Source organism: Streptomyces sp. NPDC055239, from assembly GCF_053606205.1.
In genome coordinates this window covers 113333-169559 of sequence record NZ_JBSGRD010000010.1, presented here as the reverse complement: position 1 = coordinate 169559, position 56227 = coordinate 113333, and the positions used below count along the sequence as shown (strand labels likewise).

General features: G+C 69.8%; 53 protein-coding genes and 1 tRNA gene (1 of these 54 only partly in view). 24 read left to right on the top strand and 30 right to left on the bottom strand.

What is annotated here, in order from left to right; all coding sequences use genetic code 11:
• Together ACWFRJ_RS29065 and ACWFRJ_RS29060 are read right to left on the bottom strand one after the other, a co-directional pair.
• Positions 1-441, bottom strand: the 5' portion of a protein-coding gene (locus ACWFRJ_RS29065; RefSeq protein WP_453537166.1) for a VTC domain-containing protein. It extends 372 nt beyond the left edge of the window; the window shows 441 of its 813 coding nt (coding positions 1-441); it begins with the start codon at positions 439-441; its stop codon lies off the left edge, out of view.
• Entirely contained in the window at positions 438-1103 is a 666-nt protein-coding gene (locus tag ACWFRJ_RS29060; RefSeq protein ID WP_453537163.1) for a DUF4956 domain-containing protein, read from the bottom strand. Before ACWFRJ_RS29060 ends, ACWFRJ_RS29065 begins: the two co-directional genes overlap by 4 nt.
• A 195-nt stretch (positions 1104-1298) precedes the next feature.
• Between ACWFRJ_RS29060 and ACWFRJ_RS29055 the strand changes: the two genes are divergently transcribed.
• The gene (locus ACWFRJ_RS29055) at positions 1299-3305 is read left to right on the top strand and encodes a serine/threonine-protein kinase (protein ID WP_453537160.1); all 2007 of its coding nucleotides are present in this window, start codon (positions 1299-1301) and stop codon (positions 3303-3305) included.
• Between the two features lie 100 nt (positions 3306-3405).
• Here the strand turns inward: ACWFRJ_RS29055 and ACWFRJ_RS29050 are convergent, their stop codons facing one another.
• Positions 3406-4689 carry an adenylosuccinate synthase gene (locus ACWFRJ_RS29050; protein ID WP_453537157.1) on the bottom strand — a complete coding sequence of 428 codons (1284 nt, stop codon included), beginning with the start codon at positions 4687-4689 and terminating at the stop codon, positions 3406-3408.
• Positions 4690-4853: 164 nt separating this feature from the next.
• On the opposite strand from ACWFRJ_RS29050, the gene ACWFRJ_RS29045 reads away from it, so the two are divergent.
• Complete coding sequence (locus ACWFRJ_RS29045) at positions 4854-5774, top strand: diacylglycerol kinase (protein ID WP_453537154.1); 921 nt, start codon at positions 4854-4856, stop codon at positions 5772-5774.
• An 89-nt stretch (positions 5775-5863) separates the two neighbouring features.
• Here the strand turns inward: ACWFRJ_RS29045 and ACWFRJ_RS29040 are convergent, their stop codons facing one another.
• Positions 5864-6364 (bottom strand): GbsR/MarR family transcriptional regulator, encoded by a 501-nt coding sequence (locus ACWFRJ_RS29040; protein ID WP_453537151.1) that lies wholly within the window; start codon positions 6362-6364, stop codon positions 5864-5866.
• Between the two features lie 92 nt (positions 6365-6456).
• Here ACWFRJ_RS29040 and ACWFRJ_RS29035 point away from each other — a divergent pair, with 92 nt between their 5' ends.
• The 5 genes from ACWFRJ_RS29035 to ACWFRJ_RS29015 all read left to right on the top strand — a co-directional run bounded on the left by ACWFRJ_RS29035 (position 6457) and on the right by ACWFRJ_RS29015 (position 12547).
• The gene (locus ACWFRJ_RS29035) at positions 6457-7374 is read left to right on the top strand and encodes an ABC transporter ATP-binding protein (protein ID WP_453537148.1); all 918 of its coding nucleotides are present in this window, start codon (positions 6457-6459) and stop codon (positions 7372-7374) included.
• Positions 7371-8990, top strand: a complete 1620-nt coding sequence (locus tag ACWFRJ_RS29030) for an ABC transporter permease (RefSeq protein ID WP_453537145.1) — start codon at positions 7371-7373, stop codon at positions 8988-8990. Before ACWFRJ_RS29035 ends, ACWFRJ_RS29030 begins: the two co-directional genes overlap by 4 nt.
• Before the next feature lie 281 nt (positions 8991-9271).
• Positions 9272-10597, top strand: a complete 1326-nt coding sequence (locus ACWFRJ_RS29025) for a sensor histidine kinase (RefSeq protein WP_453537142.1) — start codon at positions 9272-9274, stop codon at positions 10595-10597.
• Entirely contained in the window at positions 10594-11262 is a 669-nt protein-coding gene (locus tag ACWFRJ_RS29020) for a response regulator (RefSeq protein WP_453537139.1), read from the top strand. The genes ACWFRJ_RS29025 and ACWFRJ_RS29020 overlap by 4 nt, the downstream gene beginning before the upstream one ends.
• A 19-nt stretch (positions 11263-11281) precedes the next feature.
• Positions 11282-12547, top strand: a complete 1266-nt coding sequence (locus ACWFRJ_RS29015; RefSeq protein WP_453537136.1) for a cytochrome P450 — start codon at positions 11282-11284, stop codon at positions 12545-12547.
• 1 nt (position 12548) lies between these two features.
• Here ACWFRJ_RS29015 and ACWFRJ_RS29010 read toward each other — a convergent pair whose 3' ends face one another.
• The 11 genes from ACWFRJ_RS29010 to ACWFRJ_RS28960 all read right to left on the bottom strand — a co-directional run bounded on the left by ACWFRJ_RS29010 (position 12549) and on the right by ACWFRJ_RS28960 (position 22684).
• Complete coding sequence (locus tag ACWFRJ_RS29010) at positions 12549-13427, bottom strand: alpha/beta hydrolase family protein (RefSeq protein WP_453537133.1); 879 nt, start codon at positions 13425-13427, stop codon at positions 12549-12551.
• 141 nt (positions 13428-13568) lie between these two features.
• A complete protein-coding gene (kynU, locus tag ACWFRJ_RS29005) occupies positions 13569-14792 on the bottom strand; it encodes a kynureninase (RefSeq protein ID WP_453537130.1) in 1224 nt (407 codons plus the stop codon).
• A complete protein-coding gene (locus ACWFRJ_RS29000) occupies positions 14785-15606 on the bottom strand; it encodes a tryptophan 2,3-dioxygenase family protein (protein ID WP_453537127.1) in 822 nt (273 codons plus the stop codon). The genes kynU and ACWFRJ_RS29000 overlap by 8 nt, the downstream gene beginning before the upstream one ends.
• Before the next feature lie 180 nt (positions 15607-15786).
• A complete protein-coding gene (locus ACWFRJ_RS28995; protein ID WP_453537125.1) occupies positions 15787-16200 on the bottom strand; it encodes a DUF3151 domain-containing protein in 414 nt (137 codons plus the stop codon).
• A gap of 105 nt (positions 16201-16305) precedes the next feature.
• Positions 16306-17337: a class II fructose-bisphosphate aldolase gene (fbaA, locus tag ACWFRJ_RS28990; protein ID WP_453537122.1), complete on the bottom strand. Its 1032-nt coding sequence runs from the start codon at positions 17335-17337 to the stop codon at positions 16306-16308.
• Between the two features lie 121 nt (positions 17338-17458).
• Positions 17459-18010, bottom strand: coding sequence for an orotate phosphoribosyltransferase (pyrE, locus tag ACWFRJ_RS28985; RefSeq protein ID WP_453537119.1), 552 nt, complete (start codon positions 18008-18010; stop codon positions 17459-17461).
• A gap of 10 nt (positions 18011-18020) precedes the next feature.
• Positions 18021-18821, bottom strand: a complete 801-nt coding sequence (locus ACWFRJ_RS28980; protein ID WP_453537116.1) for an aldose epimerase family protein — start codon at positions 18819-18821, stop codon at positions 18021-18023.
• Between the two features lie 184 nt (positions 18822-19005).
• Positions 19006-19824 carry an SRPBCC family protein gene (locus ACWFRJ_RS28975; protein ID WP_453537113.1) on the bottom strand — a complete coding sequence of 273 codons (819 nt, stop codon included), beginning with the start codon at positions 19822-19824 and terminating at the stop codon, positions 19006-19008.
• 46 nt (positions 19825-19870) lie between these two features.
• Entirely contained in the window at positions 19871-21418 is a 1548-nt protein-coding gene (locus tag ACWFRJ_RS28970) for a polyamine aminopropyltransferase (protein ID WP_453537650.1), read from the bottom strand.
• A 144-nt stretch (positions 21419-21562) separates the two neighbouring features.
• Positions 21563-22081 carry a DUF2617 family protein gene (locus tag ACWFRJ_RS28965; protein WP_453537110.1) on the bottom strand — a complete coding sequence of 173 codons (519 nt, stop codon included), beginning with the start codon at positions 22079-22081 and terminating at the stop codon, positions 21563-21565.
• A 333-nt stretch (positions 22082-22414) separates the two neighbouring features.
• Positions 22415-22684, bottom strand: a complete 270-nt coding sequence (locus ACWFRJ_RS28960) for a hypothetical protein (RefSeq protein WP_453537107.1) — start codon at positions 22682-22684, stop codon at positions 22415-22417.
• A 193-nt stretch (positions 22685-22877) separates the two neighbouring features.
• Here ACWFRJ_RS28960 and ACWFRJ_RS28955 point away from each other — a divergent pair, with 193 nt between their 5' ends.
• Positions 22878-23546: a hypothetical protein gene (locus ACWFRJ_RS28955; RefSeq protein WP_453537104.1), complete on the top strand. Its 669-nt coding sequence runs from the start codon at positions 22878-22880 to the stop codon at positions 23544-23546.
• 9 nt (positions 23547-23555) lie between these two features.
• Here the strand turns inward: ACWFRJ_RS28955 and ACWFRJ_RS28950 are convergent, their stop codons facing one another.
• Positions 23556-24053 carry a GNAT family N-acetyltransferase gene (locus tag ACWFRJ_RS28950; RefSeq protein ID WP_453537101.1) on the bottom strand — a complete coding sequence of 166 codons (498 nt, stop codon included), beginning with the start codon at positions 24051-24053 and terminating at the stop codon, positions 23556-23558.
• 189 nt (positions 24054-24242) lie between these two features.
• On the opposite strand from ACWFRJ_RS28950, the gene ACWFRJ_RS28945 reads away from it, so the two are divergent.
• Positions 24243-25475 carry a pyridoxal phosphate-dependent aminotransferase gene (locus tag ACWFRJ_RS28945; protein WP_453537098.1) on the top strand — a complete coding sequence of 411 codons (1233 nt, stop codon included), beginning with the start codon at positions 24243-24245 and terminating at the stop codon, positions 25473-25475.
• 122 nt (positions 25476-25597) lie between these two features.
• On the opposite strand, the gene ACWFRJ_RS28940 is transcribed toward ACWFRJ_RS28945, so the two are convergent.
• Positions 25598-26137 carry a YbjN domain-containing protein gene (locus tag ACWFRJ_RS28940; protein WP_453537097.1) on the bottom strand — a complete coding sequence of 180 codons (540 nt, stop codon included), beginning with the start codon at positions 26135-26137 and terminating at the stop codon, positions 25598-25600.
• A 103-nt stretch (positions 26138-26240) separates the two neighbouring features.
• Complete coding sequence (clpB, locus tag ACWFRJ_RS28935) at positions 26241-28874, bottom strand: ATP-dependent chaperone ClpB (RefSeq protein ID WP_453537094.1); 2634 nt, start codon at positions 28872-28874, stop codon at positions 26241-26243.
• A 247-nt stretch (positions 28875-29121) separates the two neighbouring features.
• On the opposite strand from clpB, the gene ACWFRJ_RS28930 reads away from it, so the two are divergent.
• Complete coding sequence (locus ACWFRJ_RS28930) at positions 29122-29562, top strand: pyridoxamine 5'-phosphate oxidase family protein (RefSeq protein WP_453537091.1); 441 nt, start codon at positions 29122-29124, stop codon at positions 29560-29562.
• Between the two features lie 111 nt (positions 29563-29673).
• Here the strand turns inward: ACWFRJ_RS28930 and ACWFRJ_RS28925 are convergent, their stop codons facing one another.
• On the bottom strand, positions 29674-30042 hold the full coding sequence (locus ACWFRJ_RS28925; RefSeq protein ID WP_453537089.1) for a hypothetical protein: 369 nt from the start codon (positions 30040-30042) through the stop codon (positions 29674-29676).
• 310 nt (positions 30043-30352) lie between these two features.
• On the opposite strand from ACWFRJ_RS28925, the gene ACWFRJ_RS28920 reads away from it, so the two are divergent.
• From ACWFRJ_RS28920 to ACWFRJ_RS28910, 3 genes are all read left to right on the top strand, one after another.
• Complete coding sequence (locus ACWFRJ_RS28920) at positions 30353-31336, top strand: helix-turn-helix transcriptional regulator (RefSeq protein WP_453537086.1); 984 nt, start codon at positions 30353-30355, stop codon at positions 31334-31336.
• A 30-nt stretch (positions 31337-31366) separates the two neighbouring features.
• Positions 31367-32350, top strand: a complete 984-nt coding sequence (locus ACWFRJ_RS28915) for a LuxR C-terminal-related transcriptional regulator (protein ID WP_453537648.1) — start codon at positions 31367-31369, stop codon at positions 32348-32350.
• Positions 32351-32704: 354 nt separating this feature from the next.
• Positions 32705-32953, top strand: coding sequence for a hypothetical protein (locus ACWFRJ_RS28910; RefSeq protein WP_453537083.1), 249 nt, complete (start codon positions 32705-32707; stop codon positions 32951-32953).
• Here ACWFRJ_RS28910 and ACWFRJ_RS28905 read toward each other — a convergent pair.
• Positions 32950-33510 (bottom strand): ATP-binding protein, encoded by a 561-nt coding sequence (locus tag ACWFRJ_RS28905; RefSeq protein WP_453537080.1) that lies wholly within the window; start codon positions 33508-33510, stop codon positions 32950-32952. The two genes, ACWFRJ_RS28910 and ACWFRJ_RS28905, sit on opposite strands and share 4 nt — an antisense overlap.
• A 278-nt stretch (positions 33511-33788) precedes the next feature.
• Between ACWFRJ_RS28905 and ACWFRJ_RS28900 the strand changes: the two genes are divergently transcribed.
• Both ACWFRJ_RS28900 and ACWFRJ_RS28895 read left to right on the top strand, forming a co-directional pair.
• On the top strand, positions 33789-34685 hold the full coding sequence (locus tag ACWFRJ_RS28900; RefSeq protein WP_453537077.1) for a helix-turn-helix domain-containing protein: 897 nt from the start codon (positions 33789-33791) through the stop codon (positions 34683-34685).
• Position 34686: 1 nt separating this feature from the next.
• Positions 34687-34878, top strand: a complete 192-nt coding sequence (locus ACWFRJ_RS28895) for a DUF397 domain-containing protein (RefSeq protein ID WP_453537073.1) — start codon at positions 34687-34689, stop codon at positions 34876-34878.
• A 14-nt stretch (positions 34879-34892) separates the two neighbouring features.
• Here ACWFRJ_RS28895 and ACWFRJ_RS28890 read toward each other — a convergent pair whose 3' ends face one another.
• From ACWFRJ_RS28890 to dnaK, 5 genes are all read right to left on the bottom strand, one after another.
• Positions 34893-35411, bottom strand: coding sequence for a hypothetical protein (locus ACWFRJ_RS28890; RefSeq protein ID WP_453537070.1), 519 nt, complete (start codon positions 35409-35411; stop codon positions 34893-34895).
• 95 nt (positions 35412-35506) lie between these two features.
• The gene (locus ACWFRJ_RS28885) at positions 35507-35956 is read right to left on the bottom strand and encodes a heat shock protein transcriptional repressor HspR (protein ID WP_383276245.1); all 450 of its coding nucleotides are present in this window, start codon (positions 35954-35956) and stop codon (positions 35507-35509) included.
• Between the two features lies 1 nt (position 35957).
• Positions 35958-37169 carry a molecular chaperone DnaJ gene (gene dnaJ, locus ACWFRJ_RS28880; RefSeq protein WP_453537066.1) on the bottom strand — a complete coding sequence of 404 codons (1212 nt, stop codon included), beginning with the start codon at positions 37167-37169 and terminating at the stop codon, positions 35958-35960.
• A 41-nt stretch (positions 37170-37210) separates the two neighbouring features.
• Positions 37211-37927, bottom strand: coding sequence for a nucleotide exchange factor GrpE (gene grpE, locus ACWFRJ_RS28875; protein WP_453537063.1), 717 nt, complete (start codon positions 37925-37927; stop codon positions 37211-37213).
• A complete protein-coding gene (dnaK, locus tag ACWFRJ_RS28870; RefSeq protein ID WP_453537060.1) occupies positions 37924-39798 on the bottom strand; it encodes a molecular chaperone DnaK in 1875 nt (624 codons plus the stop codon). Before dnaK ends, grpE begins: the two co-directional genes overlap by 4 nt.
• Positions 39799-40142: 344 nt before the next feature.
• Between dnaK and ACWFRJ_RS28865 the strand changes: the two genes are divergently transcribed.
• The 6 genes from ACWFRJ_RS28865 (at position 40143) to ACWFRJ_RS28840 (ending at position 49385) form a co-directional block, all read left to right on the top strand.
• Entirely contained in the window at positions 40143-42410 is a 2268-nt protein-coding gene (locus tag ACWFRJ_RS28865) for a (Fe-S)-binding protein (RefSeq protein WP_453537057.1), read from the top strand.
• A gap of 166 nt (positions 42411-42576) precedes the next feature.
• Complete coding sequence (locus tag ACWFRJ_RS28860) at positions 42577-44016, top strand: FG-GAP repeat domain-containing protein (protein WP_453537055.1); 1440 nt, start codon at positions 42577-42579, stop codon at positions 44014-44016.
• A 298-nt stretch (positions 44017-44314) separates the two neighbouring features.
• Complete coding sequence (locus ACWFRJ_RS28855) at positions 44315-45799, top strand: FG-GAP-like repeat-containing protein (RefSeq protein WP_453537052.1); 1485 nt, start codon at positions 44315-44317, stop codon at positions 45797-45799.
• Between the two features lie 96 nt (positions 45800-45895).
• A complete protein-coding gene (locus ACWFRJ_RS28850; RefSeq protein ID WP_453537049.1) occupies positions 45896-46429 on the top strand; it encodes an FG-GAP repeat protein in 534 nt (177 codons plus the stop codon).
• A 295-nt stretch (positions 46430-46724) separates the two neighbouring features.
• On the top strand, positions 46725-48224 hold the full coding sequence (locus tag ACWFRJ_RS28845) for an FG-GAP-like repeat-containing protein (protein ID WP_453537045.1): 1500 nt from the start codon (positions 46725-46727) through the stop codon (positions 48222-48224).
• 153 nt (positions 48225-48377) lie between these two features.
• On the top strand, positions 48378-49385 hold the full coding sequence (locus tag ACWFRJ_RS28840) for a Yip1 family protein (protein ID WP_453537042.1): 1008 nt from the start codon (positions 48378-48380) through the stop codon (positions 49383-49385).
• Positions 49386-49456: 71 nt separating this feature from the next.
• Here the strand turns inward: ACWFRJ_RS28840 and ACWFRJ_RS28835 are convergent, their stop codons facing one another.
• Together ACWFRJ_RS28835 and dcd are read right to left on the bottom strand one after the other, a co-directional pair.
• The gene (locus ACWFRJ_RS28835) at positions 49457-49954 is read right to left on the bottom strand and encodes a phosphoribosyltransferase (protein WP_453537039.1); all 498 of its coding nucleotides are present in this window, start codon (positions 49952-49954) and stop codon (positions 49457-49459) included.
• An 8-nt stretch (positions 49955-49962) separates the two neighbouring features.
• On the bottom strand, positions 49963-50538 hold the full coding sequence (gene dcd, locus ACWFRJ_RS28830; RefSeq protein WP_453537036.1) for a dCTP deaminase: 576 nt from the start codon (positions 50536-50538) through the stop codon (positions 49963-49965).
• Positions 50539-51065: 527 nt separating this feature from the next.
• Between dcd and ACWFRJ_RS28825 the strand changes: the two genes are divergently transcribed.
• Positions 51066-51139: transfer RNA gene (locus ACWFRJ_RS28825), tRNA-Gly, on the top strand.
• A gap of 205 nt (positions 51140-51344) precedes the next feature.
• Positions 51345-51998 carry a DUF4232 domain-containing protein gene (locus tag ACWFRJ_RS28820; RefSeq protein WP_453537033.1) on the top strand — a complete coding sequence of 218 codons (654 nt, stop codon included), beginning with the start codon at positions 51345-51347 and terminating at the stop codon, positions 51996-51998.
• A gap of 1 nt (position 51999) precedes the next feature.
• On the opposite strand, the gene ACWFRJ_RS28815 is transcribed toward ACWFRJ_RS28820, so the two are convergent.
• From ACWFRJ_RS28815 to ACWFRJ_RS28805, 3 genes are read right to left on the bottom strand one after another with little or no spacing between them, the layout of a single operon-like run.
• Complete coding sequence (locus ACWFRJ_RS28815) at positions 52000-52290, bottom strand: SCO4225 family membrane protein (RefSeq protein ID WP_453537030.1); 291 nt, start codon at positions 52288-52290, stop codon at positions 52000-52002.
• 41 nt (positions 52291-52331) lie between these two features.
• Positions 52332-53009 (bottom strand): response regulator, encoded by a 678-nt coding sequence (locus tag ACWFRJ_RS28810; RefSeq protein ID WP_453537027.1) that lies wholly within the window; start codon positions 53007-53009, stop codon positions 52332-52334.
• Positions 53006-55378 (bottom strand): histidine kinase, encoded by a 2373-nt coding sequence (locus ACWFRJ_RS28805; RefSeq protein ID WP_453537024.1) that lies wholly within the window; start codon positions 55376-55378, stop codon positions 53006-53008. The genes ACWFRJ_RS28810 and ACWFRJ_RS28805 overlap by 4 nt, the downstream gene beginning before the upstream one ends.
• 258 nt (positions 55379-55636) lie before the next feature.
• Between ACWFRJ_RS28805 and ACWFRJ_RS28800 the strand changes: the two genes are divergently transcribed.
• Positions 55637-56098 (top strand): DUF5707 domain-containing protein, encoded by a 462-nt coding sequence (locus tag ACWFRJ_RS28800; protein WP_453537022.1) that lies wholly within the window; start codon positions 55637-55639, stop codon positions 56096-56098.
• Positions 56099-56227 lie beyond the last annotated feature (129 nt).

Sequence of the window (56227 nt, the reverse complement as noted above, 5' to 3'; positions counted from 1 at the left end):
CGCGAGGAAGCCCTGTCGCTCGGCGTCGAGCACGCGGTCGTCGCCCTCGAGGCGCTGGCGGTGCTTGACCGTCTCGCCGCGACCGCTCTTCAGCTTGATCTCGAACTGCCGCTCGCCGCTGTCCTGGTAGACCCGCTCACGGATGCGGTAGCGCAGCCGCCTGCCCTGCCGGTGGTGGTGGTAGGTGAGCAGCTCAGGGGTGTCGTAGTACGTGGAGTGGTAGTTGAACCAGCGCTTTCCGCCGATGCTCAGGGCCCGGAAGGGTCCTGAGGCGCGGCGCGGGTCCGTGAGAAGGGCCGCCAGGTCGTCGAAGATCTCGACCGGCACGAGATAGCTGTTGTCGTAGCGGGCGAGCAGCTCCGCCCGTGCGTTGACCTCGTCGAGCGAGATGGGGTGCGCGGCGAGCGCGGCTCGTCCGATGGCGCGTACGGCGGGGTTCACACGGTCTCCTTCTGGTGGGGGACGGCAGGCGTGCGGGACCGGGTCGTGCGGCGTCGTGGTTCCGTACGTAGGAACTCCCCGACCCTCTCGGAAGGTTCCGGTTGCCGGAAGCGGACTTCCAGAACCATCAGGTCACGGACGTAATCGACTTCCTGGACAGTCCAGCCGAGCGGCTCTCCCAGGCACCGCGTCAGCTCGGCACGGAGCTCGGTCTCGTCGCGGTACACGGCGTCCAGGGTGATGACGGCGCGCCGGTCACCGGCGAAGAGGCGGGGGTGGTCGGCGACGTACATCACCAGGAGCAGCACGGCGGCGAGCCCGGCGGCGACCGGCAGGTCGAGGCCCGGAAGGCCGCAGAGGAGGCCGAGTACGAGGGTGATGAAGTAGTACGCCACTTCCTGGTGCTGCAGCGCGTCCGAGCGGAGCCGCACGATCGAGAGCACCCCGAAGAGCCCGAACCCGAGCGCGAGCCCGCCGTTGCCACCGGCGCTCGCGAGAGCGGAGACGACCGCGAAGAGCGCGACGTTCAGGGCGAGGTAGGCGGGTACCAACTCGCGTCTGCGGTGCCGTGGATAGAAGACCCCGAAGGTCAGAAGGGTCACGGCCACCAGGTCGAGGCCGAGGTGGGCGGCCATCTGCCCGAGGTTTTCTGCGCTGTCCATGACCAGAACGCTAGGGAACGGCGGGTTAAGGGCGCCCCCAGCGGGAGTTAACGAGCCCGGCGCGTACGCGACAACCCGTCCCGACCCATGCGCAACAACCCGTTACGGAGCCGTAGCGGGCGGTACGTGCCCCGATGTCGTACCACGCGACTATCCTCGATCTGTTGCACACCAACGGGGGAGGTCGGGGCGACGATGGAGAAGCTGGGGCTCGGGGATCCACAGCGAATAGGCGCCTATCGGCTGCTCGCGCGGCTCGGCGCGGGCGGCATGGGGCACGTCTATCTGGCGCGATCCGACCGGGGACGTACGGTCGCGGTGAAGCTGGTGCGTGAGGAGCTCGCCGAGCAGGAGGAGTTCAGGAGCCGCTTCCGGCAGGAAGTGCAGGCGGCGCGGCGGGTCGGTGGCGCGTGGACGGCGCCGGTGCTCGACGCGGACACCGATGCGGCGATCCCCTGGCTGGCCACGGGATATGTCGCGGGGCCCTCGCTCCAGAGCGTCATCTCGCGCGACCACGGGCCGCTGCCCGAAAGGTCCGTGAAGATACTGGCGGCCGGGCTCGCCAACGCCCTCAAGGACATTCACGCGGCGGGCCTCATCCACCGTGACCTCAAGCCGTCGAACGTGCTCGTCACGATCGACGGACCCCGCGTCATCGACTTCGGCATCGCCCGCGCGCTCGAGACGGTGACCGACGGCGGCCTGACCCGCACCGGCGCCCTCGTCGGCTCGCCCGGCTTCATGGCGCCCGAGCAGGTGCGGGGCGACCGGATCACTCCGGCGTGCGACGTGTTCTGCCTGGGTTCGGTCCTCGCGTACGCGGCTTCGGGCGCGCTGCCCTTCGGCACGGCCAACAGCGGCGTGCACGCGCTGATGTTCCGTATCGCGCAGGAGGAGCCGAATCTGGAGGACCTTCCGGAGGAGCTTGCCGAGCTGGTCGGCGACTGCCTGCGCAAGAACCCCGCGGACCGGCCCTCGCTGGAGCAACTCCTCGAACGGACAGGGGCGGAGGACACGCTCGGCGACGGCGGCCGGACGCGGGATCCCTGGCTGCCGGGCGCGCTCGTGGCCCAACTCGGGCGTCATGCCGTTCAGTTGCTCGACACCGAGGATCCGGACGAGGGCGGGAACGGGGACGGGGACGGGGGCAGGGTTGATTCTCCGTCCGTCAACGGATCCAAGGGACCGGTTGCGCCGGTGTCGCTCGCGCCGCCTAAGGAGCTGGCCGCGGGTGGCGAGGGCGGCGCACACAAGTCCGCCGCAGCGGCCGGAGCCGCTGGAGCTGCCGCAGTCGCCGCCGGAACCGGCGCCAAGCCCGCCCCCACTCCCGCCCCCACCGACGGCGACACCCCACCCCCGCCCGGAAGACCCGGCGAGACCCCGCTCGACCACCTCCCCACGATGATCGCCGGCCAGGCACCGCCCCCCACACCCCCACCGGGCCCGGCGTACGGCTACCCCCAACAGCACCCTCAGCCGCAGCCCCAGCAACACCCCCAGCCCGGCTACGGCTACCCCCAGCAAGGCCCGTACGGCCCCACCCCGCCCTACGGCCCCACACCCCCGTACGGCCCGCTCGTCCACCCCCATCCCCAGCCCGAACCCCCGCGCCGCAGCGGCCGGTCCACCGCCGCGCTCATCGCGGTGGCCGTCATAGTGGCCATAGGAGCGGGCGGCACGGTGTACGCGGTGATGAAGGGCGACGGCACCACGAAGGCGGGCGGCACGAACTCGAAGTCGCCTTCCGACATTGCCCCTTCGACGCCGGGCACGCCGGGCACGCCGTCCGACGACAAGTCGACGGAGCCCGAGACCCCGTCCACGTCCCCCGCGTCCAACGCCGATGAGGGCACGATCCCGGACAAGTTCCTCGGCACCTGGAACGGCTCCATCCAGAACAACCTGGGCAGCAACTCCCGGCAGCTCGTCCTCCAGCAGGGCGAGGTCGGCGACACCGTCATCTCGATCACGGCGGACGGCCCGACCGACACGGGCGGCACGTACCACTGCGTGTTCCAGGGCAAGTTGGAGTCGGCGAGCGGCAACACCCTGCGCATCGGGCCGACGGACGTGATCGTCGGGGAGCCCGCGACCTCCTGCAGACCGGGCAAGGCGAGCACGGTCACGCTGCTCTCGGACGGCAGGCTGCACCGCGAGAACACCGGCACGGACAAGGGCCTGACGTACGACAAAGAGGGCTGAGGACGCCGTGGGAAGCAGAAGGGGGCGCCCCGGCTTCAGCCGGGGCGCCCCCTTCCTCGTACAGCGGCAACCGCTGGATGAACTGGACGAGCTGGATGAACTAGATGAACGAGTTGATCTCGATCGTCTCCGTGCGGCCCGGACCCACGCCGATCGCGGAGATCGGGGCGCCGGACATCTCCTCCAGGGCCTTCACGTAACCCTGCGCGTTCTTCGGCAGGTCGGAGAAGGTCTGTGCCTTGGTGATGTCCTCGGACCAGCCCGGGAGGTACTCGTAGACCGGCTTCGCGTGGTGGAAGTCCGTCTGGTTGTACGGGAGTTCCTCGACGCGCTTGCCGTCGATCTCGTACGCCACGCAGACCGGGATCTGCTCCCAGCCCGTCAGGACGTCCAGCTTCGTGAGGAAGAAGTCCGTCAGGCCGTTCACGCGGGTCGCGTAGCGCGCGATCGGCGCGTCGAACCAGCCGCAGCGCCGGTCGCGGCCCGTCGTCACACCGCGCTCGCCGCCGATGCGGCGCAGGTCCTCGCCGTCCTGGTCGAAGAGCTCGGTCGGGAACGGGCCCGCGCCGACACGCGTGGTATACGCCTTCAGGATGCCGATGACGCGGCTGATCTTCGTCGGGCCGACGCCCGTACCCGTGCAGGCGCCGCCCGCGGTCGGGTTCGAGGAGGTGACGAAGGGGTACGTGCCGTGGTCCACGTCCAGGAGCGTGCCCTGGCCGCCCTCGAACAGGACGACCTTGTCCTCGTCGAGCGCGTTGTTGAGGATCAGGGTGGTGTCGGCGACGTAACCCTTGATGTTCTCGCCGTGCTCCAGGAGCTGCTCGACGATCTGGCCGACCTCGATGGCGCGGCGGTTGTACAGCTTCGTGAGGAGCTGGTTCTTGACCTCAAGGGCCGCTTCGACCTTCTGCTCCAGGATCGACTGGTCGTAGAGGTCCTGGACGCGGATGCCGGTGCGGTTGATCTTGTCGGCGTACGTCGGACCGATGCCGCGGCCCGTCGTGCCGATCTTGCGCTTGCCGAGGAAGCGTTCCGTCACCTTGTCGACGGTCACGTTGTACGGCGTGATGATGTGCGCGTTACCGCTGATCAGAAGCTTCGACGTGTCGACGCCGCGCTCGTTCAGACCGCTCAGCTCGGAGAGCAGGACCGACGGGTCGACGACGACTCCGTTGCCGATGACCGGTACACAGCCCGGGGAGAGGATCCCGGAAGGGAGGAGATGCAGCGCGTACTTCTGGTCGCCTACGACGACCGTGTGGCCGGCATTGTTGCCGCCCTGGTATCGCACCACATAGTCCACGGAGCCACCGAGCAGGTCGGTGGCCTTTCCCTTGCCTTCGTCACCCCACTGAGCACCGAGCAGCACAAGTGCGGGCACAGGCGTACACCCCTTCCGGGCGGGGCATGTCCAAGGTCTAGGGGCCGTAGCCGCCGTATGGGTGTGCCTTGGATGCTGCCCCGGAATAGACCAAGCCCCTGGCGCAATAGCGCAAGGGGCTCTTGCACAAAGATGCTACCCGAGGACTAAAGAAAGGGCGCACGTTGTCGGCTCGCGACCAGCTGCTAGTCGTCATCGACCCGGTCGCCCGGCGCACGGACGGTGAGTCGGTACGGATCGCGAAAGATGTCTTGGGCGCGGGTGCGACCGCCCGCATCTGCCTGCCGGAAGGACCTGAAGAGTTTACAAAAGCCCTGGCCAGAAGGGGTGCGCGGCGTCCCGTAGTGATCGGTGACGATCGGGCGCTACTGCGAGCCGTCGCGGTCCTGCACCGCGAGCGCGAGCTCGAATCGTGTGTGGTCTCGGTCGTTCCGGTGGGAGCTTCCCAAGCTCTTTCGCGGTCGCTGGGAGTGCCTGCGGGGGCCGTCGCCGCGGCCCGCGCGGTGCTCGAAGGGGCCGAGCGGCGGCTGGATCTGCTCGTCGACGACAGCGACGGGGTGGTCCTCGGGAATCTGCGGATCCCGCCCGTCGCCTCTTCGCCTTCGGATTCTTCGGCTTCCTCGACTTCGACTTCGGACTCGGACTCGGAATCGGACCCGGGATCCGGTTCAGGCCCGACCTCGACCTCGACCTCAACCTCCGGAGGGACGGTGGTGGACAACCACCCCTGGCTTCGTACGTGCCAGTCGCTCGTACGTACCCTCGCGCATCCCTCGCGCGTCGCGTCGGCGCCGGGACCCGCGCCCTCGCGGCTGCGGGTGGAGGCGGACGGGGTGCTCGTGGTGGACCTGGACCAGCCGGTGGAGGGGATCTCGGTCAGTACGGGGGCCGACGGCCTCGCGCAGGTCGAGGTCAGACCCTCCTCGGCCGGTGCGGCGCCTCAGGTCCTGCGGGTGCGGGCGCGGACGATCACGGTGTCCGGGGCGGATTTCCGGTACCGGGCGGACGCGGTGGTCGGAGGGCCCGTGCGGACGCGGACGTGGTCGGTGCGGGCCAACGCCTGGGGCTTGATGTTGCCCAGGTGACAGCTGCGGGTCCAGCAGACCGTTCGGCAGGGGTCCCGCACCCCCTGCTGAACGGCCTGACCCCTGCCCCTCTTGCTACTCGCTACTTGCTACTTGCCGAACAGGCTCTCCCGGTGCACCCGCCACCGCTCCAGCATTCCCGCGATCTCGTGCTCGACGAACTCGAAGAAGGCAAGCGTCTCGGCCATGCGCCGGCCCGCCGGGGTGTTCGCGCCCAGGCTGGCGACGCCGTCGTGCAAGGCGCCCTCCCAGCGCTTGAGCACGCCGTCACGGTTGGCGAGGGCCTCGTACCACTGGTTGCTGTGCACCCGGAAGAGGTCCCGCCGGGAGCCGGGTTCGCGCTCCCTGGCCACCATGTGCTGCTGCGTGAGATAGCGGACCGCGCCCGACACCGCCGCCGGGCTCACCTGCAGTCGCTCCCCCAGCTCCGCCGAGGTCAGCGCGCCCGAGTCCGACGCGAGGAGTGCGGCGAAGATCCTCGCGGGCATCCTCGGCATGCCCGCCTCGACCAGCTGCGCGGCGAACTGTTCCACGAAACGTGAGACGACCTCGTCATCACGTCGCGCCTCTTCATTGGGCCCCTCGGGCATCTGCCGATCATCTCCTCTGCACGCCGGACGTCACCGAGTTTATACGTTTCCTTAACTTCACAAGTTTGTGAAAGTAGCGTACGTTCCGAAACATGACGAAGGCAATCACCGTCTCCGGACTGCACAAGTCGTTCGGAAGGACGCACGCGCTCGACGGCCTCGACCTCGACGTCGAGACCGGTGAGGTCCACGGCTTCCTCGGCCCCAACGGCGCCGGGAAGTCCACGACCATCCGGGTCCTCCTCGGCCTGCTCCGCGCCGACTCCGGAGCCTCCCAGCTCCTCGGCAAGGACCCCTGGAGCGACGCCGTCGAACTGCACCGGCGCGTGGCGTACGTGCCGGGCGACGTCACCCTGTGGCGCAACCTCTCCGGCGGCGAGGTCATCGATCTCTACGGGAAGCTGCGGGGCGGCCTCGACCAGGCGCGCAGGGCCGACCTCATCGAGCGGTACGAACTCGACCCGACCAAGAAGGGGCGTACGTACTCCAAGGGCAACCGGCAGAAGGTCGCCCTCGTCGCCGCCTTCGCGTCCGACGTCGACGTGCTCATCCTGGACGAGCCCACATCCGGGCTCGACCCGCTCATGGAGGAGGTCTTCCAGAGCTGCGTCGAGGAGGAGCGTGACCGGGGGCGGACGATCCTGCTCTCCTCGCACATCCTCAGCGAGGTGGAGACGCTCTGCGACCGCGTCAGCATCATCAGGAAGGGCCGGACCGTCGAGAGCGGCTCGCTCGCCGACCTGCGCCATCTGACGCGGACCAGCGTCACCGCCGAGCTCGCGGGACCGCCGAACGGGCTCACGCGGCTGCCCGGCGTCCACGACGTCGACGTATCCGGGAACCGCGTCAAGCTCCAGGTCGAGACCGACAAGCTGGACGCGGTCCTTCGCTCGCTCGCCGACTCCGGGATCCGCTCGCTCCTCTCCACGCCGCCCACCCTTGAGGAACTCTTCCTGCGGCACTACCAGGACGACGTGACGACCGGTACCGGCGAGATGGTGCCGCGATGACCGCCGCCGTCGCCGGGACTTCGGGGTTCGCTCCCCGCACGGGCGGATCGCGCCAACTCGCAGGTACGGGAACCCTGTTGAGGCTCGCCCTGCGCCGCGACCGCGTCATGCTGCCCGTCTGGGTCATCGTCGTCGCCGGGATCGTCCTCGCGATGCCGGGCTCCCTGGAGAAGACGTACGGCACCGCCGCCGAGCGGGCCGACGCCATGCGGTCGATGAACGCCAACTCCTCGATGCGGGCGCTGTACTCACCCGTGTTCGGGGACTCCATCGGCGCTCTCTCCGCCTGGCGCATCGGCGTCTACGCCGCGATCCTCGCCGCCGTGATGAGCCTGATCATCGTCGTACGGCACACGCGCGAGGAGGAGGAGACGGGGCGCCAGGAGATGCTCTCCGCCGCGATGGTGGGGCGGCGCGCGCCGCTGACCGCCGCGCTGCTCGCCGCGTTCACTGCGAACGCGGCCGTGGGTCTTCTCATCGCCGCGGGGATGGCGGGGCGGGGCTCGGCCGGGGCGCTCGTGCTCGGGCTCGGCGTCGCGGGCACCGGCATGCTCTTCGCCACCATGGCGGCGATCGTCGCCCAGCTCACGGAGAGCGCGCGGCTCGCCAAGGGGCTCACGTCAGCGGTGCTCGGCACGGCGTACGTGCTCAAGGCCGCCGGTGACGCGGGGTCGCGGGGCGGCGAGTCCGTCCTGACCTGGATCTCGCCGCTCGGGTGGGTGGAGAACCTCCGCGCCTACGCCGGTGAGCGGTGGTGGGTGCTGCTCCTGATCGGCGCCGCGATCGTGGCGCAGGGCGCCCTCGCGTACGACCTCGCCGGGCGGCGCGACGTCGGCATGAGCTTCCTGCCGACCCGTCCCGGCCCCGCGAAGGGCCGCCTCGCCACGGCGGGCGCGCTCGCGTGGCGGCTCCAGCGCGGCAGCGTGCTCGGCTGGGTGCTCGGGTTCCTGGCCGCCGGTGTCGTCTTCGGCGGGATGGTCGACGGCGCGGCGGACATCGTCGGCGACAACGAGAACACCCGCGACATCATCGAGCGGATGGGCGGCCAGTCCGGCCTCACGGACGCCTTCCTCGCCACGATGGTCAGCATGCTCGGCATGATCACTTCGCTGTACGTCGTCGCTTCGGTGCTGCGGCTGCACGGCGAGGAGACCTCGCAGCGGGCGGAACCTGTCCTGGCCAACGCGGTAGGGCGACTCCGGTGGGCTTCAGGCCACCTGGTCATCGCCTTCGGCGGCGCGCTGCTCCTGATGCTGATGGGCGGGCTCGGTCTCGCCGTCGGGTACGGGCAGGACCTCGGGCCGATCATGGGCGCGTGCCTGGTCCAGGTGGCCGCGATCTGGGCGGTCGGCGGGCTCGCGGTGCTGCTTGTGGGGGCGTTCCCCAGGGCGGCGGTCGCTGCGTGGGCGGTGGCCGGGGTCTGCCTGGCGATCGGCTGGATCGGCCCCGCGCTCGGCCTTACGCAGGCGGCGCTGAACGTCTCCCCCTACGGGCACCTGCCGAAGCTGCCCGGCGGGGGCATGGAGTGGGCGCCGGTGGTGGTGCTTCTGGCCATCGCGGCGGCGTTGGTTGCCACGGGGCTAGCGGGACTGCGCCGCAGGGACCTGACCACGTAACCCCGCGTCCCGCCTCCCGAACGAACCTCTCCCACCCGCCCGATCACCCCGCGTCTCCTCCTGAACGAACAGGCTCTCCCACCCACCCGCCCGATTGCCCCGCGTCATCGGGTGGGGGTGGGTGGGGAGCGTGTATGGCAGCGAGGGTGGGTGGGTGGGTGGGTGATCTGCGCGCACCGAGGTACCGCCCCGCCGCTCACCCCGTAGTACCTGCGACGGACCCCGCAGAACCCCTCCCAGAGGGGACGACCCCCACCACCCGCCCCCGTACCTTCGTAAGCGTGACTGACGCGACCAAGACCGCCCCCAGCAGTAGCCGCAGCCCGGAGTACCGCCTGGCCACGGGCGCACTCGCCGGACTCCGCCAGGACCTGTTCCGTGGCGCCTTCGCCTACCGCCCGATGCCGACGATGCGCACGGACGGGCCGATGAGCCGACGGCTTCCGGCCCGCATACGCCCCTACGCCGCCTGGATCCCGCACGCCGTCATCGCGATGGCCGCCGTCCTCGTGTACTCGGCCGCCCCCGTCAGCGGCAGCGGGATGGGGGCCGTACTCACCGGCATCCTGCCGGCCGCCGCCGTCCTCATGACCCTGGTGAGGCCTCTCGGCGCCTGGTGGTTCTCGCTGGCGAGCACCCCGTTCATCTCCGCGATCGCCGGGCCGTTGGACGGCTGGCCGTGGACCGACAGCTCGTTCGTCGCGCACATCGTCGTCATGACGGTGGTCGCCGTGCGGACCCGCCCCCGTGCCGCCGCGTGGATGTGGGCCTGCACAGCCGCCTACGGCGTCGTCTCCGAGGTCTTCTTGTCCCTTGGCACGTACGGCAGCGACTTGCCGCAGATGCTCTTCTTCTCCGCGCTCGCCCTGGTCACCGTCTCCCTCGTGCACGTCCGCCGCGAGGCCCAGCGCGAGGTCAGCGTCGAGCGGACGGTCACCGCGATGGAGCGCGGCAAGCGCACGCTCCTGGAGGAGCGGACGACGATCGCGCGCGAGCTGCACGACGTCGTCGCGCACCACATGTCGGTGGTCGCCATCCAGGCGGAGGCCGCGCCCTACCGCGTCGAGAACCCGCCGCCGGAACTGGAGCAGGCGTTCGTCACCATCCGAGAGAACGCCGTGGCCGCGCTCACGGAGCTGCGCCGCGTCCTCGGTGTCGTACGCGCGGAGGACTACGAGGCGCCGGACGCCCCGCAGCCCACCCTCGCCGACCTCGACCGGCTCATCGCGAACGTCGGCGAGACCGGCCTGAACGTCGAGAAGGTGGTCACCGGCGCGGTCCGCGAGCTCCCGCAGGGCGTCGAGCTCTCCGCGTACCGCATCGTCCAGGAGGCGCTGAGCAACACCCTGCGCCACGCACCCGGCGCCACGGCCCGCGTCGAGGTCGGCTACGTCCTGGGCGGCCTCGGCCTGCGCGTCGTCAACGGCCCGGCGACCGGCCTGGTCAAGCCGTCGCCCGGAGCGGGCCACGGCCTCACCGGCATGCGTGAGCGTGTCACGATGCTGGACGGCGAGATGACGACCGCCAACACCCAGGACGGCGGCTACGAGGTCACCGTGTTCCTGCCGGTCGCGTCCGCGCCGGAACCCGATGGAGGCCAGAAGTGACGATCCGCGTACTGATCGCCGACGACCAGATGATGGTCCGCGAGGGCTTCTCCGTCCTGCTCAACGCGATGCCGGACATCGAGGTCGTGGGCGAGGCGGTCAACGGCCGCGAGGCGGTCGAGCGCGTCCGCGAACTCAACCCGGACGTCGTCCTGATGGACATCCGCATGCCCGAGCTGAACGGCATCGAGGCCACCCGGGAGATCGTCGCGGCGGACGTCGAATCGAAGGTTCTCGTCCTGACCACCTTCGACCTCGACGAGTACGTCTACCAGGCGCTGCGCGCGGGCGCGTCCGGCTTCCTCCTGAAGGACGCCTCCGCACGCCAACTCGCGGACGGCGTCAAGGTGGTCGCGGCGGGCGAGGCGCTGCTCGCGCCCTCCGTGACGCGCCGCCTCATCACCGAGTTCTCCAAACTGGGCGAGACGCCACGCCTCTCGGCGACGGTCCAGGCGCAGCAGTACGGCGAGCTGACCGAACGCGAGACGGAGGTGCTGGTGCTCGTGGCGCAGGGCCTGTCCAACTCGGAGATCGCCTCGCGCCTCGTGGTCGCCGAGTCCACGATCAAGACCCACGTGAGCCGCATCCTGGTGAAACTGGGCCTGCGCGACCGCACGCAGGCGGCGGTCTTCGCGTACGAGGCAAGGCTGGTCACGCCGGGCTGACCCCGACTACCGTCCCTCCATGGACGCCGCCAACGCCCCCATCGCCCCAGTCACCACCCCCGTTGCCCCCGTTACCCCCGTAACCCCCTTCGCCCCCTGGTCGCCGGAGTTCATCGCCGACCCGTACCCGGCCTACGCGCGACTGCGGGACGCCGGGCGGGTCCACCACTTCGAACCGACCGACCAATGGCTGATCCCGCACCACGCCGACGTATCCGCGCTGCTGAGGGACCGGCGGCTCGGGCGGACCTATCTGCACCGCTTCACGCACGAGGAGTTCGGGCGGCAGGCGCCACCGCCCGAACACGAGCCGTTCCACGTCCTCAACGACAACGGCATGCTCGACCTGGAGGCGCCGACCCACACCCGCATCCGGCGCCTGGTGTCGAAGGCGTTCACACCGCGCACGGTGGAGCAGCTCAGGCCGTACGTCGAGGGCCTCGCCGACCGGCTCGTACGGGATCTGGTGGCCGACGGCGGCGGTGACCTCGCGGCGCGGGTCGCCGAGCCGCTGCCCGTCGCGGTGATCGCGCAGATGCTGGGCATCCCGGAGGGCGACCGGGACCAGCTGCGGCCCTGGTCGGCCGACATCTGCGGGATGTACGAGCTGAACCCGTCCGAGGAGACTGCGGCGCGGGCGGTGAGCGCCTCCCTCGAATTCTCGGCGTACCTGCGCGAACTCATCGCGGTACGCCGGGAGAAGCCGGGCGACGACCTGATCTCGGGGCTCATCGCCGCGTACGAGGACGGGGAGTCCCTGAGCGAGCAGGAGATGATCTCCACCTGCGTGCTGCTGCTCAACGCGGGGCACGAGGCGACGGTCAGCGCCACCGTCAACGGCTGGTACGCGCTCTTCCGGAACCCCGCCCAACTGGCCGCCCTGCGTGCGGACCCCGGGAGTCTGATCCCCACGGCCGTGGAGGAGCTGATGCGCTACGACACCCCGCTGCAGCTCTTCGAGCGGTGGGTCCTCGACGACATCGAGGTGGACGGCACCGTGATCCCGCGCGGCAGCGAGGTGGCCCTCCTCTTCGGCAGCGCGAACCACGACCCGGCGGTGTTCGCCGCCCCCACCGCCCTGGACCTGACCCGCGCCGAGAACCCGCACATCTCCTTCAGCGCGGGCATCCACTACTGCATCGGCGCACCGCTGGCCCGCATCGAACTGGCCGCTTCGATGGGCGCGTTGCTCCGGCACGCTCCGCGCCTGACCCTGGCCGCGGAACCGGAGCGCAAACCGAACTTCGTCATCCGGGGCCTGCGGGAGCTGCTCGTGGAGGTCTGACTCAGAACGCCAGCTGCGCGATCTCCTCCGCCACCACCGCGCAGGCGTCCGCCGCCGGGTCGATCAGCGGGAAGTGCCCGACGTCCTCAAGGAGCGTGAGCCCGACGACCTCGCCCGCCTTCGCCGCCGCGTCGGCGTACGCCTCGGCGACCGCCTCCGGGACGACGATGTCCGTACGTCCCTGGACGACGGTCGTGGCGATGCCGGTCGGCAGCAGGGCCGCCGGGTCGGCGTGCGCGAGACGCTCGGCGAACTTCTCCGCGCCGCCGAGGAGTTGAAGGGCGGCGTCCGAGCAGACGCCGAGCTCCTGCGCGACCTGGAAGTCGGCGATGGGCGCGAGGGCGACGACGCCCCGGAAGGGGACGGGCCGGTCGATGCGCCAGGGGGAGCCGGTGGGCAGTACGTGGCGGGAGGCGGCCCAGAGGGCGAGGTGGCCGCCCGCGGAGTGGCCGGTGACGACGGTGCGGCGGACGTCGGCCGACGGCAGGAGGTCGGCCGCGAGCGCGGGGAGCGCGTCGAAGGCTGCGGCGACGTCGTCGAAGGTCTCGGGCCAGCGCCCCGCGGCGGGGCCGCCGCCCTGGGCGGGGATCGAACTCCCCCGGCGGTACTCGACATTGGCCACGGCGAAGCCCCGCCTGGCCAGGAAGTCCGCGAAGGGCGTGAGGTGCCGCCGGTCGTACGGGGCTCGCCAGGCGCCGCCGTGCAGGACGACGACGAGGGGGGCGGGGGCCTCCGTGGCGATCCGGGGTTCGTAGAAGTCGATCACCTGGTCGGGGTGTTCGCCGTACGCGGCGGTGGCGTCGGGCGTCACCGCGGGGTGCGAGAAGGCGGCGTCGGCCTCGGCGGCATCGCGGGCCACGGCGTCGGCGTCGTCCGGCATGCGACAACCTCTCTGCGGGTGCGTGGGGTACAGGTCGGGTACACGGGTACAGGTCTCTTGATCTTCCCCTACCCCGCCCCTTCCCGATACCGCCGCCGGGCGGCCCGGAGTTCGGCCCGCCCGGCGAACGGCCACAAGCCGCTACCCCGCAGCCTCCCCCAACGTCCGCGCGAGCACCCCCGCGGCCCGCTCGGCATCGGCGAACCCGACGTACAGCGGCGTGAATCCGAACCGCAGCACGTCAGGCGCACGGAAGTCCCCGACCACGCCCCGCTCCACGAGCCGTCGCATCACGTCACCCGCGTCGTCGCACCGCAGGGCGACCTGGCTGCCGCGCTGTCCGTGCCCGGCCGGGGTGAGCACCTCGACCCGGCCCTCGGGGACGTAGGCCGTCACGCACTCGACGAAGAAGTCCGTCAACGCGAGGGACTTGGCCCGTACGGCCTCGATGGACACCCCGTCCCAGACGTCGAGCGCCGCGTCCAGGGCCAGCATCGAGAGGATGTCGGGCGTACCGACCCGCCCCCGCAGGGCACCCTGCGCCGCCTCGAACTCCGGCCGCATGCCGAAGGGCTCGGCGTGCGAGTTCCAGCCGGGCAGCGGGGAGTCGAAACGGGGCTGCAGATCCGCCCGAACGTAGATGTAGGCAGGTGAACCGGGACCCCCGTTCAGGTACTTGTAGGTGCACCCGACCGCGAGGTCCACACCGTGCGCGTCGAGCCCGACGGGCAGCGCTCCCGCGGTGTGGCACAGGTCCCAGACCACGAGCGCGCCCGCGTCGTGCACGGCCGCCGTCAGGCCGGGCAGATCGTGCAGGCGCCCGGTGCGGTAGTCGGCGTGGTTGAGCAGGACGACCGCCGTACGCGGGCCGAGGACACCGGCCACGTCGTCCGGCGCGACCGCCCGCAGACGGCACCCCGTCATCCGCGCGGCCGACTCGGCGATGTACCCGTCCGTGGGGAACGTCGTCGCGTCAACGACGATCTCGTCGCGCCCCTCGTCCGAGTCACGGACCATGCGTACGGCCGCGACGAGCGCCTTGAAGATGTTCACGCTCGTCGAGTCGCCGACCACGATCTGACCGGGGGCGGCGCCGACGAGGGGAGCTATGCGGTCGCCGATGCGCTCGGGCGCTGTCCACCAGCCGCTCTCGTCCCAGGAACGGATGCGGAGCTGTCCCCACTGGCGTGCGATGACGTCCGCGACGCGCTCCTGGACGTTCGCGGGCAGGGCGCCGAGCGAGTTTCCGTCCAGGTAGACGGTTTCGTCCAGTACGAACTCCGCCCGCTTGGGAGCGAGTTCGTCCTCAGCGTCCCTCTTTGCCGCTTGCGCCCGGAGGTCGGTGCCGGGTGACGCCTCAGACATGGCTCCTCGCAGTCCACAGCTCGGGGAAGACGTTCTTCGTCGCGCGCTTCTCCAGCCAGGCCACACCGGCCGAGCCGCCCGTGCCCGTCTTGGAGCCCATCGCGCGCCGCGTCGCCACCAGGTGGTCGTTGCGCCAGCGCCAGACCAGCTCGCCGACGTCCGTCAACGTCTCGCCCAGGCGGGCGAGTTCGTTGCTCTCGTCGCCGGAGTAGAGGTCGGTCCAGACCTTCTCGACCTCGGGCGACGGCTCGTACTTCTGCGTCAGGTCACGCTGCAGCACGGAGACCGGAACGGCGTATCCGCGGCGGGCGAGCAGGGCGAGGACCTCGTCGTACAGGCTCGGCTCCTGGAGCGCCTTCTCCAGCTCGGCGTGGACGCGCGGCGCGCCCCGGTGCGGCACCAGCATGGACGCGGATTTGTCGCCGAGCAGGAACTCCATGCGGCGGTACATCGCGGACTGGAATCCGGATCCCTCGCCGAGCGCGGAACGGTAGGAGTTGAACTGCGCGGGGGTCAGCTGGGCGAGCGGGCGCCACGAGGCGTTCAGCGCCTCCAGCTCGCGGAGGCTTCGCTTGAGCGCGGCCACGGCGACGGGGACGTCATCGCTGCGCAGGGCGCGCGACGCGGTCTCCCACTCGTGCACGATGACCGTGAACCACAGCTCCATCACCTGGGTGGTGACCAGGAAGACCATCTCTCCGGGGTCGTCCGAACGCAGGTGCTGGAGGTGTGTGAGGACGTCCGCCTGGACGTAGTCCTCGTAAGGGGTGGTTCCTGCGAAGTCGAGGTTCGGGGTGTCCGCCTCTTGGGACATCGCGATCTCCTTGATACGTACTCCGGGTAGCGGTCCGCCCCTGCCGTTACCGACACGGGGGCCCCGGTCCCCACCGGCATCCTCCGCAACATCCCACAAAACGGCAAGACCTGCCTGGTCACAGGGGCGTCCAGGCAGGTCAGGCACGTATTGGGGGGCTAGCTCAGAGTGTTCGCCGTGTTAGCCGAGAGTGTCCGCCGCCGCCGCGGAGGAGTCCCGCAGGAAGCCCGAGCAGCGCTCGTACTCCTCCTGCTCACCGATCGACTGCGCGGCGCGCGCGAGCCCGTGCAGGGCGCGCAGGAAGCCGCGGTTGGGCTCGTGCTCCCACGGCACCGGGCCGTGGCCCTTCCAGCCGGCGCGGCGCAGCGAGTCGAGGCCGCGGTGGTATCCGGTACGGGAGTACGCGTACGACTCGACGACGCTGCCCCGCTCGAACGCCTCGTCGGCGAGCTGCGCCCAGGCGAGCGAGGAGGTCGGGTACTTCGCGGCGACGTCGGCGGGCGCCGCGCCGTTCGCGAGGAGCTCGCGCGGCTCCGGGTCGTCGGGCAGGTGGGTCGGGGGCGGTCCCCCGAGCAGATCCTTGTGAATGGCCATGGGTTCCAGTCTGCGCCATGGCGTCACGCGAAGGGCCCGGTACCCCGTCCTGAAACGGGATACCGGGCCCCAAGGCATGCGAGACAAGGCATGCGAGACGCGGTGCTACTTCAGCTTCGTGCCCGTGGAGCGCAGGTTCGCGCACGCCTCGGTGACGCGCTTGGCCATGCCCGCCTCGGCGGCCTTGCCCCAGGTGCGGGGGTCGTACGTCTTCTTCGAGCCGACCTCGCCGTCGACCTTCAGGACGCCGTCGTAGTTCTTGAACATGTGGTCGGCGACGGGACGCGTGAAGGCGTACTGCGTGTCCGTGTCGAGGTTCATCTTCACGACGCCGTTCTCGAGCGCGGTCGCGATCTCTTCGGCGGTCGAGCCGGAGCCGCCGTGGAAGACGAAGTCGAAGGGCTGTGCGCCCGCGGCCTTGCCGTGCTTGGCGGCGACGCCTTCCTGGAGGTCCTTGAGGAGCTCCGGGCGCAGGACGACGTTGCCCGGCTTGTAGACGCCGTGGACGTTGCCGAAGGACGCGGCAAGGAGGTAGCGCCCCTTGTCGCCGAGGCCGAGGGCCTCCGCCGTACGCAGCGCGTCGTCGACGGTCGTGTAGAGCTCGTCGTTGATCTCGTGCGTGACGCCGTCCTCCTCGCCACCGGTCGGGGTGATCTCGACCTCGAGGATGATCTTCGCGGCGGCGGCCTTCGCGAGCAGCTCCTGGCCGATGGCCAGGTTGTCGGCGAGGGTCTCGGCGGAGCCGTCCCACATGTGCGACTGGAAGAGCGGGTTACGACCGGCCTTGACGCGCTCGGCGGAGACGTCGATCAGCGGACGGACGTACGTGTCCAGCTTGTCCTTGGGGCAGTGGTCGGTGTGCAGCGCGACGGTGATGTCGTACTTCGCGGCGACGATGTGCGCGAACTCGGCGAGGGCGACGGCGCCCGTCACCATGTCCTTGTTGTACTGGCCGCCCAGGAACTCCGCACCACCGGTGGAGATCTGGATGATGCCGTCGCTCTCGGCCTCCGCGAACCCGCGCAGTGCGGCGTGCAGCGTCTGCGTGGAGGTCACGTTGATGGCCGGGTAGGCGAACTTGCCTGCCTTCGCCCGGTCGAGCATCTCGGCGTAGACCTCGGGAGTTGCGATGGGCATGTGTCCGCTCCTTGTGATGTGCGGGTGTGTGCTTGGCCCTGACCTAAGGGGGCGACGTCATCGTCGCCCCCATCTTTCCAGACTTGCCGGGCGGCTCAGGCCGCAGCGGCGATCCGGTTCTCTAGTCCAGGCCGAGGTCGTCCTTGGAGTACGCGAAGAGGTACGGCACCCCGGCGCCCTCGGTGATCTTCTCGCCCGCACCGGTGGCGCGGTCCACGATGGTCGCGACGCCGACCACCTCGGCGCCGGCCTCGCGCACGGCCTCGACGGCGGTGAGCGGCGAACCACCGGTGGTGGAGGTGTCCTCGACGACGAGAACGCGGCGTCCCTTGATGTCCGGGCCCTCGACACGGCGCTGCATGCCGTGCGCCTTGGCGGCCTTGCGCACGACGAAGGCGTCGAGCCGCTTGCCGCGTGCGGCGGAGGCGTGCAGCAGCGCGCCCGCGACGGGGTCGGCGCCCATGGTGAGCCCGCCCACGGCGTCGAAGTCGAGGTCGGCGGTGAGGTCGAGAAGGACCTGGCCGACCAGCGGGGCGGCCTCGCCGTCGAGGGTGACGCGGCGCAGGTCGATGTAGTAATCGGCCTCGAGACCCGAGGAGAGGGTCACCTTGCCGTGCACCACGGCCTTGTCCTTGATTTGCTGCAGCAGCGCGCCACGTACGTCGTCAGTCATGCCTGTCAGCTTAAAGCCGCTGGAGCCGCGTCCAGGTCCAGGTCGTCGACGCCTCAAGGGGCTCGATGGGGGTGACGAGGCGGGGCAGGGTGTTGAGGCCGTTCGGCGGGCCTGTCTGCGGCTCGACGCACACGGCGGCTTCCTGCTCGTCGTACACGACGACCCACTGCTCGCGGCTCTTCACCGTGAGTTCCAGCTGCTCGGGCCAGGTGAGGGTGACGTCGACGCCGTCGGGCATCCCGAAGCAGTCGTCCCAGGGGCCGGGGGTGGGGGCGATGCGGTTGCCGGTGGGGAGGTGATCGTCGCCGCGCTCTTCTTGCCAGGTGGCGTCGAAGGCGATGCGCACGTCCTCGCCCCCGAGGTTCCTGTTGAACCAGGGGTGCCAGCCCGCCTGGGCCGGGAAGGAGTCGCCGTACGTCTCGATGCCGAGAGTGAGGGTGAGGGAGTCCTCGGTGAGCGCGAAGAGCTGGGTGACGCGGCCTGCGTAGGGCCAGGGTGCGGTGAGGTCGTAGGTGAAGGCGGCCTCGCTGCTGCTGGTGCGGGCGGTGCGCCATGCCGCGTCCCTGGCGAAGCCGTGGATGGCGTGGGGCGGGGAGTTGAGGGGCATCTGGTGGACCGTGCCGCCGTTGCGGAACCTGCCTTCGCGGATGCGGCCGACCCAGGGGGTCATGGGGAAGCAGCCGTAGCGTTCGCCCTGCCGCAGCAGCTCGATGCCGCCGACCCGAAGGCTCCCTGCTCGGCAGCCGTTACCCGGCTGCACGGTGACTTCCGCGTCGCCTGCGGTCAGTTTCACATCTTCTTCGCTACTCACGGGGTCGACCTTACGGGCAGAGGCTTTTCCTTTCCCCAACCCCGCCCCTTCCCGAAAACCCGCTCGGCGCGGGGGCCAAAATCCAGCCCCTCCGGCGTTTGAGGAGCGGGGGTCTGGGGGCGGAGCCCCCAGGTAGGTCCGGGGCGCAGGCACGGTTTTCGGGAAGGGGCGGGGTTGGGGAAATTCACCGCCTACGACGCAACGCCCGCCCCGCAACGATCGCCGAGGCCAGCACCACCGCGGCAGCAGGCGCGGCCCACCGCAACGTGGCCCGCGTAGACATCGAATCCGCCGCAGGCGCCGGGGCGTACCGCCCCCGAGGCGGCGCGTGGTCGACCTCCTCCGCACTGCGCCCGATCATCGTCCGCCGAGCGTGCGCGGCCTCCGCGGGCGGCACCAGAATGTCCTCGACGTCGACATCGACGTCGGCATCGTCGTCGGAGTCCGCGTCGAACGACGAGGCAGGCACCTCCGTCTCGAAGACGGAAGCGGCCTCCACGGGTGCGATGACCACGGGCTCGGGCCCGGACGCCGCAGACTCAGGCTCGGCCTCCGGCTCGGCCCCCCGCGCCAGCCCTTCCGCGAACCGCTCGAGAAGCCTCCGCACCGCCCCCTCCACAGCCTGTGGAGAACTTTCGGCGACGCGCCCCTCCCCCGCACCCGTCCCGGCGAAGACCACCCGCGTCCCGGAAGGCCCGGAGGAACCGTCCTCGGCAGGATCGAGCCGCACCGTGAGCGAGAGCTTCACCGTGCCGCTGCCCCGCACCTCCACGCCCTCGCCCTCGATCGCGAAGGAACCGTCACCGCGCGAGGCGACCCGCGCCACACCGCGGTACGTGATCGTGTGGCCGCCGATCCGCACCTTGAGACGGCCGGAAAGCGGCTGCGCGGACTCGTCCGCGTCGCGCTGAAGTCCGGGCACCGCCCCAGCGACCTGCGCGGGGTCACTCAGCACCTGCTGAAGGCGGTCGGCGGGAACCGGAACGAACACCTCATGCTCCATGGCAGTCGAGCCTACCCACGCCGTCCAGACCATGTACGTCGGTTCGTCAGTTCGCGTACCGCGGGTGCACCAGTGTGGAGGGGGGCAACCCACGCATCCGCGTCCGTTCGGCGGACGCCACGCCCACCCGCAGCAGCGCCGCCGTCCGGGGCGGGTCGGAGACCGGACGGGACACGGCCGCGAGGACGAACCCCCAGTCGCGCGGCACCGCCGCACCGTCCGCCGTCCGGCCGGGCCCCGCCGTGACTCCGGGAAGTCTGCCGCCCACGCGGTACGGCTCGGTCCGCAGTCCCGCCGCCCGCAGCGTCGCCTCCACCGTCCAGTAGACGCGCGGGTCGGCGGCGACGGGGCCCGCGTGCACAACGAGGCGCCCGCCCGGGGCAAGGACCCGGCGCGCGAGGCCGTAGAACTCCTGGGAGTAGAACTTGGTGCTCGCGGTGATGCCGGGGTCCGGCATGTCGGAGATCACCACGTCGTACGTACGAGGAGGCGAGCGCAGCCAGCGGAACGCGTCGGCCTGCACCACCCGAACCCGCGGGTCGCGGTACACGTGCTCGTTCAGCTCGCTCAGCGCCGGATCGTGGCGCGCCAACTTCACGACCCCCGGATCGATTTCGACGACGTCCACCCGCCGCACCCCGGAATGCCGCAGCACTTCGCGCGCGGCGAGGCCGTCGCCGCCGCCGAGGACCAGCACGCGCGCGTGCCCGCCGTTCATCGCGGGGCCGACGAGCGCCCGGTGGTAGCGGTGCTCGTCGCGGCCGCTGACACGCAGACGTCCGTCCAGGTAGAGGTCGAGCGAATCGCTTCTGCCGCCGGTGAGGACGACTTCCTGGACGCCCGTCTGCACGGCGACCCGGACGTCCTTGCCGTAGACCGCACGCCGCGCCGCCGCCTCGAAGTCGCCGACGAGCACGGCGGCCGAGGCGAGCACGCCGAGGACGGTGACGTTGGCGACGAGCAGCGCCCAGCGGCCGCGCACGCTCAAGTCCCGCCCGAACAGGCCGAACACGAGTGCGCCACCCGCGAGTACGTTGACCGCGCCGGTGATCAGTGCCCCGGAGAGCTGGCCGAGCAGGGGGAGCAGCAGGAAGGGAAAGGCGAGGCCGCCCACCAGCGCGCCCACGTAGTCGGCGGCGAACAGGTCCGCCACGGCGCCGCTGGGGTCCTGCCGTCTGATCCGCTGTATGAGCACCATGAGCAGCGGCACTTCGGCGCCGATGAGCAGGCCGATGGCGAGCGAGAACGCGACGAGCAGATACCGCGAGCCGCTCGCCCAGACCTCGCCCCGGTCGCCGGTCCAGGCGAACGCCGCGTACAACGCCATGGCGCTCAGGCCGCCGACCAGCGCGAGAGCCGCCTCGACCAGGCCGAACCCGGCAGCGGCTCGGCACCGCAGGCGCTTGGCGAGCAGGGACCCGATGCCCATGGCGAAGACCATCACCGAGAGGACCACCGACGCCTGGGTGACCGAGTCTCCGATCAAGTACGAGGCGAGGGCGACCAGTTCGAGTTCGTACACCAGACCGCAGGCCGCGCAGATGAAGACGCCCGCCAGGACGAGTATCCGTCCCGTCCGGGGTGTCACGGGCAAATGCGTTGACGGCTCGATCACCTTGGGAACGCTACGTCACCACACTCTCACGTCCGGTCACCCACAAGGGTGTATCTCGACGTCAGAGGTGTAGAGCCGGCCTCGGGCACATCGCGAGCCGACCGAGAGCCGGTCGAGAGCCGGTCAGAGCACCGCGGGCATGCGTACCCCCACGCGGGTGCGCGTCGCCACGAGTTGCCCGTCCTGCGGATAGGCGTGCCAGGTGCGCCACTGCACGGCGCCTTCGTGCCACTGCGCGAGGAGCGCGGTGAACGCGTGCGGGCTGCCGGGGAAGACCCCGGCAAGGCCGTGCGGATGCTCGGACACCAGGGCGAGCAGTTCCTGTGCGCGGCCCGCGAACTGGCCGCGCGAGAGGGTCTCTACGCGCGCCGCGAATTCGTACTCCCACTCGCCGAGGCGCTTGGAGACGCCGAGCGGAAGTGGCGTACTGCTGCCGGGGATACAGGCGACGGTCTCGGAGCAGGTGCCTCGCTCCTCTTCGAGGAGCACTTGATGCGATGCCCCCAGGAGCCGCAACTCCATTTTCGCGTCCGCGAGTTCCAGTTCGAGTATGGCGAGCGCGGGCAGCGGCTCGCGACCCAGGGTCCAGGCGAGATCCGAGGCGCACGTGTCGGTATAGACAGTCTTCAGGGTCGTGAGCATGGGTCGGCTCCGCTAACACGCAATGGAGGTGGGGCCGGCGACCCGATAGGGACCGGGAGGCCGGAATGCCGGCTCGTGCCCACGAAAACACCTTGTTGTCCAAGTAGTCCGTTTCGAGGGCGGCGCTGACGGTTAAGAGGGAATCATGGACTGCTGCACTGCCACAGCGTTTTTACCCAACTTCGGAGGGTTTCCACCCCCCCGGGGGCTGCACAGTTCAACTGTTCAATGACTCAACGACGAAGTGCCCGGCTGGAGTTGCCTCCCGCCGGGCACTCATGCCGGGCACATCAGCCGGGCACTTCAACAGATGGATGGACCAGCTGCCCCGTGTCAGCTGCCTCCGCCACCACCACAACCGCCACCGCCGCCACCGCCGCCGCACGAGGAACCGCCGCCGCAGGACGACCCGCCGCCACAGGAGCTGCCACCGTGGTGGCCACCGCTGTCGCCGCCACCGGCCCACCAACTGCCGCCGCCGGAACCCGACGCACCGAGCGACCCGGACGTCGCGCCGCCGCCCCTTCCACGACCGGCATACGCCACGAGTCCGACGATCAGAACCACCGCGACCAACACGAAGACCAAGACCATGACCTCCACGCCCCTTTCCGTTCCCCCGAAGCAGGCCCCCCGTGGGTCCGCGTTCGTTCTTATGTTCTTGCCTATGTTCTTGTTGCTCTTGCGTGAAAGGGGAGTGCCCCCGGCCACGTCGCCTCAAAGCAGAGTTGAGGAACTTCAGAGGGTTCGCTCGGGGCCAGCCGGGAGGACCCGCACGTGTAGGGAGCGACAAGTCATGGCACGAACAGAGTCCGGCAAGAAGGTCATGGGCTGGGCCACCGCGGCCGTACTGCTGGCGACGGCGCCGCTCATGGCGGCGTGCTCGGGCGCTAGCGACGGCGGCAGCGGCAGCGGCAGCGGCACATCGGACAACTCCGGCGCCTCGTCGGACAAGGGCTCCGGCGCAAAGGCGGGCGACAGCTCCGGCGCGCAGGCGAGCGGTCGGTCCACCGTGCCCTCCGCGGTCGGTGACTGGGTCAGCGCGGTCATCGCCAAGGACGCGAAGCAGGCGTGCCTGCTCTCCGCGCCGTCGGGCAACAGCAAGCTCCCGAAGGCCGGCACTCCTCAGACGTGCGACGCGTCGCTGACGAAGAAGATGGCCCCCGGCGTGAAGTCCATGAGCAAGGCGTTCGCGCCGCAGAACGCCTCCGACAAGCCGACGGTGAAGGTCGACGCACCCACCCCCGACGGCGACAAGGCAACCGTCCCGACAGCCAAGATCAACGTCGACGGAAAGCCCCTGCGGGACATCATTCTGTCCGGCTCGCACGGCATCGACGAGAAGTCCTTCACGGCCAAGGTGCAAGCCGCCAAGATCGACGGGAAGTGGTACGTCGGCGACTTCGACATCGACATCGGCGGCAAGCAGACGCTTCAGCCCAAAGATCCAAAGAGCAGTAGCTGAGCCTGCCGGTCAGGTCAGTTTCCTCTCCCAGAACACTTCGTCGCGCCATGCGCCGTCTGCATAGAAGTGGTCATGGGCGATGCCCCAGGAATTGAATCCGTGCTTGCGCAGGATCGCTTGGGACGCGAGGTTCTCCAGTTGAGTGTGAGCCTCGATGCGATGCAGGTTCAGCTCGTCCTCGGCGATCCGCAGCGCGAGGCCGACGGCACGGCTCGTGTGCCCCAGACCCTCGTAGGGGGAAGAGACCCAGTAGCCGAGGAAGCCCTTCTGGAACGGGCCGCGCAGGATCGAGCTGATGCTGACCTGCCCGATGACGGTCTCCTCAGAGACCACGACGCCGGGCCACGCGAGCCCCTCGCCGTGGGAGGCCAGAAGGGATTCGATGACTGAGGCCTGCCCGTCGGGCGTGTAGAACTCCGGGGGCCTCTCGGGCAGCCAGCGCGCATACGCCTGCTTGTCCCGGGAGTGCAGAGCGGCGAGTGCGGGGCCGTCAGAGGGCTCGATCAAGCGAATCAACGTGGAGCTCACGGGAGTTCTGCTGTCCTGTCAGCCGCGGTACTCGGTCGGTTTCGCGGGAGTGTACGCCCGCCGTCGGCCCGCTCACTTCGGCGAGGTCCGCAGGCACGGGCCCGACAGCACCCGATCCCGCCCCGATACCCGTCCATGAGTTGAGGAAGTCCGGAGGTTCGGCGCAGGATGGCGCTCATGACCTCCACACCCGGGCGCCCGCTGCTCAACCGCCGCCTCGCCGAATTCGGCACGACGATTTTCGCCGAGATGTCGGCGTTGGCGGTGAAGACCGGCGCCATCAACCTCGGCCAGGGCTTCCCCGACACGGACGGTCCCGAGGAGATCCGCGAGGCCGCTGTCCGGGCCCTGCGCGACGGCCGCGGCAACCAGTACCCGCCGGGCCCCGGCATCCCGGAGCTCCGCACGGCGATCGCCGCGCACCAGCAGCACCGGTACGGCCTCGCGTACGACCCCGACCGCGAGGTCCTGGTCACGGCGGGCGCGACCGAGGCGATCGCGGCGTCCCTGCTCGCCCTGGTCGAGCCCGGCGACGAGGTCATCGCCCTGGAGCCGTACTACGACTCGTACGCGGCGTCGATCGCCCTCGCCGGCGGCAAGCGCGTCCCCGTGACACTGCGCCCGGACGCCGCCGCGGGCCGCTTCCGTCTGGACCTGGACGAGCTGCGCGACGCGGTCACGCCCCACACCCGGCTGCTGCTCCTCAACACCCCGCACAACCCGACCGGCACGGTCCTGACCCGCGCGGAGCTCACCGAGATCGCGAAGCTCGCGGTCGAGCGCGACCTGCTCGTGGTCACGGACGAGGTGTACGAGCACCTGGTCTTCGACGACGGAGCCGACGAGAGCGGCGAAGGCGCGGCGCACATCCCCCTCGCCTCCTTCCCCGGCATGCGCGAGCGCACGGTGACGATCGGATCCGCGGGCAAGACGTTCTCGTACACCGGCTGGAAGGTCGGCTGGATCACGTCCACGCCGGAGCTCGTGACGGCGGTCCGCTCGGCGAAGCAGTTCCTCACGTACGTGTCGTCGGGCCCGTTCCAGTACGCGATCGCCGAGGCCCTGGCCCTGCCGGACTCGTACTTCACGTCCTTCCGCGAGACCATGCGGGCCAAGCGGGACCTGCTGAGCGAGGGCCTGACGGCGGCGGGCTTCGACGTGTACCGCCCGGCGGGCACGTACTTCGTCACGACGGACATCCGCCCTCTCGGCGCCGAGTCGTCCAAGCAGGGCGACGGCTTCGCCTTCTGCCGGGCGCTGCCCGAGCGCGTCGGCGTGGTCGCCGTACCGAACGCGGTCTTCTACGACCACCGGGAGGCCGGGGCGCCGTTCGTGCGGTTCGCGTTCTGCAAGAAGGACGAGGTCTTGGCGGAGGCGGTGTCGCGACTGAAGTCGCTTTAGCCGCCTTAGTCGCCTTAGTCGCGGGCGAACGACACGAGAGCCCGGCCGGGGCGCCCACCATCAGGTGGTCGCCCGGCCGGGCTCTCGTGGTGAACGTGACGAACGTGGTCCAGGCGCGTGGCCTAGGCCTCGTCGTCGGGCTTCTCTTCACCCTCGGTGCCGTCGACCTCGGCCTCGAGGCCGAGCTGCTCGACGAGCCAGCGGTCGAACTCGATCGCGGCCCGCACCCAGCTGACCGTCGACGACACGAAGTGCTCGAGGGAGACACCCGTGCCGATCAGCATCTGCGCCTCGCCGATGAGGCGGACGGTGCCGTCGTCGTGGGTGTGCGTGTAGACCTTCGGCCACAGGGTGCGACGGTTCCAGTCGTCGATCGCTTCGTGAAGCTGGGGCTTCTCGTCGATCCCGTGGGCGCGGTCGTAGAACGTCCGCACCGAGAAGACCTGCTGGTCGTCCTCGCCACGGAACATGAAGTACGTGCGGAACTCCTCCCACGGCGCCGCGAGGTCTCCCTCTTCGTCGACGACGTGCTTGAGCTCCATCTGGTCCAGGAGCTGCTTGACCAGGTCCTGGTCGGGGACAACGGGGCCCGCCGGTCCATCGCCCTGCTGCGGTTCGGGCTGTCCCCCGAAATTCGGAATCGAGGACGGGTCGATGCTCACGTGCTTAGTCCCTTCGTACGGATTCCGCCATCCTGCCCCATGTCGGGCGGGGGCCCGCAACCCCCGCCCCTGATGTGACCGGGTTATGCCGTCCTGAGCCGGCTCACAGGGTCTTCCCCGCTGCGTTTCCTGTCGCGCCTCCCGCTGCGTTTCCTGTCGCCGGACCGACGATCAGGCCGTCCCCGAAGGTGTCCACGCGCACGGTGTCCCCGTCCTTCACCTCGCCCGAGAGGATCTCCTTGGCGAGCATGTCGCCGATGGACGTCTGGATGAGGCGCCGCAGGGGCCGCGCGCCGTACGCGGGGTCGTTGCCCTCCTCCGCCAGCCAGGCCAGCGCGTCGGGAGAGACCTCGAGCGTGAGCCGCCGCTCGGCGAGCCGCTTGGCGAGGCGGTCGATCTGCAGCTCGGCGATGTGCGCGAGCTCGTCCTTGCTGAGCGCGGAGAAGACGACGAGGTCGTCGAGCCGGTTCAGGAATTCCGGCTTGAAAGAGGCCCGCACCATGTCCAGGACCTGCTTCTTCTTCTCCTCGGGCGACGTCGTCGGCTCGACGAGGTACTGACTGCCGAGGTTGGAGGTCAGGACGAGGATGGTGTTGCGGAAGTCCACCGTCCGTCCCTGCCCGTCGGTGAGGCGTCCGTCGTCGAGGACCTGGAGCAGTACGTCGAAGACTTCCGGGTGCGCCTTCTCGACCTCGTCGAGGAGCACGACGCTGTACGGGCGCCTGCGTACGGCCTCGGTGAGCTGGCCGCCCTCTTCGTAGCCGACGTAGCCGGGCGGGGCGCCGACCAGCCTGGCCACGCTGTGCTTCTCGCCGTACTCGCTCATGTCGATGCGGACCATGGCGCGCTCGTCGTCGAAGAGGAAGTCCGCGAGTGCCTTCGCCAGCTCGGTCTTGCCGACGCCGGTGGGCCCGAGGAAGAGGAAGGACCCGGTGGGGCGGTCGGGGTCGGCGATCCCGGCACGCGTGCGGCGCACGGCGTCCGACACCGCCCGCACGGCCTCGGTCTGGCCGATGAGCCGCTTGCCGAGTTCGTCCTCCATGCGGAGCAGCTTCTGCGTCTCGCCCTCCAGGAGGCGCCCGGCGGGGATACCGGTCCAGGCACCGACCACATCGGCGATGTCGTCAGGACCGACCTCGTCCTTGACCATGGTGTCCTTCGAGACCTCTTCCTCGGCCTGGGAAGCGACCTCCAGGTCGTGTTCGAGCGTGGGGATCTCGCCGTAGAGCAGCTTGCTCGCGGTGTCGAAGTCCCCGTCGCGCTGGGCGCGTTCGGCCTGGCCGCGCAGCTCGTCGAGCTTCTCCTTCAGCTCACCGACGCGGTTGAGGGACTGCTTCTCCTTCTCCCAGCGGGCGTTGAGCCCGCGCAGCTCCTCCTCCTTGTCGGCCAGATCGCGCCGCAGCCTTTCGAGGCGCTCCTTGCTCGCGGGGTCGGTCTCCTTGCTGAGGGCGAGCTCCTCCATCTTCAGCCGGTCGACGGAGCGCTGGAGTTCGTCGATCTCGAGGGGGGAGGAGTCGATCTCCATCCGCAGCCGGGACGCGGCCTCGTCGACGAGGTCGATGGCCTTGTCGGGCAGGAAGCGGGAGGTGATGTACCGGTCGGAGAGCGCGGCGGCCGCGACGAGCGCGCTGTCGGCGATCTGGACCTTGTGATGGGCTTCGTACCGCCCCTTGAGCCCGCGGAGAATGGCGATCGAGTCCTCGACGCTCGGCTCGTCGACGAGCACCTGCTGGAAGCGCCGCTCAAGAGCCGGGTCCTTCTCGATCCGCTCCCGATACTCGTCGAGGGTGGTCGCACCGACCATGCGCAGCTCGCCGCGGGCGAGCATGGGCTTGAGCATGTTGCCCGCGTCCATGGCGGAGTCCCCACCGGCCCCGGCCCCGACGACGGTGTGCAGCTCGTCGATGAAGGTGATGATCTGCCCGTCGCTGTCCTTGATCTCGGACAGGACGGTCTTGAGGCGCTCCTCGAACTCGCCGCGGTACTTCGCGCCGGCGACCATGGCGCCGAGGTCGAGGGAGACGAGCCGCTTGTTCTTCAGCGACTCGGGCACGTCCCCCTTCACGATGCGCTGCGCGAGCCCTTCGACGACGGCGGTCTTGCCGACGCCGGGTTCGCCGATGAGGACCGGGTTGTTCTTCGTGCGCCGGGACAGGACCTGCACCACGCGCCGGATCTCCTGATCACGGCCGATGACGGGGTCGAGCTTGCCCTCCCTGGCGGCAGCGGTGAAGTCCGTCCCGAACTTCTCCAGTGCCTTGTACTGACCCTCCGGGTCCTGAGTGGTCACCCGGCGTCCTCCCCTTGCCTTTTCGAACGCGTCGAGCAGCTTCTTGGCCGTGGCCCCGTGCTGGCTCAGGACCTCACCGGCGGGACCGCCCTTGGCGGCGACGCCGATCAGCAGATGCTCGGTGGAGAGGTAATCATCGCCCAGCTCCTTCGCGCGCTGCGAGGCGTCGGCGATGACCGCGAGCAGTTCGCGGTTGGGCTGCGGCGGCGCGACGGTCGACCCGGTGACGCTGGGCAGGGCGCTCAGCGCACGCTCGGCGTCGGCGCGGACGGCGGCCTGGTCGGCCCCGACCGCGGCGAGCAGGTCGATGATGTTCTCGTTGTCCTGGCCCTCGAGCAGCGCGAGCAGCAGATGCGCGGGGGTCAGATCGGGATGCCCTTCCTGCACGGCCCGGTTACTGGCCGCGTTGATCGCGTCCCGGCTCCTGTTGGTCAGCTCGGCGTCCACGTGAGTCGTCTCCTCCTTGAGATCCGTATGTCCCTATGTCCCTGTGGCTCGATGTCCCGGTGGCTCGATGTCCCGGTGGCTCGATGTCCCGGTGGCTCGATGTCCCGGTGGCTCGGGTGGCCTGACCCACCTGACTTAAACAGCGTACATAAAGTTGAGTCTATTCCGCTCAAGTCAGCTCAGCCCGCTCAGGGAGGGGGAGGGCCGGAGTCACGGCATCGGACGGGCCGGCGGTTAAGTTCCCTCCATGGCCATGGACCCGCAGCACCCGACCCCCGCGTACCTCAGTTTCTGGCGCGAACGCCACCTGTGCACGCTGACGACACCCCGCCCGGACGGCACCCCGCACGTCGTGCCGGTCTGCGTGACCTACGACCCGGAGGCGGGCGTGGCCCGCGTACTCGCGAGCAGAACGAGTGCGAAGGTCTCGAACATCCTCGCGGCGACGGACGCGGAGGGGGCAGGGGCCCCCGGGGCGCGGGTGGCGGTCTGCCAGGTCGACGGGCGGCGCTGGGCGACGCTGGAGGGCCGCGCGCGCGTGCGTACGGAGGCGGCGGAGGTCGCGGAGGGCGAGCGGCGCTACGAGGAGCGGTACGGGAAGCCGCCGAGGGTGAATCCGCACCGCGTGGTGATCGAGATCAGCCTGACGCGGGCGATGGGGACGCGGGCGCTGCGCACGAAGGCGTAGACCCCGGCGGATCGCTCGGCACACACCACAGCGGCGCCACCGTGTTCAGGTCCACGGTGGCGCCGCTGCTGGGGGAAGCACCTGCGCGATGTACAACGACGGGGGATCGCGTCAGGCGCTGCGGGGGGTGGCTGTGATGGCTCTTGTAGTGCTCGAACTCTGCTGTTCCTGCTGCTCGCCGGGCCGGCCGGGGTCACCGACCAGCTGGTGGTCACGCCGGTCGAGATTGACGAAGACCATCCCGTACCGAATGGCACACCGCACGGGCTGCGGGGCGCCGCGCGGCTTGCGGAGGCACCGGTAGGCCCGGATCTCCTCCTCGTCGTCACGGGTGACGACGACCGGCTCACCGAGGAGCGTGACCATCAACGAGTCGCCTGCGTGGGGTATCGCGGTAGCAAGATCGATGAAGTGCCAACCTGATCGGTAGGCGGTGGCCATTTCTCGGCGGAATGTGCGGTCATCGGGCGGGGTACTCATGCTCCTGCTCCCGCCGGTGCCGCGCCCCAGGCAAGGTCGCCTGGCAGGGCTGCGACGGAACTCGTGCCGGTGCTGTGGGGGTGACTTCCCCAGGCGAGATCAAGACTGTTCGCCATGCCCATAACCAGCCCTGCGGAGAAGGTGGTGACAAGCACCGAGCGAAGCATGCGCTTAAACATGGTCGGCTTCGTCCTCACTTGGTAGGTTCCTCTCCCCCGGCTCAACAAGACGATGTCTCAATCGAGCACGTCAAAGCCACAGAGACGATGCATCATGTTCTTGCACGTTCAGGACCCTGGGGGGTGGAGATTTGGTTACATCAAGCGCGAAACCGACACATCCTCACCCCGCAACCCCTCTTTGTGACGAAGGTTCCAGGTTGTACGCCCTCGCGTTGAGCGACGGCCGCCTGCCTCGCTCCAAGGCTGAGAACGCACCCTGCCTACTTGAGTTCGCTCTACTGCACCCTGACCCGGATGACGCAGACTGGCTTCGACCGGTTTCTCCGTCCGCCGCTCTCGCACAGCGTCTCCACCCTCTCGAACGGGAGATCCAGGACCGCAGGAGAGTCGCCGTTGAATTGACCGACGTCTTTGAGCCATTCATGGCGATCACTGCCCGGACCGAACCCTCGACGCACGCGATCACCGTGCTGGAGGGTGACGCCCGCATCAACGAGGTCATCGAGCGTGCCACAGCGGAGTGCCGTACTGAAGTGCTCACCGTTCAGCCCGGAGGCGGCCGGAGCGAGAACCTTCTCAACGTGGCGATAAAACGCGGCCAGGCAGTCCTCGACCGTGGCATCACGATGCGTACTCTCTACCAGCACACAGCGAGGCACAGTCAGGGGACTCTCGCCTACGCGGCTCACATGGCCCAGGGAAACGTAGAGATCCGGACCCTGGAAGAGTTGATCGACCGACTGATGATCTTCGATCGCACTGTTGCGCTCATACCGGCACGTGACGACCACCAAGTCGCCTTGGAGCTGCGCCACCCCGGCATGGTCGAGTACCTGGCCAAGGTCTTCGAGCAACTCTGGCGTCGCGCCACTCCGCTGGTCGACGAGGCCCCCTACGCTCCCTCCACCGACGGCATCACTGGTGTGCAGCGCACCATCGCCAAACTGCTCATCGACGGCCACGTCGACGAAGCCATCGCCCGCCGCCTGGGCATGAACGTCCGCACCTGCCGAGCCCACATCGCTAAGATCGCCGCCGCCCTGGGCAGCGGCAGCCGCGCTCAGCTCGGCTACCTGATCGCCCAGTCCGGGATCCTGGACAAGGATCAGTGAACTCGGCCAGGGAGCGAGCGGAACGTGACGATGAAGACTCATTCGCACGGAGCTGACGAACTGTGCGAGGCAGGCTCGGCCCTGTATGCCCAGGCCCTGGTTGAGGGCCGCGTCCGCATCGAGCGGGCCGAGCCGACACCCTGCCTGATCGACCTCGGCCTGCTGCACCCTGACGCCGACGACATGCGGTGGCTACGCCCCACCGCACCCGCTGTCGCCCTCCCCCGCCTGCTCCGCACCATCGAGGACGGCATCGCACGACAGCGGCAGCGCGGGACCGAACTGGCGACGCTCTTCGAGCCGTTGATGACGCTCGCCTCCAGCTCCGCCGAACCTGCCGCCGCACCGGACACCGTGCCGTCCGCCATCACCATCCTCATGGGCCTCCCCCGGATCAACGCGGCCATAGACCAAGCGGTGGACGACTCCTCCGAGGAAGTGCTGATCGTCCAGCCCGGCGGGGCACGCCCTGCCTCGACGCTGGTCGAAACCCTGCCCCGCGAGCAGGAACTCCTCTCCCGCGGCGCTCGGCTTCGCACCCTCTACCAGCACACGACCCGGCACTCCCTGCCGGTACTCGCTCACTACGAACAGTTGGCCGGCGACGTCGAAGTGCGCACACTGGACGAAGTCACCGAGCGCCTCTTCATCTTCGACCGGACCGTGGCCTTCATCCCGGCGAGCAAAGAGCGCGACATGGCCCTGGAGCTGCGTCACAGCGCCCTCATCGACTACCTCGTGACGACCTTCGAGCGCCAATGGCACCTGGCCACGCCCATGTTCCCCCGGGCCGCCCCTCAACCGCCGGACAACGGCATCACCACCCGTCAGCGAGCCGTGGCGGGTCTGCTGATCGAAGGCCTCACCGACGCCGAGATCGCGGCCCGCCTGGGCATGAACGTCCGCACGGCTCGCGTCCACATCGCCAAGCTCGCCACCACCCTCGGCAGCAACAGCCGGGCCCAACTCGGCTACCTCATAGGGCAGTCCGGGTTCCTGAACCCGGAGATCTGAACCGCTGGGAGCCGCCTGGTAAAGGCCCTGAGTAATGCCCTCTTCCAGGGTTCGTAAGAGGCGTGTAACAGGGCTTCTTGATCTTTGGAACCTTGGGTTCCGGTGTGATCACATAACAAATGCCCGGGTAACCCCCGGAGCGCACCAGTACTTTGCACGGCCGGAACCCTCGGCCGTGCCGGGTGCGAGACGTATCCGCTTACGTCGTCCTTCCCGACCGCGTGTCACGGCCCCCTGTCACGTGTCACCGCAGGCCGGGACGGTGTGACGGAATCGCGTGGTGTCCCCGCGTCCGTCTTCGACCAACGGCCGTACGCCTTCTGGCGTGCGTCCCCCCACGGAAGTGAGCGAAAAATGCGCAAGACCCTCAAGAAGGCCGCAGTTGTCGGCGCCACCGTTCTGGCGTTCTCCGGTATCGCCGCCGGAGCGGCTCAGGCCGCGTCGGCCGCCCGGCAGGGCGACGACATCATCGGAACCGGCAGCCTTGACGACTGCACCGCCCGGGGCAAGGCCATGAAGGCCAACGGCGAGATCGTGGACTGGGCCTGCATGGTCGGCTCCAAGGACAACACCTACGAGCTGACCCCCTTCTACGCCAACTAATTCTCCGCAGCAGCGTTAGCAGCAGTAGCGGTAGCAGTAGTAGCAGTGCTTGTACGGCTCCCCCGGCGGAACGCGTCCGCCGGGGGAGCCGTCCGTTTCGCCGCACGGTCCGACGGGCCCCCGGTCTCGGATCGGCCCAGCTCGAACCAGACCCCCTTCGCATACCGCCCCGCTCTGTCGTCCGCGACGCCCCACGTGTCGGCGAGTTCCGCGACCAGGGCGAGCCCCCGACCCCAGCAGGCGGTCGCCCCGGCTGCGGGATGCGTCACGACGGGCGGGTCCGGGCTCTCGTCGAAGACGGTTACCCGTAGGCGGGTGAGGGTCAGAAGGATGCGCAGCATCGCGGATCCCTTGGTGTGCAGGTGCACGTTCGTGATGAGTTCCGAGGTGCAGAGTGTCGCCGGCATGGCCAGCGTCTCCCGGTCCAAGGTGCGGAGCACTGTGCGTACGAAGTCTCGGCAGATCTTGGGGGAGGTCGCGTCGCCTGGGGTGAACAGGCTGTAGTCATACGCCAGTTGAGCCGGGCGGTAAGCGGTGCGGGGCCGGTCTGTGGGCATGACGGTTGCTCCCGTCGGGAGGGGTGAGTGAGGCGATGCGCGCCCCTTGCCGGGCGATGGCGTTGCCCACGTGCGCCCCGGGGGGCGGTGCCCCGAGGGGGGTGCGGTGGGTGCCTTTCGGCTTGTGGGCAGGGGAGTTGAGTGAGTTCGCTTAGTGACTGGTGCGATACTTAGCGTAGGGAATCAGGGTTACCGCGTGCAACCTATTCGCCTGGATTGATGGACCCCGCAGCTCAGGCGCGGCACACTGACGCCACCCCGTGGAAAGAGGACTCACGTTGGCACTCCGCACAAGCACCACCGAGCGACAGCGGCGCCTAGGCGCAGAGTTGCGGAAGATGCGCGAGCAGGCCTGCTACTCCGTGACGGAGGGAGGCGAGTTCATCGGCATGGGGCGGGCACATCTCGGTCACGTCGAGGCCGGGCGCACGGCCATCCCCTCGGAGAAACTACGGTCTCTCTGCCACTCATACGGGTGCACACGGGAACCCCTGGTCGAAGCACTGGTCTCCATGGGCGAAGAGAGCGGCAAAGGTTGGTGGACCGAGTACCGCCAGGCCCTGAGTCAACCCGTGCTGGACCTGGCAGAGCTGGAGGCAGCTGCCGATGCTCTGTCCTCGTACGAATCACTGTTCATCCCCGGCATTCTCCAGATCGCCGAGTACACGCGCTCGATCTTCAGGTCCAGCCAGGACGAACGCTCCACGAGCGAACTTGATCGCGCGGCCCAGTTCCGGATGGAGCGGCAGAAGATCCTCACCCAGGAACGGCCCCCGACCCTGCACGCGGTGATCCACGAGGCCGCGCTGCACGTGCGATTCGGCGGCGCAGCAGTGATGCGCAAGCAGTTGCTGCACCTGATCCGCATGGCCGAACTGCCCCATGTCACCATCCAGGTGCTGCCGTTCACGGCTGAGGGCCTTTCCGCCTTCAGCACCCCGTTCCTGCTGGTCGGCTCCCACGGGGCCGCGCTGAAGACCGTCCTCGTCGAGACTCCGGCATCCTCGCTCTACGTGCACGAGAGCGAGGCGGTGGACAAGTACACGGCACGGTTCGCCCGACTCTCCGCGACAGCCCTGCCGCCTCTGGACGCGAAAGTATCCGCGTCCGCCCACGATTCACGCGACTCCCTGAGCCTGATCCAGCACCTGCTCTACAGCCTTCAGGAGATCTGACATGACCCAACTCGACTGGCAGAAGTCGTCATTCAGCGAGGACCAAGCGAACTGCCTCTACATAGCCACCGCCCCCGACGGAACGATCCACCTCCGCGAGAGCGACACCCCGGACACCACCCTGACGACCACCGCCACCCCCCTCGCCGCTCTCCTCGAATCCCTCTCCCGAGAGGCCGCCGGACCGCGGTGAAGGGCCTCGACGGCCTAGGCGTCGTCGACGCCCGCCCAGCCCCGCAGCAACGCCTCCCGCTCCGCGCCCCGGGGTGAGCCGCCCTCCCGGGCCCGGCCCCACTCCGCCATCGCCGCCAGCGTCGTGCGCAGGGTCGCCTCGCCCTCCGTCATACGGGACAGGAGCGTCAGCGACAGGTCGTACTCCGCCCGGGAGTAACCCGTCGCCGCTGCCACGTACGCCGTCAGTTCCGTCCGCTCGGCGGAGTCCGGGCGCGTGAGGCGGACCGTCATCGCCGGGGCGTCGTCCGAGCCGCCCAGGCCCACCGTCAGGGCCATGTCCACCAACGTGCCCACCTGCCGCTTCAGCGACTTCACGGGGGCGTCCTCGACCGTCAGGGCACGCACCTCGTCCCAGGGGTAGAGCGCCGACTGCCTGTCGCCGAGGGCCACGACGGCCTCCGGCGTCAACCGCACCCCCGCCGCGAGGCCCGACGGCTTCGCGCCCACGTACACATCGCCCTCGGCGATCCAGAAAAGGCCCACCATGGCCATGGCCCCCGCCCCCACTCTCTCCGGCAATCACGTCACGAACACGTAGGGGCCGGGAGGTTGTCGCCTCCCGGCCCCTACGAACACACTACTAAGAGCTACTGCTCCGACGATCTCTTCGGGCGCCACACCACCAGCGCGCTCGCCTGCTGCACGTCCTGGTACGGCACCAAGTCCCGTCGGTACGACGCGTGGACCGCCGCCTCGCGCTGCTGCATCGCCGCGGCGGCGCCCTCCACGGCGCTCGCGAGCTCGACCACCCTCGCCTGCAGCGCCGCGACCTGGTTCTCCAGCTCGATGATGCGCTTGATGCCGGCGAGGTTGATGCCCTCTTCCTGCGACAACTGCTGCACGGTGCGCAGCAGTTCGATGTCGCGGGCGGAGTAGCGTCGGCCGCGGCCCGCGGTGCGGTCCGGGGAGACCAGGCCCAGGCGGTCGTACTGGCGCAGGGTCTGCGGGTGGAGGCCGCTCAGCTGGGCGGCCACCGAGATGACGTAGACCGGCGTCTCGTCGGTCAGTTGGTAAGGATTTCGACGACGGCCGTCCATCTCATGCTCCCTTCGCGGCCTGGAACAGTTCTGCCCGCGGATCGACGTCCGCAGTCGCCTTGCGGTAGGACTCCAGGGCTTCCTTCGCCTGGTCGCTCAGTGACGTCGGGACCGAGACCTCCACCGTCACCAGCAGATCGCCCCGCGAACCGTCCTTGCGGACCGCGCCCTTGCCCCGCGCACGCATCGTACGACCGTTGGGGGTGCCCGGAGGGAGCTTCAGGGTGACCGGCGGGCCGCCCAGGGTGGGGACCTTCACCTCGCCGCCGAGGGCCGCCTCCGTGAACGTCACCGGCACCGTCACCGTCAGGTTGTCGCCCTTGCGGCCGAAGACCTTGTGGGAGTCGACGTGCACGACCACGTACAGGTCGCCCGCCGGGCCGCCCCGCTCACCGGGACCGCCCTTGCCGCGCAGGCGGATGCGCTGGCCGTCGCTGACACCCGCGGGGATACGCACCTGCATCGTGCGCGACGACTTCGCCCGGCCCGAGCCCTTGCAGACCTCGCACGGGTCCTGGGCGATGAGCCCACGTCCCTTGCAGTCCACGCAGGGGTCGGTGAGGGAGAAACCGCCGCCGCCGCCCCGCGTGACCTGGCCCGTGCCGACGCATGTCGGGCACACGCGCGGTGTGCCGTTCTTGTCGCCGGTGCCGGAACAGGCCTTGCAGGCGGCCTGCGACGACATCCGCAGCGGGACCGTGGCCCCGTCCACCGCCTCCGTGAAGCTCAGCGTGACCTCGGACTCGATGTCCTGGCCGCGCCGGGGCTGCGTACGCGTGCCCGCGCCGCCCGCGCCCGTGCCGCCCCGGTTGAACAGGCCCCCGAAGACGTCACCCAGACCGCCACCGAAGCCGCCCGCACCGCCGGCACCGCCCGCTCCACCGCCACCCGGGGCGCCGCCTCCGAAGAGGTCGCCCAGGTCGAAGTTGAAGGAGCCTCCGGTGCCGCCGCCGGGACCGGCCCGGAAGCCGCCGTTGCCGAAGAGAGCACGCGCTTCGTCGTACTCCTTGCGCTTCTTGGGGTCCCCGAGGACGTCGTTCGCCTCGGAGATCTCCTTGAAGCGCTCCTCGGCCTTCACGTTGCCCGTGTTGGCGTCCGGGTGGTTCTCGCGGGCGAGTTTCCGGTACGCCTTCTTGATCTCGGCTTCGGTGGCGTCCTTGGGGACGCCGAGGACCTTGTAGTAGTCCTTCTCGATGAAGTCCTTGGTGCTCATCCCCGACGTCCCTCCTCTCGCTTCACAACAACTCCGATACGTCAGCCCTCGTCCGGGCCGCCACCGGTCTCCTTGTCCTCCGCCGCATCGGCGGAGTCAGTGGAAGCAGCGGCCTCGGTCTCACCCTTGACCGTCTGCGCACCCGGCTGCGGCTCGGCCACGGCCACCCGCGCGGGGCGGATGGTGCGCTCCCCGATGCGGTACCCGGGCTGCAGGATCGCGACGCACGTCGTCTCGGTGACGTCGGGTGCGTACGAGTGCATCAGGGCCTCGTGGATCGTCGGGTCGAAGGGCTCGCCCTCCTTGCCGAACTGCTGGAGGCCCATCTTGGCGACGACCGTCTCGAGGGCCTCCGCCACCGACTTGAACCCGCCGACGAGCTCGCCGTGCTCACGGGCACGGCCGATGTCGTCGAGGCTCGGCAGGAGCTCGCCCAGGAGGTTCGCCGCGGCGATCTCCTTGACCGTCACCTTGTCCCGCTCCACGCGGCGGCGGTAGTTCTGATACTCCGCCTGCAGCCGCTGGAGGTCCGCCGTGCGCTCGCCGAGCGCCGTACGCACCTGGTCGAGCTGCGCGATCAGGCCCACGTCCTGAGCGGACTGACCCGTCGTACTGCTTGCTGTGTCCCCGGCCGGGGCCGCCGGGCCCTCCTCGGTGGAGGGCTCGGCGGCCAGCGACGCGGCGTCATCGGGGGTGGCGCCGGAGGGGACGTCAGGCTTCTCGGTGTGGTCACCGAAGCCCGGAGTCTCCTCGGTCATGCGGCGCCGCCCTTCGCGTCGTTCGGCTTCTCGTCGTCGACGATCTCGGCGTCGACCACGTCGTCGTCCTTGTCCTTGGACATGTTCGGGGCCTCGGCGCCCTCGGCACCCGGGGCAGCGCCCTCGGCACCGGCGGACTGAGCGTCCGCGTACATGGCCTGGCCGAGCTTCTGGGAGACGGCCGCGACCTTCTCGGTGGCCGTGCGGATCTCCGCCGTGTCCTCGCCCTTGAGCTTCTCCTTCAGCTCTTCGACGGCGGACTCGACCTCGGTCTTCACGTCACCGGGGACCTTGTCCGCGTTGTCGGTGAGGAACTTCTCCGTCTGGTAGACGAGCTGCTCGCCCTGGTTGCGGGACTCGGCGGCCTCGCGGCGCTTGTGGTCCTCGTCCGCGTACTGCTCGGCCTCCTGGCGCATGCGGTCGACCTCGTCCTTCGGCAGCGAGGAGCCGCCGGTGACGGTCATCTTCTGCTCCTTGCCGGTGCCGAGGTCCTTGGCCGTCACGTGCATGATGCCGTTGGCGTCGATGTCGAAGGCGACCTCGATCTGCGGGACACCGCGCGGGGCGGGCGGCAGACCGGTGAGCTCGAACATTCCGAGCTTCTTGTTGTACGCCGCGATCTCTCGCTCGCCCTGGTAGACCTGGATCTGGACGGACGGCTGGTTGTCCTCGGCCGTCGTGAAGATCTCGGAGCGCTTGGTCGGGATCGTGGTGTTGCGCTCGATGAGCTTGGTCATGATCCCTCCCTTGGTCTCGATACCGAGGGACAGCGGGGTGACGTCGAGGAGCAGGACGTCCTTGACCTCGCCCTTGAGGACACCGGCCTGGAGAGCGGCGCCGATGGCGACGACCTCGTCCGGGTTCACGCCCTTGTTGGCGTCCTGGCCACCGGTGAGCTCCTTGACGAGCTCCGCGACGGCGGGCATACGGGTCGAGCCACCGACGAGAACGACGTGGTCGATCTCGGAGAGCTGGATGCCCGCGTCCTTGATGACGTTGTTGAACGGGTTCTTGCACCGCTCGAGAAGGTCGGACGTGAGCTGCTGGAACTGGGCGCGCGTGAGCTTCTCGTCCAGGTGCAGCGGGCCCTCGGCGGACGCCGTGATGTAGGGCAGGTTGATCGAGGTCTCCGTGGAGGAGGACAGCTCGATCTTGGCCTTCTCGGCCGCCTCGCGCAGGCGCTGGAGCGCCATCTTGTCCTTGGCGAGGTCCACGCCGTGGCCGTTGTTGAACTGCTTGACCAGGTAGTCGACGACGCGCTGGTCCCAGTCGTCACCACCGAGGTGGTTGTCGCCGTTCGTGGCCTTCACCTCGACGACGCCGTCGCCGATCTCCAGGAGGGACACGTCGAAGGTGCCGCCACCGAGGTCGAAGACGAGGATCGTCTGGTCGTCCTTGTCGAGGCCGTACGCCAGAGCGGCGGCCGTCGGCTCGTTGACGATGCGCAGGACGTTCAGGCCCGCGATCTCGCCCGCCTCCTTCGTCGCCTGGCGCTCGGAGTCGTTGAAGTACGCCGGGACGGTGATGACCGCGTCGGCCACCTTCTCGCCCAGGTACGACTCGGCGTCGCGCTTCAGCTTCTGCAGGATGAACGCGGAGATCTGCTGGGGGTTGAACCCCTTGTCGTCGATGTCCACCTTCCAGTCAGTGCCCATGTGGCGCTTGACCGAGCGGATGGTCCTGTCGACGTTCGTGACTGCCTGGCGCTTGGCGACCTCGCCTACCAGGACCTCACCGTTCTTCGCGAAGGCGACGACGGACGGCGTGGTCCTGGCGCCCTCGGCGTTGGTGATGACGGTGGGCTCGCCGCCTTCAAGAACGCTGACGACAGAGTTAGTCGTGCCCAGGTCGATGCCGACCGCACGTGCCATTTCGGTTCCTCCAGATGTAACTCTTGAGTGGATCTGACTCAAGGATGCATGGTCGCTTCGCTGGAGTCAACAGAGCTGAGTCGGGGGGGCTCAACTCTTATCCCGGCCTTACGCGCAAGTCCGGGACCTCCGGTGCACTCCAGCCCCTCGCCTGCGGGTCCGCCGTGGCTGGTCGCGCCGTTCCCCGCGCCCCTTACGGAGCCGCGACGCGGCAAGGGTTGCCTGAGCGACGCAGATCACCGCCTCGCTGGCTACAGTGCGGCTGAGTAAGTGGGTAGTCTCAGACGGACTGCATAAGTTACCGCTTAGTAATAGTTCGCCTCGCAGGCCCGAGGAGCCCCCAAATGCAACTCGCCGCGATCATCGTGTCGCTGGTCCTAATCGCGGTCGGCGTCGCGCTGTTCGGCCGTGCCATCGTGCAGATCGTCCAGTACATGCGGCTCGGTCAGCCCGTCCCCGCCGGTACCCGCACCGATCAGCCCGTGCAGCGCACCGTCACCGTGGCCAAGGAGTTCCTCGGCCACACCCGCATGAACCGCTGGGGCGTCGTCGGCGTCGCGCACTGGTTCGTGGCGGTGGGCTTCCTCTCGCTGCTCCTGACCATCGTCAACGCCATCGGCCAGCTCTTCAAGGCCGACTGGATGCTGCCGATCATCGGCGAGTGGGCCCCGTACAACATGTTCGTCGAGTTCATCGGCACGATGACCATCGTCGGCATCGTGACGCTGATCGTCATCCGGCAGCTGAGCAACCCCGACAAGCCGGGCCGCAAGTCCCGGTTCGCGGGCTCGAAGAAGGGCCAGGCGTACTTCGTCGAGGCCGTCATCCTCATCGTCGGCGTCTGCATCTTCGCGCTGCACGCCCTTGAGGGTGCCCAGCACCACGTCGACAGCTACGAGGCGTCGTTCTTCATCTCGTACCCGTTCGTCTCGTGGTTCGGGGGCATGGATCTCTCCACGCTGCAGAACCTCACGTACTTCTTCGCCATGATCAAGATCGCGACGTCCTTCATCTGGATGATCACCGTCGCGCTCAACACCAACATGGGCGTCGCCTGGCACCGCTTCCTCGCCTTCCCGAACATCTGGTTCAAGCGCGACGCGGACGGCACCACGACGCTCGGCGAGCTCCAGCCCATGACGTCCGGCGGCAAGCCGATCGACTGGGAGGACCCGGGCGAGGACGACGTCTTCGGCGTCAGCCAGGTCGAGCAGTTCTCCTGGAAGGGCCTCCTCGACTTCAGTACGTGCACCGAGTGCGGCCGCTGCCAGTCGCAGTGCCCCGCCTGGAACACCGGCAAGCCGCTCTCCCCGAAGCTCCTGATCATGTCGCTGCGCGACCACGCGCACGCCAAGGCCCCCTACCTGCTCGCAGGCGGCGGCAAGGACATGGAGGGCAACGAGAAGGCGACGGCGGAGCAGCTGGCGGACGTGCCCGCGGCCGCTCTCGCGGAGGCCGAACGCCCCCTCATCGGCACCGCCGAGGAGAACGGCGTCATCGACCCCGACGTCCTGTGGTCCTGCACCAGCTGCGGCGCCTGCGTCGAGCAGTGCCCGGTGGACATCGAGCACATCGACCACATCGTCGACATGCGCCGCTACCAGGTGATGATCGAGAGCGCGTTCCCCTCCGAGGCCGGGACGATGCTCAAGAACCTGGAGAAGAAGGGCAACCCCTGGGGCCTGGCGAAGAAGCAGCGCCTGGAGTGGCTCAAGGAGCTCGACTTCGAGGTGCCGGTCGTCGGCAAGGACATCGAGGACCTCACCGAGGTCGAGTACCTCTACTGGGTCGGCTGCGCGGGCTCCCTGGAGGACCGTGCGAAGAAGACCACCAAGGCCTTCGCCGAGCTGCTCAACATGGCGGGCGTCAAGTTCGCGATCATGGGCGGCGACGAGAAGTGCACCGGTGACTCCGCACGCCGCCTGGGCAACGAGCCGCTGTTCCAGCAGCTCGGCCAGGAGAACGTCGCGATGCTGAACATGGCGTACGGCGAGGACGACGAGGACCCGGCGACCAAGAAGCCGAAGACGGCCAAGAAGATCGTCGCGACCTGCCCGCACTGCCTCAACACGCTCGGCAACGAGTACCCGCAGCTCGGCGGCGACTACGAGGTCATCCACCACACGCAGCTGCTCCAGCACCTCATCGACGAGGGCAAGCTCATCCCGGTGACGCCCGTCGAGGGCCTCATCACCTACCACGACCCGTGCTACCTCGGCCGGCACAACAAGATCTACACGCCCCCGCGCGAGATCATGTCCGCCGTCCCGGGCCTGCGTCAGCAGGAGATGCACCGCCACAAGGAGCGCGGCTTCTGCTGCGGTGCCGGTGGCGCGCGGATGTGGATGGAGGAGCGGATCGGCAAGCGCATCAACACGGAGCGGGTCGACGAGGCGCTCAGCCTCAACCCCGACATCGTGTCGACGGCCTGCCCGTTCTGCCTGGTGATGCTCACCGACTCCGTCAACGGCAAGAAGAACGACGGAGCGGCGAAGGAAACCCTCCAGGTCGTGGACGTCGCGCAGCTGCTGCTCGAATCCGTGAAGACGCCGGTGGACCCCGCCGGTGAGTCCGAGACCGCGGACGAGCCGGAGCCCGAGCCGGCCAAGTAGCTCTCCGGTAGCTCTCCGATAAGTCTCCGGCAGGCCTCACGCAGGCCGGGCGCAGGCACAAAGGCCGGTTCCGTCCTCAGGGCGGGACCGGCCTTTCCTGTCGTACGGAAGGGGGGCATCATGTGCTGGTTGTTGTCGGCTGGGGCGTTCGGGGCGGGTGATGGGCATGCGGAGTGCCGGAACAGATGGCATACGTGGCGTCAGACGCGGGGGCGTCGCGAGGCGCGGTGGTGTCCGGCGCGGCGGTGTCCGGCGCGGCGGTGTCCGGCGCGGCGGTGTCCTGGGTACGTCCGCCGTCGTCAGCTGCGCGCTGCTGCTCGCCGGGTGCGGGGGCGGCGACGACTCGGACAAGCCCGACGCCCGGCACCGGCCCGTCAGCATGGCGGGCAAGAGCGCGGCACAGCTGCCCATACCCCGCGGCAAGGGCAGCAAGGTCGACGACGACTTCAACGGTGACGGCGCCCCCGATCTCGTACTGGACGACCTGGTGCACGAGGGCCACGGCGACGACGCGGGCATCGGTGTCGTCTACGGGTCGAAGGGCGGACTGCGTCCCGGCGCACGGCAGTTGCTGAGCGCGCAGGCCAACGGGGCGCGCACCAAGGGCGAGTTGCCCGCGTCCTTCGAGTCGGAGGCGTCCTGCGACCTCGACAAGGACGGGTTCACCGATCTGCTCATCTCCACCGACCCGCCCTACGACGGCCTCGGCCAGCCGCCCGTGCCGCTGCAGATCCTCTTCGGCTCGCCCCAGGGCCTCAAGGGCAAGGCCGTGAAGGTGAAGGTGCCCGCGCAGGCCCGCTTCGGCAACGACTGGGCCGACCAGCCGGTGTGCGGGGACTTCGACGGGGACGGTGCGAACGACCTCGTCCTGCACGCGAGCGGCGCCCGGCTCACGTTCCTGCGCGGCCCGTTCAAGCGGACCGGCGCCCCGCGCGCCGCGGGCAAGCCCCTTGCCGCGCCCGGCAACGACCTCGTCACCGGCAAGGCCACGGACGTGGACCGCGACGGCTACGACGACCTGGTCGTCCGCAAGGCCGCGGGCGCGTCCGGCGCAGCGGCCGGCGCCCTCGTCCTTGGCGGCCCGAAGGGCCCCGCCGAAACCGGCGTCCTCTTCCCCTCCGGTACGGACATCGCGTTCGGGCGCTTCGGCAGGGGCAAGGGCATGGACGCGGCCGTCGCGGGCCCGAACGGGGTCGCCCTGCGCTACGACGTGCCCGGCACGCAGCGCGGCACCATGGAGTCGAAGAACGTGGCCGTGGACACCGGCGACTTCGACGGCGACGGCCTGAGCGATCTTGTCCTGAGCGGCGGCAGCAGCGGGAACGGGGGCAGCACCGGCGAGGTGCGGGTCTTCAGGGGACGTACGACGGCGCTCGACGGGAACGCGTCGGCGCTCGTGGTTCCCTCCGCCAAGGGCACCACGCAGGTACTCGCCATCGCGGACTTCAACGGGGACAAGCGGGACGATCTGGTCCTTCGGACGTATCGCGGGGACGGCGAGGACACGGTGGGGGTGTACCCGGGAGTGAAGCCCGACCTGGTCGCGCGCAAGCCTCAACTGACCTTCTCCACAGCGGAGTTCCTGGCGCTGGGGGACGGGGCGTAAGGGCGGGGGAGTCAGGGCGGGGCGTCAGGGATCGGCTCGGGGCGGCATCGGGGCGGCGTCGGGGCAGGCGGCATCGGGGCAGGCGGCATCGGCGCGGGGCAAAGCACCCCGAACGCGCACAACACCACCAACTCCCGCCCCACATACAACCCTTACCCCCCTTCATGGGTCTCCCTGTCGCCAAAACAGGACGTGACGCCAGGGCCAACACCCGGCGAACCGGCGAACCTCCTGCCCGGCACCCCATCGACTGCGGATGTCCGCCAGACATCCCCGCACGCAGCAGGAGACCCAAGGAATGCCGAAGCACAAGCGCACTTCCCCGCTCCCCCGATCCAGACGTGGCCGCCTCGCGGCGGCCACGGCGACCGCCGCCGCGCTCACAGGCGGACTCCTCACCCTCACCGGCGGTACGGCGACCGCGGCAGAGCCCATCGCCGCCGTCCAGCCGGACGACGCCGACTTCAACGGCGACGGCAAGGCCGACATCGCCACCTCCGCCCCGCACGCCAACGTCGGCGGCAAGGACAAGGCGGGCCAGGTCGTCGTCACGTACGGCGGCACCACGCAGCGCCACACCACCTACAGCCAGAACAGCGCGGGCGTCCCGGGCACCGCCGAGAAGAACGACTACTTCGGCGCCGACACCGCGTACGGAGACTTCGACAGCGACGGCTACGACGACCTCGCCGTCGGCGCCCCCGGCGAGGACGTCGGCAGCGACGTGGACGGCGGCACGGTCCAGGTCCTGTGGGGCTCCCCCAGCGGCCTCTCCGGCGGCTCCACGGTCAAGGACCCGCGCCCCACCAAGCACGACCACTTCGGCGGCCCCCTCCAGGCCGGTGACTTCGACGGCGACGGCAAGGCCGACCTCGCCGTCGGCGCGTCGGGCGCCGCCACCATCGACATCTTCGACAGCGGCATCAGGCGCAGCGGCTCCACCGGCGGCCGCTACACCGTGCTCCCGCCCATCTACGGCGGCGAGGACGCGGGCCCCTTCAACCTGCACTCCGGGGACGTGAACGGCGACGGCAAGGACGACCTGCTCGTCAACGGCTTCTCCACCGCCGACGACTACAACGCCAACCTGTGGCTGCCAGGCAGCGCGAACGGCGTCACCACGCGCGGCGTCCAGCGGCTGCCCGCCGGTCACATCACCGACGTGGGCGACACGGACGGCGACGGTTACGGCGACGTCATCATCGGCCTCACCTGGGACGAGGGCATCGACGGCGCCAACAAGGGCGGCACGGTCTACGTCGTCAAGGGCAACGCGAACGGCCCGTACGGCGAGAGCCAGGCCATCACCCAGGACACGGCGGGCATCCCGGGCAGCGGCGAGAAGGGCGACTCCTTCGGCAACGAGCTCGACCTCGGCGACGTCAACGGCGACGGGCACCTCGACCTGGTCGTGGGCACCCCCGGCGAGAACCTGGACGGAGTCACCGACGCGGGCTCGCTCACCGTCATCTACGGCGCGTCGGACGGCTCAGGCCTCTCCGCCAAGGGCGCCGTCCTGTACAGCCAGAACTCGCCCGGCGTCCCCAACGCCAACGAGAAGAACGACTACTTCGGGTCCGACGTCCACATCGACGACCTGAACGGCGACGGCCGGGGCGACGTCACCGTCGGCGCGTCCGGCGAGAACGGCTCCAACGGCGCGTTCTACGTCCTCGGCGCCCGCACCGACGGCACCCTCGCGGGCACCTCCGGCGTCTACACGTCCACGGTCGGCATCTCGGGCACGGGCACACCGCGCCTCGGCACCAACTTCGCCGACTAGCCCAACCGTTCTCCTCTCTCCTCAGCTCAACCTCTCGACTGCCGGGCCCGCGTACTCCCCCCGTCGCGGGCCCGGCTCTCCCTCTCGGAGCTTTCCGTGCGCATACGCACCTCCATCCTGGCCACGTCCCTGACGACGAGCGGCCTGCTCGCCATCCCCGGCGGAACGGCCGCGGCCGCGCCGTCCGGCTCCAAGGGCGGCGAGGTCAGCGTCGTCTACGGCACCTCGTCAGGTCCGAGCGCCACCCGTCGTACGACCCTGACGCAGAGCAGCTCGGGCGTGCCTGGCGCCTCCGAGTACGGCGACAACTTCGGGGCGGCGGTGGCCGTGGGCGACCTCGACGGAGACGGAAACGCGGAGCTGGCGACCGGCGCGCCCGGCGAGAGCATCGGCTCCGAGCCCGACGTCATCCTTGGCGCGGGCACGGTCACCTTGCTGCGCGGCTCCGCGTCGGGCCTGAGGACCACCGGCGCGATCACCCTCACTCAGGACAGCCCGGGTGTCCCCGGCGCGTCGGGGTCCATGGACGGCTTCGGCGCGACGCTGCTCGCCTCGGACATCGGCGCCGACGGCCGCCTGGACCTCACGGCGACGGCCGCCCAGGAGAACGACGACGCGGGCGCCGTCTGACACCTCCCCGGAGCCGCGGACTCGCTCTACTCCACCACGGCGTCCACCAGCTTCGGCCCGAGCAAGCTGGGCCTCTCCACGAAGTACTCGGCCTTCGGCTCGGACCTCGCGGGCTGAGGGCTCAGGGCTGACGGCTCAGGGCTCAGGGCTGAGGGCTCAGGGCCGATCAAGGGCAACCCTTCCCCAACCTCGGTTGTCACACAGGTGAACCAGTCGCGAAGTGAACGCGAAGTGAAGCTGAGCGAGTCGCCCCCTGCACTAACTCCCCGTATCCACATTTGAGTTGGAGCCTCCCGTGCCCCTGCGCGCAAGAACAAGAACCCGTTCCCTCGCCGTCACCGTCGCCGCCACCGCGACCGCCCTGGCCGCCACCGGCCTCACCCTCCCCTTCGCGGCCTCCGCGAGCGCCTCCCCCGCCGCCCCGCCCGCCGCCGCTCCCCTCACCGCCGACTTCAACGGCGACGGCTACGACGACCTCTTCGTCGGCGTGCCAAGTGCCACCGTCGGCGGCAAGGCCAAGGCCGGGGCCGTGAGCGTCGTGTTCGGCGCAGAGGGCGGGCCGGGGCCGCACAGCGTGCGGCGCATCACGCAGGCCACCGTCGAGGTGCCCGGCACCCCGGAGGCCGGTGACCGGTTCGGGGGCTCCGTCGTGGCCGCGCACGTGGACGACGACAAGTACGCGGACCTCGTGATCGGCGCTCCCGGCGAGGACATCGACGGCAAGACCGACGCCGGTTCCGTCACCGTCCTCTACGGCACCGGCGACGGCTTCGCCACGGCCAACACCGCCGCCCGCGGGGCCAAGGCGAAGGACGCGTACGGAAACGCCCTGGTCGCCGCCGACTTCACCGGCGACACCGACGTCGATCTCGCGATCGGCGGCAAGGACCAGATCGTCGCCAACTTCAACCCGCTCACCGCAGACACCGAGCCCCTCATGGCCGACCGCATGGGCGGGCGCGCCCCCGTCATGACGACCGGCGACTTCAACAACGACGGGCTCGACGACCTCGCCCTCGCCTACTACACGAAGAACCAGCCCTACACCCAGTCCCACGTCCGCCTCTACGGCTGGAACAAGGACGAGGGCTCCATGCTGAACTTCTGGAACAACTCCAACGGCGCCGCGAACGCCCTCGCCGCCGGTGACTTCAACGGCGACGGCTTCGACGACCTCGCTCTCGGCAACTGCCGCGAGATCGCCGACGAGAACATCGACGACCCGTGCGGTCCTGAGGAGCTCACCAAGGGCGGCGCCATCCACATCCGCTTCGGCGACGCCAACGGCAGCTTCGGCTGGGAGCAGCAGACGTTCAACCAGGACACCGCGCGCATGCCCGGCGTCGCCGAGACGGGTGACGGCTTCGGCGACGCGCTCGCCGTGGCGGACATCGACGCCGACGGCCACGACGACCTGATCGCGGGCGCACCCGGCGAGGCCATCGGCAGCGCGGCCAAGGCGGGCAGCGTCACCGTCCTGAAGGGCGGCGAGATGGGCCTGCTCGACCCGGCGGGCGCGGCGAACGCGGGCACGGTCGCCTACCAGCAGGACTCGCCCGGCATCCCGGGCGGCGCAGAGGCGGGCGACCTCTTCGGCGCGGCGCTGGCCTTCGGCGACCACAACGGCGACGGCGTTCCGGACCTGTCCGTCGCGGCGCCCGGTGAGAACTCCGCATCGGGCGGCGTCTGGGACCTGCCCGGCGCGAAGGCCGGCGGCACGGTCGTCACCCCGAACTCCATCGGCCTGCCCGCCTCTTTGGACCCGCCGGCGTACGGAGCGGTGCTCGGTCACTAGCGAGCCCGCGAGTCCCTGGAACCCCGGGGACCCTGGGGACCCTGGGGAAAACCCCTCAGGGTCCCCCTAAGGGTTGTCACAGGTCAGCGGCAAACCCCTCTCTCCTCCCGAGGAGGGACGACCCAGGCCCTCCAGACCAGGTACGTTCGATTCGTGGCTGGATTCAGGATCGGACGCGGCCGGGACAACCGCACCCCGCAAGCACGCCCCCAACAACGACCGCGGCAGGAGCCGTACGGACAGCAGGCGCAGGCCCCCCAGGGCCAGCAGCCTCCGTACGGCTACCCTCAGCCGCCCTCCCAGCAGCAGTACGGCGGTCAGCCGCCGTACGGCCAGGGTCAGGGCGGCCGCCAGGGCGGGTACGGCGGGCAGCAGTGGCCGCAGGCGGGCGGCAACCAAGGCAATCACGGTGAGCCGGAGTACTTCGGCGGCCCTGGCGGCCCGGGACACGGGGGCCAGGGCGGGCAGGGCGGCCAGGGGGGACAAGGCGGCGGCCAGGGCGGCTTCGATCCGTACGCCGCCAACAACCCGGGTCACACCCAGGCCTTCTCCGTGAGTGAGGACCCGTACAACCAGGGCGACACCTACCGCGCGGGCCAGAGCGCACCGCCGCCCATGGGCCCTCGCCTGCACTGGAAGGACCTGCTGCGCGGCATCGTGATGAACCCGGTGCCGACCTTCATGCAGATGCGCGACTACGCGATGTGGGCCCCGGCCGTCATCGTGACGTTCCTGTACGGCCTGCTCGCGATCTTCGGATTCGACGGCGCCCGCGAGGACGCCATCAACGCCACCCTCTCGACGGCCGTTCCGTACGTCCTGATGACAGCGGTCGCGATCACGATCAGCGCCTTCATCCTCGGCGTGGTCACCCACTCGCTCGCCCGTCAGCTCGGCGGCGTGGGCGCCTGGCAGCCGACGGTCGGCCTCTCCATGCTGATCATGTCGATCACGGACGCGCCCCGCGTTGTCGTCGGGATGTTCCTCGGCGGCGGCCAGACCTTCGTCCAGCTGCTCGGCTGGGTGACCTGGGTCGCGGCGGGCGCGCTGCTCACGGCGATGGTGAGCAAGTCGCACGACCTGCCGTGGCCGAAGGCGCTGGGCGCGGCGTCGATCCAACTGCTCGCGCTGCTCGCGATCATCAAGCTGGGTACGTTCTAGCGACGCAGAACCAGGACGGGCCCCGGCGGATCACTCCGCCGGGGCCCGTCTCGTCTCTGTTCGCTCACGCGTCAGGCGTCCAGAACCTGCCCGGCGCGCCGCACCACCGGCGGCTCGACGCTCCACGGGAAGTTGATCCAGTCGTCGGTGCGCTTCCAGACGTACTCGCACTTCACGAGCGACTGCGACTTCTCGTAGATCACCGCGCTGCGCACCTCGGCCACGTGGTCGAGGCAGAAGTCGTGCACGAGCTTCAGCGTCTTGCCGGTGTCGGCGACGTCATCGGCGATGAGCACCTTCTTGTCGGTGAAGTCGATCGCGTTCGGCACGGGCGCCAGCATGACCGGCATCTCCAGGGTCGTCCCGACCCCCGTGTAGAACTCCACGTTCACCAGGTGGATGTTCTTGCAGTCGAGCGCGTACGCGAGCCCGCCCGCGACGAAGACGCCACCGCGGGCGATGGAGATGATGACGTCGGGCTGATACCCGTCGTCGGCGATGGTCTGCGCGAGCTCGCGCACCGCGTCGCCGAACTTCTCGTACGTAAGGTTCTCGCGCACGTCACTCATGCTGAATGTCACACCTGGGTTCGATGGAAATTGAGGAAGGAACGGGAGGCGGTCGGCCCGCGCTGCCCTTGGTAACGCGATCCGTACCGCTCGGAGCCGTACGGCGCCTCGGCGGGCGAGGTCAGCCGGAACAGGCACAGTTGCCCGATCTTCATGCCGGGCCACAGCTTGATGGGCAGCGTCGCGAGATTCGACAGCTCCAGCGTCACGTGCCCGGAGAAACCGGGGTCGATGAAGCCGGCGGTGGAGTGTGTGACGAGCCCGAGCCGCCCCAGGCTGGACTTCCCCTCGAGCCTGCTGGCGAGGTCGTCGGGGAGGCTGATGACCTCGTGCGTCGAGGCGAGCACGAACTCACCGGGGTGCAGGATGAACGGCTCGTCGCCCTCGGGCTCCACGAGCCGCGTCAGGTCGGCCTGCTCCACGGAGGGGTCGATGTGTGGGTAGCGGTGATTCTCGAACACCCGGAAGTAGCGGTCGAGCCGCACATCGATGCTTGAGGGCTGCACCATGGATTCGTCGTACGGATCGATCCGTACTCGTCCGGCGTCGATCTCGGCCCGGATGTCCTTGTCTGAGAGAAGCACGCACCGAGGATACGCAGAGCGCGCGGGCCCGCCCCAATCGGACGCCCCGCGCGCTGCCTGCCGTTCTCTGCTTTCCCGCTGCCTCGCTGCCCCGCGCTACCGCTTCTGCGACGCGACCGGCACGGCATGCCGCAATCGGGCACAGCGTGGACAGCGGATGAGCCGGCCGGGTCCGAGCCGGTCGGCCTTCTGCATCGGGAACGAAGCAGTGCTGAACACGTGCCCTTCGGCACATCGGACGACGGTGCGCTCCATCAAGTCCTCGAGTCCCTTCCCCAAAGCCGTAGTTGAGCTCGTAGCTCGCCGCACTCCGCTCGCGAGCGAGACGGCGACGAGAGGCCACATTACGGGACGAATGGGGCGCCCCTCCAGGCGGCACTCCGGCTCTTCACGGTACGCCCCAACTCCCGCACCCCGCTGAGGCATCCACGCCCCGGACAGCACCCAGGCCCCGGGGCAAAAGCGCCCGGGGCCTGGGATGAGGTAGAGTGTGCGACGTTACGGCACCGCCACAGACGGTGTTTTTCGCGGGTGTAGTTTAGTGGTAGAACATCAGCTTCCCAAGCTGAGAGTGCGAGTTCGATTCTCGTCACCCGCTCCAGCAGAAGAACCAAAACCCCCAGGTCGTCGACCCGGGGGTTCTTTGTTGTCCGGACCTTGCCCAGATCCGTCCCTTCAGCGATTCCATGTAACAGGCATGTATTAGGGCGTGGCCGGGCGGAACGTTTGCCCCGGGCGGGCGTGTCCTGGTGATCAGTAACGCTCACTCGTGCCGGGCAGACGGCACCGACCGTAGGGAAGAAACGATGCGCGCCAAGACCCTCACCCTCGCCGCCATGGCCCTCGCCGCGAGTCTCTCGCTCACCGCCTGCCAGGGGGACAAGGACTCCGACGCGAGCGGCTCCGGGTCCGGGAGCGGCTCCGGGTCCTCTTCGTCCTCCTCCTCGGACGGGTCATCGGACACGGCCTCCGGCAGCAGCGCGTCCGACAAGAACGCCAAGAGCGCCGGCGGCGACTCGACCACCACGGCGTCCGGCCAGGGCAGCGGTGGCGGGCAGATCACCACCGGCAACTGCAAGACCGCCAACCTCGCCTTCAGCGCCTCTCACGGCATGGCCGAGGGCGACCTCATAGTCAGCCTCAAGAACAAGAGCGACACCTGCTCCCTCAAGGGCTTCCCCGGCGTCGACCTCAGGTCCGAGGACGCCTCCGGGCCCCTCAGCGCCGAGCGCAGCAAGCTCGCCGCCCCGGCCGTCGTCCTCAACACGGGCGAGACCACCCGCTTCACCCTGCACACCCCGACGAACGACGGCAGCGGCGAGGACCCGGTCTTCGTCAGCGCCATCGAGGTCACCCCGCCCAACGAGACCCATTCCAAGGTCCTGTCGACCGACCTCAACCTCCCGGTCGGCGCCGACGGCAAGGTTTTCGTGGACCCGGTCGGCACCGGCAAGCAGTAACTCACTCCCGCCCTCGGCTCAGCGCACGCGCGCACCAGTTGATGATCGCCGCGTTGACCAGCGCTCCGGCGGCGACCGCGAGGATCACCATCGCGGTGCCGTCCGGGAGCACGACGAGCACGAAGCTTGCCGGAGCCGTGGCGAGCAGGGGGATGACGCCCGCCATGGACTCGTCCGTGCTGTCGACCGCGCTCACCACCAGGGCCCACACCAACAGGGCGGCGCAGAGCGCGAGGTAGGCGAGGGCGATGGCGGCGCCGGGTTTGAGGCGGCGGCGATTGGTACCGAGCATGGTGGTGAGTTCCTCCGGTGTGGTGCGGGCGCGGGGCGTCGTCAGAGGCGGGGGCCCGGTGGGTTGGGGCGGGCCAGGCCCAGGTCGTACGCGAGGATCGTGGCCTGTACCCGGTCGCGCAGACCGAGTTTGCGCAGGAGCGCGTTCACGTGGGACTTCACCGTGCCGACCGTGATGCCGAGCTCCTCGGCGATCTCCGCGTTGTTGAGGCCGGACGCGAGCAGGGCGAGGACGTTGCGTTGGCTGCCGGTCAGGGTGTTCAGGTCGTGGGGTCTCGCGCCCGCGCCGGTGACAGGACCTGACGCGTAGTGGCCGATCAGTCTGCGGGTCGCGGACGGGGCGAGCACGCTCTCGCCTGCCGCCACCACCCGGATGCCGTGGAGCAGTTCGGACGCGTGTACGTCCTTGAGCAGGAACCCCGAGGCCCCCGCGCGCAGCGCGTCGAAGACGTACGCGTCGAGGTCGAACGTGGTCAGGACCAGAACCCGAGGCGCGTCCGCGCGGCCCGTGATGATCCGGGTCGCGGCGATGCCGTCGAGTTCGGGCATCCGTACGTCCATGACCACCACATCGGGCGCGAGCTCCGCGGCGAGCCGTACCGCGTCGACGCCGTCGGCCGCCTCGCCGACCACCGTCATGTCGTCCTCGGCGTCGATCACGGCGGCGAACCCCGCCCGTACGATGCCCTGATCGTCGACGACCAGCACTTTCAGGCTCATCGTTCCCCTTCTTCATCAGTCCGCGACCCGAGCGGCAGCCCGAGGCTGATCGTGCCCGCCGGAGTCGTGGTCAGGGTGCCGTCGAGTGCCTCGACCCGGGTCGCGAGCCGTTCTCGTACGAGCGGTACCGCGGAACTGGGCACTCCGGTGGCCGTCAGCGTCAACGTATCCCCGTCCGCGTCCAGTACGAGCACCGCGGGCTCGTCGCCGCCGGTCGCGAGCAGCGTCTCGGCGGCGTGGTAGGCGGCCAGGTCCACGGCGGTGGGGAGGCGGTCCGGCACGCGGTCGGTCAGCCGTACCTCCACTTCGCGGCCGGTCGCCCTGACCTGCTGGGCAAGGAGGTCGAGGGCCTGGAGGGTGGGCTGCGGACGCAGATCGCCTTCTCTCTCCTGAGCTCCGCCCCTGTCCCCGCCCCCGTCCCTGTCGCCGTCCTCGGCCCCTTCCTCCTCCCGGACCGTGTCCAGCAACGCGCGCATCGCCGCCAACGCGTCACGGGCCCGTTCGGCCGTCTCGTCGAGCCTGCCCGCCTCCGCCTCCGTGACCATGTCCGCGGTGCGTGCGAGAACCGTGGTCTCCAGGCCCGCGGCGATCCGGCGGCGCTCGGCCCACGCGTCCCTGACGGCCTCCTCGGTCCAGGTGGCGAGGCGTTCCTCCTGAGCGTCCCTGGAAGCCGAGTCGCGTCGGCGCGCCAGAGCCCCGACCCGGCGGGCCGCGCCGACCGCCACGGACGCTCCTGCGATCGCGCACGCGACGACCGCCCAGGCCGGGGCCGTCGTACCCCGGTCAAGGACCGCGGCGGTGGCCGACCCCGCGTGCACCACCACGGCCGCGAGCGTGAGGACCCGGGCCAGGGCCCGGCTCACGGCAGGGGACGTACGACGTGCCGCGTCCGCGGCGAGCGCCACGCAGGTGGCGAGCATGCTCAGCGCGGGCGGCAGGGCCGCGGGACCGGTGTAGTCGCCCGCCGCCATCGCCACCGGCCACAGCGGGGCGAGCCCGAGCAGGCCGATCTGAGCGGCGCGGGGCGCCCGGCGCAGCCACAGCAGCGCGACCGCCTGTGCGCCGGCGAGGAGCGCGAAGAGCACGCCCGCGGACACGTGCTGGGCGTTCGACGCCGTATCCGACGTGATCACCAGTGCCGGGAACAGCGGTTGCAGGACGAGGCCGGTTGCCGCCGTCAGCTGCGCGAGGCGGTATTTCCTTGTCACGGAACGCTCCACCGGGGCCGCCGTCCGGCCGGGCAGGACCGCCCGTACCTCCCAACCGCCCTCCTCCGTCGGGCCGCTGTGCAAGCTGCCGCCCGCCTCCCGCGCCCGGGACCGCAGGAACCCCTGGCCGCGTCCCCCGCCCAGGCCCACGGTGCGGCGGTCCTGGGCCTGGACCGCCGGGTCGGCCCGCGGTGGGGTGCTTGTCACCACGACGTCCGTGCGGGTCTCGCCGTACCGGCACAGGACCTTCGTATACGCACCGGGAGCGTGCCGTGCCACGTTGGTCAGCGCCTCGCGCACGATGCCGTACGCCGCGTCGGCGACTGCGCCGTCCGGCAGCGGGTCGATCTCCATGTCCACCTGCTGGTCGAGGCGGCGGAAGCCCGCGACCAGGCCCCGCAACCGCTCCTGCGGCGACGGCAGTTCCTCGCGGGAGGGCGCGGGGGCCCGTACCGCGCCCAGCGCCCGGGTGACCTCGCGGCCGGTCTCGACCGCGAACTCCGCTGCCTGCGAGGCAAGTTCGGGGCGGCGATCGCGCAGCCCGACGGCCGCCCCCACCGTGACCACCACGGCCGTCAGGTGGTGGGCGCTGACGTCGTGCAACTCCCGCTCCATACGGCGCCGTTCGACCGCGGGGAGGCGATGCCGCTCGGCCTCGGCCCGCTTCAGCCGCGCTTGGGCCGCCTGCCGTGCGCGGCTCTTGCGTCGTACGAGGAGACCGGCGCCGCACGCGGCGGCGTAGAGGAGAGCGGTCAGAACGAGGTCGAGTCCGTTCTGATCACTGAGGCCGTGCAGCGTCATACCCAGCAGCAGCTGCCAGATCGCGAGCGCCACCACGCACATCACCGCGGTGAAGGTGTCGCGTTCGGTCGCCACGGTGAACAGGGCGAGGGCGGCCCCCGCGGTCCCGAGCACCGCCGTCGCCCCGACGGGCAGCGGCCCGGCGCCCAGCGCACAGGCGGCTGCGACCACGACGAGGGTGAGCATCGGGCGCGTACGGCGAAGGGCGAGCGCGGCCGTCACCACTGTGGCGACCAGGGCCGCCACGAGAAGCGCGGCCCCGGAAGGAACGGACCCGCGCACCAGCGGCGCGACGGGCCACACCACGGCCTGGGCGCAGATCAGCAGGACCGGGAGCAGCCGGTCGTCGGTTCGCTTCATGACAGATCAAGGCTATGACCGCGGGTGAGCGGATCGGCTCCGGCTTGAGGCTGATGTCGCTCCGTGCCCGTCCTACCTGGGTTATAGGTGCGGGCGGCGCACCCCGGCCGGTGGACGGCCACGGGGCCTCCTCTACCTCTGGTTCAAGACGGCAATCGTCCGTCAGCCCGAGGTCAGCGCCCTGCGCCGCGCCATAGCCTCGAACACATCGAGCGGCACTTCCCGCCACTTCCCACTACTGATTCAAGGGGTACTCCCATGTCCAAGCGCATTGTTGTCTCGTCGCTCATCGGCGCTGTCGTCGTCGGCGGAATCGCCGCCGGTGGAATCGCCATGGCGTCGGACTCAGCCCCGGCGGAGCCGACCCTGGAGAACAGCTCGGCCCGCTACGTCGCCCCGTCGTCCGACGGCGCCAGCGCCGGCTCGCTCACCTTCACCACGGACGTGAGCGACGACTCGGGCGTCCGTGGCCTCAAGGTCCTCGCGTGGCCCGCGAGTTCGAAGCTCGACCCGACCGAGGCGGAGCTCCGGAGCGCGGAGAGCGCCACGTGCAGCAGCACTTCGGACGACACGTCCCGCTGCACCTACACGCTGAAGGTCACGAAGAAGGAGGCGGCGGAGCTGGACCAGGGCACCTGGTACGTCTCGGCGCGGGCGGCGGCCAAGGACGGGGGCACGACGTTCGTGCCGCGTGCCGCCACCTTCGACGTAACGCGCTGACGCTTCCGGTCGGTCGGTCGGTCGGTGGACCGTGGATGAGCGGAGTGCGTCCCGAACTCGCGGATCGATGCCACAGGCCGCGCGTTACAGTCGGAAGCTCCTGTCAGTCAGCTCAACCGGGGGTCTCTC

What these genes read in the sequence shown, in the direction of transcription:
- ACWFRJ_RS29060 (WP_453537163.1), bottom strand. Translation starts at nt 1,103, where the DNA reads ATGGACAGCGCAGAAAACCTCGGGCAGATGGCCGCCCACCTCGGCCTC.
- ACWFRJ_RS29055 (WP_453537160.1), top strand. Translation starts at nt 1,299, where the DNA reads ATGGAGAAGCTGGGGCTCGGGGATCCACAGCGAATAGGCGCCTATCGG.
- ACWFRJ_RS29040 (WP_453537151.1), bottom strand. Translation starts at nt 6,364, where the DNA reads ATGCCCGAGGGGCCCAATGAAGAGGCGCGACGTGATGACGAGGTCGTC.
- ACWFRJ_RS29035 (WP_453537148.1), top strand. Translation starts at nt 6,457, where the DNA reads ATGACGAAGGCAATCACCGTCTCCGGACTGCACAAGTCGTTCGGAAGG.
- ACWFRJ_RS29030 (WP_453537145.1), top strand. Translation starts at nt 7,371, where the DNA reads ATGACCGCCGCCGTCGCCGGGACTTCGGGGTTCGCTCCCCGCACGGGC.
- ACWFRJ_RS29015 (WP_453537136.1), top strand. Translation starts at nt 11,282, where the DNA reads ATGGACGCCGCCAACGCCCCCATCGCCCCAGTCACCACCCCCGTTGCC.
- ACWFRJ_RS29010 (WP_453537133.1), bottom strand. Translation starts at nt 13,427, where the DNA reads ATGCCGGACGACGCCGACGCCGTGGCCCGCGATGCCGCCGAGGCCGAC.
- kynU (WP_453537130.1), bottom strand. Translation starts at nt 14,792, where the DNA reads ATGTCTGAGGCGTCACCCGGCACCGACCTCCGGGCGCAAGCGGCAAAG.
- ACWFRJ_RS29000 (WP_453537127.1), bottom strand. Translation starts at nt 15,606, where the DNA reads ATGTCCCAAGAGGCGGACACCCCGAACCTCGACTTCGCAGGAACCACC.
- ACWFRJ_RS28995 (WP_453537125.1), bottom strand. Translation starts at nt 16,200, where the DNA reads ATGGCCATTCACAAGGATCTGCTCGGGGGACCGCCCCCGACCCACCTG.
- fbaA (WP_453537122.1), bottom strand. Translation starts at nt 17,337, where the DNA reads ATGCCCATCGCAACTCCCGAGGTCTACGCCGAGATGCTCGACCGGGCG.
- pyrE (WP_453537119.1), bottom strand. Translation starts at nt 18,010, where the DNA reads ATGACTGACGACGTACGTGGCGCGCTGCTGCAGCAAATCAAGGACAAG.
- ACWFRJ_RS28975 (WP_453537113.1), bottom strand. Translation starts at nt 19,824, where the DNA reads ATGGAGCATGAGGTGTTCGTTCCGGTTCCCGCCGACCGCCTTCAGCAG.
- ACWFRJ_RS28965 (WP_453537110.1), bottom strand. Translation starts at nt 22,081, where the DNA reads ATGCTCACGACCCTGAAGACTGTCTATACCGACACGTGCGCCTCGGAT.
- ACWFRJ_RS28955 (WP_453537104.1), top strand. Translation starts at nt 22,878, where the DNA reads ATGGCACGAACAGAGTCCGGCAAGAAGGTCATGGGCTGGGCCACCGCG.
- ACWFRJ_RS28945 (WP_453537098.1), top strand. Translation starts at nt 24,243, where the DNA reads ATGGCGCTCATGACCTCCACACCCGGGCGCCCGCTGCTCAACCGCCGC.
- ACWFRJ_RS28930 (WP_453537091.1), top strand. Translation starts at nt 29,122, where the DNA reads ATGGCCATGGACCCGCAGCACCCGACCCCCGCGTACCTCAGTTTCTGG.
- ACWFRJ_RS28925 (WP_453537089.1), bottom strand. Translation starts at nt 30,042, where the DNA reads ATGAGTACCCCGCCCGATGACCGCACATTCCGCCGAGAAATGGCCACC.
- ACWFRJ_RS28915 (WP_453537648.1), top strand. Translation starts at nt 31,367, where the DNA reads ATGAAGACTCATTCGCACGGAGCTGACGAACTGTGCGAGGCAGGCTCG.
- ACWFRJ_RS28910 (WP_453537083.1), top strand. Translation starts at nt 32,705, where the DNA reads ATGCGCAAGACCCTCAAGAAGGCCGCAGTTGTCGGCGCCACCGTTCTG.
- ACWFRJ_RS28905 (WP_453537080.1), bottom strand. Translation starts at nt 33,510, where the DNA reads ATGCCCACAGACCGGCCCCGCACCGCTTACCGCCCGGCTCAACTGGCG.
- ACWFRJ_RS28895 (WP_453537073.1), top strand. Translation starts at nt 34,687, where the DNA reads ATGACCCAACTCGACTGGCAGAAGTCGTCATTCAGCGAGGACCAAGCG.
- ACWFRJ_RS28890 (WP_453537070.1), bottom strand. Translation starts at nt 35,411, where the DNA reads ATGGCCATGGTGGGCCTTTTCTGGATCGCCGAGGGCGATGTGTACGTG.
- ACWFRJ_RS28885 (WP_383276245.1), bottom strand. Translation starts at nt 35,956, where the DNA reads ATGGACGGCCGTCGTCGAAATCCTTACCAACTGACCGACGAGACGCCG.
- dnaJ (WP_453537066.1), bottom strand. Translation starts at nt 37,169, where the DNA reads ATGAGCACCAAGGACTTCATCGAGAAGGACTACTACAAGGTCCTCGGC.
- grpE (WP_453537063.1), bottom strand. Translation starts at nt 37,927, where the DNA reads ATGACCGAGGAGACTCCGGGCTTCGGTGACCACACCGAGAAGCCTGAC.
- dnaK (WP_453537060.1), bottom strand. Translation starts at nt 39,798, where the DNA reads ATGGCACGTGCGGTCGGCATCGACCTGGGCACGACTAACTCTGTCGTC.
- ACWFRJ_RS28865 (WP_453537057.1), top strand. Translation starts at nt 40,143, where the DNA reads ATGCAACTCGCCGCGATCATCGTGTCGCTGGTCCTAATCGCGGTCGGC.
- ACWFRJ_RS28860 (WP_453537055.1), top strand. Translation starts at nt 42,577, where the DNA reads ATGCGGAGTGCCGGAACAGATGGCATACGTGGCGTCAGACGCGGGGGC.
- ACWFRJ_RS28855 (WP_453537052.1), top strand. Translation starts at nt 44,315, where the DNA reads ATGCCGAAGCACAAGCGCACTTCCCCGCTCCCCCGATCCAGACGTGGC.
- ACWFRJ_RS28835 (WP_453537039.1), bottom strand. Translation starts at nt 49,954, where the DNA reads ATGAGTGACGTGCGCGAGAACCTTACGTACGAGAAGTTCGGCGACGCG.
- ACWFRJ_RS28820 (WP_453537033.1), top strand. Translation starts at nt 51,345, where the DNA reads ATGCGCGCCAAGACCCTCACCCTCGCCGCCATGGCCCTCGCCGCGAGT.
- ACWFRJ_RS28815 (WP_453537030.1), bottom strand. Translation starts at nt 52,290, where the DNA reads ATGCTCGGTACCAATCGCCGCCGCCTCAAACCCGGCGCCGCCATCGCC.
- ACWFRJ_RS28810 (WP_453537027.1), bottom strand. Translation starts at nt 53,009, where the DNA reads ATGAGCCTGAAAGTGCTGGTCGTCGACGATCAGGGCATCGTACGGGCG.
- ACWFRJ_RS28805 (WP_453537024.1), bottom strand. Translation starts at nt 55,378, where the DNA reads ATGAAGCGAACCGACGACCGGCTGCTCCCGGTCCTGCTGATCTGCGCC.
- ACWFRJ_RS28800 (WP_453537022.1), top strand. Translation starts at nt 55,637, where the DNA reads ATGTCCAAGCGCATTGTTGTCTCGTCGCTCATCGGCGCTGTCGTCGTC.